This window comes from Solidesulfovibrio fructosivorans JJ], from assembly GCF_000179555.1.
In the GTDB taxonomy this organism is placed as follows: Bacteria; Desulfobacterota; Desulfovibrionia; order Desulfovibrionales; family Desulfovibrionaceae; genus Solidesulfovibrio; species Solidesulfovibrio fructosivorans.
On record NZ_AECZ01000017.1, the window covers coordinates 1 to 57,287 of the forward strand.

Sequence of the window (57,287 nt, forward strand, 5' to 3'; positions counted from 1 at the left end):
ATGTCGCCGCGAGCGGTTCCAGCCGGGAAAAGGGGGGGCCGGGGGGCCCGATGGCCTCCCGGCGGGGTCCAGGGGCAGCGCCCCTGGCCGCCGGAGGCCTCCACCGCAAGGGAGAATGAAATGGCTAACTTTTTTAGCGGCAGCGACATCGTCGGCACGGCCATCGAGATCGAGCGCCGGGGCCGCAACGTCTATTCCAAGGCGGCGGCCGCCGCCACCAACCCGGACGTCAAGAACTTCCTGCAGTTCTTTGCCGGCGAGGAAGCCCGCCACCAGGCTATTTTCGAGGCCATGGCCGGCCGCATCGGCAAGATCGAGATCCCGGCCGGCAGCGACGAAGCGGAATACATGGACTACGTCCAGGCCCTGCTCGATTCCCATGCCCTTTTCTGCGGCGGGGCTCCGGAAAAGGACCTGGCCAACGCGGCCGACCCCATCGAGGCCATCGAGCTGGCCAGCCGGTTCGAAAAGGACACCATCCTCTACTTTCGCGAGATGATGGACCTTCTGCCGCAAAACGAGTCCGATATCGTCAAGCAGTGCCTGAACGAGGAGCGCGGGCACCTGCGCCAGCTGCGCGCCATGCTGGTGAAACTGCGCAACCAGGCCTAAACGCACGATCAACCCGGCGGGCCAAAGCCTCTCGGCCAGGGCCCGCCGTCATGCCTTTCCGCCCGCCCGTCCGCTTCGGACGCGGATCGGGAAAGGACGCGGGGCAAGGGGGACGGCCATGTACCATGATGATTTCGGCTTTGACGCCATGACCCTGGAAAGCCCCTTGGTTCCCGAAGCCAAGGCCGGTCCCGCCGATGCCTTGGAGCAGGGATTCGCCGGCCGCATGGCCGGGCTCATTCTCTCCTCCGACCTTTTTTCCGCCCGCAATCCCGGCCCCAGGCCCTGGATCGACGGCCTGGCCCTTTCCACCTGCTGGCCGGGAGCCGTGATCCGCTATTCCGGGGAACGCCTCGACCAGGACGACCTGGACGCCTTTCTCGGCTGCGTGCTGCTGGCCTTCCGGGATACCGGCCGGGCCGGCGCGGCCCGGTTCCATCTGCGCGAACTGACGCGCTGCATCTGGCCCCGGGGCAGGCGCTTCGCCACGCGGCGGCTGGAACGGTCGCTGTGGCGACTGGCCAGCGCCCGCATCGAAATCGAGGAAGAGCAAGGCCATGTCCTCATGCAGGCGAAGCTGCTCAACACCCTGCTTTGCGACCGCGCCGCCGGCATTTGCGCCGTGGACGTGAGTCCCCGCGTCATGGAAGCCTTTCAAGCCGCGCCGGTCGTGGAGCGGCTGCTGGCCAGCCGTTCCCCGTTCGGAGCCGGCCGCTTCCACCGCTGGCTGGCCGGCCTGCTTTCCCAGGGCCCGGCCACATCGCGCCTGGACCTGGCCGCCCTGCGCCGGTTGTCGGGGCTGACGCGCCAGCCCATGCCGGCCTTTCGCGTGCGGGCCATCACCGCGTTGCAGGATTTCCTGGATATGGGCCTTATCGCCGCCATCGAACCGGCCGGGCCCGACAGGCTCGTGGCCATGCGTCCTATCGCCCGTGGGGAGGAAGCGGCCTGCCTGTTGCTTTCTTGACGGGATTATCCCATGGACGGCATCATGTCCTCACAGGCCAAGACGTCCTCCGGTTCCGCCGCCCCCGAGGCGCACAAGCTGCCGCAGCACGTCTTGCGTCTTTCCCCGGGACCGCTTCGGACCATGCCTTTCCGCCGCCTGACCCTCGACGTGGCCAGAGATGGCCGTGAATCCTTCATGACGCCCTCGAGACTGCGGTCGTGCCAGGCCGCGCCCGACCCGGGCCGCCCGGACGACGGCATGGCCCACCCGCCGACGCTGGAAGACCTCATCGGCATCGAGCACAGCAAGCTCGGCTTTTACCAGGAACTGCGCCAGAAAGTGCAGGAACTCCAGGAAGCCCATGAGGAATCGGAAGTGCGCCGCCAGGAGATCGCGGCCATCCTCGACGGCATCACCGACATCATGATGGTGCTGTCCAAGGACCTGCGCATCATCTCCGTCAACCACGTCTTCCACGAACTTTTCAACATCCCCCGGCCCGAGGGGCAGCACTGCTACCGCATCTTCCGCGAGGGCGAACACCCCTGTCCCGAGTGTCCGGCCCACCGGTCCTTCAAGTCCAACGCCGTGTGCCGCTGCATGGGGACCTTCAAGATCGGGGGGGTGCCCCGCCGCTTCGAAATGGTGGCCTCGCCCATTCACAACCCCGACAGCCCGGAGTCCCGCATCCTCATCTTCAAACGCGACGTCACCCTGGAGACGGAATACCAGTCCAAGTATTACCAGGCCGAAAAGATGGCCACCATCGGCATGCTGGCCGCGGGCGTGGCCCACGAGATCAACAACCCGCTCACCGCCGTCTACGGCCTGGCCGAGGGCATCCGCCGCCGGCTGCCCGCCATCCAGGAGCGCGTAAGCGAGGCCCTTTACGCCGACGTGGCCGAATACACCGAAACCATCCTCATGGAATGCCGGCGCTGCCGCGACATCGTGCGTTCCATGCTGTCCTTCTCCCGGCCCCACACCCTGGCTTTTTCGCCGGTGTGCCTAAACGAGGTCGTGACGGACACCTTGAACATTCTGCGCGGCCACCTGGAGGCGTGCGGCAAGCAGGGCCTGCGCCTGACCGTCAATCTCTTCGATCCCCTGCCCACCGTGCCCGGCGACGAGGCGCAGCTCAAGCAGGTGCTTTTAAACATCCTCGTCAACTCCATGGACGCCATTGCCGGCGAAGGCGAAATCACCATCACCACGCATCCGGAAAACGACAACACCGTCAATTTGTCCGTGGAGGATACCGGCTGCGGCATCCCGCCGGAGAACATGGACAAGCTCTTCAACCCCTTTTTCACCACCAAGCCCGTGGGCAAGGGCATTGGCATCGGCCTTGCCGCCTGCTACGGCATCGTGCGCGAACACCACGGCTTTATCGAAGTGGCCAGCGAAGTGGGCCTCGGCACCCACGTCACGGTGAAACTCCCTTTGGACAGCGGCCAACCCAGTGAATAATCCCTACGGTCTTCTCGTCGTGGACGACGAACCTTCCATCGGCAAGCTCCTGCTCAAGGAGTTTACCACCCCGGCCCGCACGGTGCATGTCGCGGCCAGCGCCCGCGAGGCCCGGGAGCTCATGGCCAAGCACGAATTCGAAGTGGCCGTGCTCGACATCCGCCTGCCCGACATCAACGGCATCGACCTGATGGTCGAGCTCAAAAACCGCCAGGAAGACCTGGAGTGCATCCTCGTCACCGGCCACGGCGCCATCGACACGGCCGTCGAGGCCATGAAGCTCGGGGCGTTCGACTACGTGACCAAGCCGTTCAACCTGGCCGAACTCGAACTGCTCATCGAGCGGGCCTACCAGCGCACATTCCTGCGCCGGGAGAACAGGCGGCTGCGGCATTTCCAGGGCGAGACCCCGCCGGTCAAGCTGGTGGGCAATTCGTCGCCCATGAAGCAGGTCCGCTACCTGATCGAAAAGGTGGCCCCGACCGAGGTGCCGGTGCTCATCACCGGCGAATCCGGCGCCGGCAAGGAAGTGGCGGCCCAGCTCATCCAGTCCCTGTCCAAACGGGCGGACAAGCCTTTTTTCATCAAAAACTGCGCCACGCTGCAAAAGGAGCTGGCCCGAAGCGAACTGTTCGGACACCTGCGCGGCTCGTTTACCGGGGCGGTGGAGAACAGCGAGGGCTTCATGGCCTTCGCCAACAAGGGCACGCTGTTTCTCGACGAAATCGGCGAGCTGCCTATCGAGGTCCAGGCGGCGCTGTTGCGCGTGCTGGAAAACAAGACCTACCGCCGGGTGGGCGAAAAGGAAGAGCGCCGGGCGGACATCCGGCTGCTCTTCGCCACCAACCGCGAACTGGTCAAGGAAGTGGCCGAAGGACGCTTCCACGAGGCGCTTTTCCACCGCATCAACGTGTTCAACATCGAGATGCCGGCGCTTCGGGAACGCCGCGAGGACATCCCGCTTCTGGTGGAGTTCTTCCTGTCGCGCCTGACCGCCGGACAGGCCCCGTTCCGCATTTCCGACCGGGCCATGAAGTGCCTGACCGAGTACGACTGGCCGGGCAACGTGCGCGAACTGCGAAACGTCATGGAGCGCTCCATCATCCTGTCCGAAAACAACCTCATCACCGAGCACGCCCTGCCCCGCGAGTTCCTGGAGCCGGACCGGACCGAAGAGGACATTTTGACCCTCGAGGCCAAGGAGAAGGAGCACATCGCCAAGGTGCTCAACTTCTACGACAACAACCGATCCCTGGCCGCCGAGGCGCTCGGCATCTGCCGCAAGACGCTCTACCGCAAGATCCGGCAATACAACCTGTTCTAGGGGCGCGCCGCCGACACCCGGCGGCGCGCGTTTCCTGCCGGTTCCCTTCCCTGCCCATTGGTGGTAACGCTTCGCGCGGGCAGCAGTTTTCCTGCCGCTTGAGGGATTACAGCCAACCGCCGGGACGCCCATGCAAAGCTCCGAAGTCGCCGCCTACTGGGAAGCCAACGCCAGGCAGTGGACGCGCCAAAGCCGGGCCGGGCTCGACGTGTACCGGGACGCGCTCAACACGCCGGCTTTCCTGGCCATGCTCCCGCCCGTCGCCGGCCGCAGCGGGCTGGACATCGGCTGCGGCGAAGGCACCAACACCCGCCGGCTCGCCAGGCTCGGGGCGAGGATGCGCGCCATCGACATCGCGCCGACCTTCGTGCGCCATGCCCGCAATGCCGAGGCGGCAGAGCCCCTCGACATCGACGTTCTGCTCGGCAATGCCCTATCCCTGCCCTTTGCCGATGCCTCCTTCGATTTCGCCACCGCGTTCATGTCGCTGATGGACATGCCGGACCATGAACGCGCCCTCGACGAAGCCTGGCGGGTGCTGCGCCCGGGCGGCTTCCTCCAATTCTCCATCCTGCACCCCTGCTTCGCGCCGCCGTATCGCAAGGTGCTGCGCGAGCCTGACCAGTCGGTGCGGGCCATCGAGGTCGGGCGCTATTTCGAGACCGAAGGCGCCCGTCTCGACACATGGTGGTTCTCCAGCCTGCCGCGCGAACGGCGAAGCGAAGTCCCGCCCTTCCAGGTGCCCTACTTCCACCGCACCATAAGCGATTGGCTCAACGCGATCCGCCGGGCCGGTTTCCTGATCGAGGAGCTTGGCGAACCGTGCGCCACGGCAGCGCTCGCCGCCGCCGTCCCCCTGGTGGCCGACACCCGGGTCGCCCCGCTTTTCCTGCATATCCGCGCCGGCAAACCGGCCGCCCCCGTCCGTACGCCAGCCTAGCCCCCGCCCCTGTCAGGGCATCTTGCGACACGTCCGCCGTCTCGCCCGTCCCCGCGGGGCGCGGGCGCCTTTCGCCCGTCCGACATCCTCCCTCCGGAATCCTGTTACTGCTTAAATTAGCATATAAAGAAACCGCCCGCATCTGTTATGTTTTCAATAATATAATAGGCTTGACGCAATGAATCTTCGTCCGTATGTTGCCTTTTGACTCATCAATACCCTCAAACTGGATCAAAATTACTTTTTCTCAATTTAAGCAATAAAATTAATGTGTTTGCTTAGAAACAAGGAGGCCTGTCGCGCCGGGGCCAGTGTCAGCGTGTCACACTGGCAGATGACATCGCGTGACAGTTTCGCCCAACTCCCTCTAATCCTGTATTTTCGCGCCCCGAATGGTTGGCCTGCTTCTTGCTGCCAGATTGGAACCTATGTCGCGCCAATCCATTTATGCAAGCAACACCGGGGCCCAAAATCCCCTTTCCCAGCAATGCGAATCCGCTGGACAACGGCTTGCGCGCGACGTCATCGCGGCTCACGCGACCCTGGCCGCACCAAATGTCGCGCCGGCCCCTTCCCGGACCGCAGCAACAATGGTCGCGAATCCCGCCGCCTCATGGCGACAAGAATCACGCTTCACAAAAAAGCGTGACACAAGGCTCCTAACCGCCATTCGCCGCAATACAACAAGGCCGGCCACCGCCCGAATCGGCCGCGTCTGACCCGGGAGAACAATTCATGCGCAGCATTCCCGTCGAAATGGCCCAGGGCATGGTCCTTTGCCACGACATCACCCGCATCGTGCCCGGTGAAGGCAAGGGCCCGGCCTTCCGCAAAGGCCACATCATCGCCCCCGAGGACATCCCGGTCCTTTTGCGCCTGGGCAAGGAACACATTTACGTCTGGGATCTGGCCGAGGGGCTGGTCCACGAGGACGACGCGGCCGGCCGCATCGCCCGGGCCATCGCCGGCGAGGGCATCACCTTCACCCAACCCTGCGAGGGCCGCATCAACCTGCTGGCCGACCGGCGGGGGCTGCTCAAGATCAACGTGGACGCGCTTAGGCGGTGCAATTCCATCGACGAGGTGACCATCGCCACCATGCACGGCGATGCCGTGGTTTCCGAGGGGCAGATGCTGGCCGGCACCCGGGTGGTGCCGCTGGTCGTGGCCGCCGAGAAGCTCGACGCGGTGGAGAAGGTCACGGCCGAGACCGGCCCGCTGGTCATGGTGCGGCCGTTTAGGCCCCTTCGCGTGGGCGTGGTCACCACCGGCGGCGAGGTCTACCACGGCCGCATCAAGGACAAGTTCGGACCGGTTTTGCGCCGCAAGTTCGACGACCTCGGCTGCTCGGTCATCCGGCAGGTCATCGTGCCCGACGACAGGGACATGACCGTGCGCGCCATCCGCCAGCTCCTGGCCGACGGCGCGGAGATGATCGCGGTCACGGGCGGCATGTCCGTCGACCCCGACGACCTGTCCCCGTCGTCGATCCGGGCCGCCGGCGGCCAAGTCGTCACCTACGGCTCGCCCACCTTTCCCGGAGCGATGTTCATGCTGGCCTACATCGGCGACGTGCCCGTGGTGGGGTTGCCCGGGTGCGTCATGTACCACAAGGCCAGCATTTTCGATCTGGCGGTACCGCGGCTGGTGGCCGGCGAAAAGCTGACCAAGGCCGATATCGTGGAATTTGGCCATGGGGGCCTGTGCGCCATGTGCCCCGAATGCCGCTATCCCCTTTGCGGGTTCGGCAAGAGTTGACGGAAAAAGCGGCCCAAGCCGTCCCTTCCGGCACAACACGCGCAAGCGCGGCATTCGGCCTGTGCGGCACGCGCTCCCGCAGACGGCGTGCGTATTGGCGGAAACGGTAATCCTCTAACCCGAGCACGGAGAAACGCATGGAAATTGCCAAAAAAATGGAAAAGATCTGGGTCGTGAACGGCATTGAGCACAAGCTCATTGTCGATCCCGATGCCTTCCTGTCCGAAGTGCTGCGCGAGCAAATGCATCTGGTCGGCACCAAGGTCGGTTGCGCCAAGGGTCAGTGCGGCGCCTGCTCCGTCATCCTCGACGGCAAGGTCGTGCGCGCCTGCATCACCAAAGCCCGCCGCATCGAGGACTACGCCAACATCACCACCATTGAAGGCCTGGGCACCCCCCAGAACCTGCACCCCCTGCAGGTTGCCTGGGTGGCCAACGGCGCCGCCCAGTGCGGTTTCTGCTCGCCCGGTTTCATCATGTCCGCCAAGGGCCTGCTGGACCAGAATCCCAAGCCCACCCGCGAGGAAGTGCGCGATTGGTTCCAGAAGCACAAGAACGTGTGCCGCTGCACCGGCTACATCCCGCTGGTCGACTCCGTCATGGACGCCGCCAAGGTGCTGCGCGGCGAGATGACCCTCGACATCAACCACAACTTCCCGGCTGACGGCAACATCTTCAACTCCCGCGCCCCGCGTCCCTCCGGCGTGGCCAAGGTCACCGGCCAGTGGGCCTTCGGCGACGACCAGAAGCTCCAGCTGCCCGCCGACACCCTGCACCTGGCCATCGTCGAAGCCCGCGTGTCCCACGCCAACATCAAGGGCATCGACGTTTCCGAGGCCTTGAAGGTCGAAGGCGTCCACAGCGTCATCACCGCCAAGGACATCAAGGGCAAGAACCGCATCACCGGCCTGATCACCTTCCCCACCAACAAGGGTGACGGTTGGGATCGTCCCATCCTGTGCGACGAGAAGGTCTTCCAGTACGGCGACGCCATCGCCCTGGTCGCCGCCACCTCCGAAAAGATCGCCCGCGAGGCCGCCGAGCTGGTCAAGGTCGATCTGGAAGTCCTGCCGGCCTACATGAATGCCCCCGCCGCCATGGCCGAGGACGCCATCGAGATCCACCCCGGCACCCCGAACACCTACTACAAGCAGGGCCTGGTCAAGGGCGACGATCCCGAGCCCTTCTTCAACAGCGCGGACTGCGTGGTTGCCGAGGGCAGCTACTACACCCAGCGCCAGCCGCACCTGCCCATCGAGCCCGACGTCGGCTTCGCCATGTACGACGAGGACGGCATTCTGCGCATTTACTCCAAGTCCATCGGCCTGTACCTGCACCTGTACATGATCGCCCCCGGCCTTGGCGTCGAGCCGGACAAGATCGCGCTCATCCAGCTGCCCACCGGCGGCACCTTCGGCTACAAGTTCAGCCCGACCATGGAAGCCCTCGTCGGCGCCGCCACCATGGCCACCGGCCGTCCCTGCCACCTGCACTACAACTACGCCCAGCAGCAGTACTACACCGGCAAGCGCTCCCCGTTCTGGACCACCGGCAAGGTTGCCGCCGACAAGAAGACCGGCAAGATCAAGGGCACCCAGCACGAGTGGATCGTCGACCACGGTCCCTACTCCGAGTTCGGCGACCTGCTGACCCTGCGCGGCGCCCAGTACTTCATGGCCGGCTACGGCATCCCGAACATGCGCGCCGTTGGTCACTGCGTGTGCACCAACCACGGTTGGGGTTCGGCCTTCCGCGGCTACGGTTCGCCGGAAATCATGTTCCCCTCCGAGGTTCTGCTGGACGAGCTGGCCCTCAAGGGCGGCTGGGATCCGCTGGAACTGCGCTACGTCAACTGCTACCGCCCCGGCGACACCACCCCGACCGGTCAGGTGCCCGATTCCTTCATGTACCCGGAGATGATCGACATCCTCCGTCCGAAGTACAAGGAGGCCCTGGCCAACGCGAAGCGGCATTCCTCTGACACCCTGAAAAAGGGCGTCGGCGTGGCCTTCGGCATCTACGGCGCCGGCCTGGACGGCCCGGACAGCGCCGGTGCCGATGTCGAGCTCAACGCCGACGGCACCATCACCATCTTCAACACCTGGCAGGACCATGGCCAGGGTTCCGACCTCGGCACCCTGTGCTTCGCCCATGAAGCTCTCAGGCCCCTCGGCATCCCGGCCTCCAAGCTGAAGATCGTCCTGAACGACACGAGCAAGTGCCCGAACTCCGGCCCGGCCGGCGGTTCCCGCTCCAACGTGCTCGTCGGCAACGCCATCATCAACGGCTGCAAGCAGCTCGTCGAGGCCATGCGCAAGCCCGACGGCACCTTCCGCACCTACGACGAGATGGTCAAGGACGGCCTCAAGACCAAGTACAACGGCACCTGGACCCAGCCGGCCAACGATTGCGATCCGGACACCGGCCAGGGCAACCCGTTCGCCAACTACATGTACGGCCTGTTCATGGCCGAAGTGACCGTGGACACCACCACCGGCAAGACCCAGGTCGACAAGATGACCCTGGTGGAAGACATCGGCACCCTGACCAACCGTCAGACCGTCGACGGCCAGAACTGGGGCGGCTTGGCCCAGGGCGTCGGCCTGGCGCTGACCGAGGACTTCGAGGACATCAAGAAGCACTCCTCCCTGGCCGGAGCCGGCGTGCCCTACATCAAGGACATCCCGGACGTCATGGAGCTGATCTACGTCGACTCGCCGCGTGAGCACGGTCCGTTCGGCGGTTCCGGCGTCGGCGAAGTGCCGCTGTGCGGACCGCACCCGGCCATCATCAACGCCATCGCCAATGCCACCGGCGGCGCCTTCGTCCGTCACCTTCCGGCCTACCCCGAAAAGGTCCTGGCCGCCATCAAGGAGCTTGGCAAGTAACCTTCGGGGTTTTACACTCCGCTCAAAACGAACGACGGGGCGGGCGCAATGCGTCCGTCCCGTCGTTTCCCACCGGAAGGCCCCATGAATCAACAGGAACTGCGAGACACCGAGTACCGGTGCATTCAGGAAGAACAGCCGACTTGCCAGGCCGCCTGTCCCATCAGCGTGGATGTGCGGGGATTTATGGCCAAAATGGCGGCCGGCGATCTCTCGGGCGCACGCAAGATCCTTGATCGGACCATGCCGCTGCCCGGGGTGCTCGCCCGTCTGTGCGACCACCCGTGCGAGAACGCCTGTCTGCGCGCGACGCTTGGCGGAGCCCTGACCGTAGGCGCTCTGGAGCGGGCCTGCGTCCTGGCCACATCGGCCGGGGCCAAGCCCATGTGCATGCCCTCCAAGGGCAAGACCGTGGCCGCGCTCGGCGGCGACCTCAGCTCCCTGACCCTGGCCTGGGACCTGGCCAAAAAGGGCTTCCGCGTCACCGTTTACGCCGCCGCGGACAAAGCCGGCGGCAAACTCAACGAAATTTCCCCCGACATGCTGCCGTCCGACGTCCTGGCCGAGGCCCTGGACATGCTCGGCCGCATGGGCGTCGCCGTCAAGACCGGCCAGACGTTGGACGCCGCGCGCCTCGAGGCCCTCGCCGCCGAATGCGACGCCGTCTATGTCGAATGCGCCGGCCGCGACCTGTGCGGCATCTCCCGGGCCGACGCCGATGTCGTCACCCTGCAGGGGCCCCGGCCGAACGTCTTTTGCGGCGGTTGGCCGCGCCCCGACGGCTCCCGGTCCATCATTTCCCTGGTCACCGACGGCCGCCGGGCGGCCATGTCCATCGACCGCTTCATCTCCGGCGCCAGCCTGACCACCAGCCGGGAAAAAGAAGGCGTCACCACCACCCGGACCTACACCAACCTCAAGGGTGTGCCCGCCGTGGCCCGCGTCGAACCGGCCGATCCGGTCGCCGGCTTCGCCCCGGAAGACGCCAAGACGGAGGCCGCTCGCTGCATGCAGTGCGACTGCATGGAATGCGTCAAGGTCTGCGAATACCTCAAGCACTACAAGGGCTACCCCAAACTCTACGCCCGACAGATCTACAACAACCTTTCCATTGTCCTCGGCAACCACTACCTCAACCGCATGATCGACTCCTGCACCCTGTGCGGGCTGTGCACCGAGGTCTGTCCCGAGGATTTCTCCATGGCCGAACTGTGCCTCCATTCGCGCCGGGACATGGTCAAACGCGGCAAAATGCCGCCCTCGGCCCACGAGTTCGCCCTGGAGGACATGGCCTTCTCCAACGGCCCGGACTGCGCCCTCGTCCGCACGGAGCCCGGCCAGGACGCCTGCGCCCACCTGTTTTTCCCGGGCTGCCAGCTGGCCGGCGAACCCGACGGCCGCATCCCCGAAGCCTATGCCTTCTTGCGGCAAAAGCTCTCCGGCGGCGTGGGACTGGCGCTTGGCTGCTGCGGCGCTCCGGCGCTTTGGGCCGGACGGGATCCGCTGTTCGAGGAAGTCGTGGTCGCCTTCAAGGCCCAGTGGGAAAAGCTCGGCAAGCCTCGCCTGATCACCGCCTGCTCCTCCTGCCTGAGCGTTTTCCAACAGGCCGCGCCCGAGATCCCGGCCGTCTCGCTGTGGCAGGTCATGGAAAGCGAGACCGGACTGCCCGAAACGGCCGGATTTTCCCCGGCCGCGCCGGTGGCCGTCCACGATTCCTGCACCTCGCGCCATAACGAGCCGCTCCAGCGGGCCGTGCGCGCCCTGCTCGCCAAACGCGGCGTGACCTTCGAGGAATTGCCCCTTTCGGGACGCTATACCGAATGCTGCGGTTTCGGCGGACTGGCCGGCAATGCCCATCCGCAACTGGCCAAGGCCATCACCGAGCGCCGGGCCGCCGCCTCGGACAAGGACTTCCTCGCCACCTGCGCCATGTGCCGCGACCGGCTGTCCCACGTGGGCAAACGGGCCTACCACCTCCTCGACGTCCTCTTTCCCGGCCAGGACGCCGGCGACCCGGCCGCGCGGCCCGATCCCGGTTTTTCCATGCGCCACGAGACCCGGGCCCGCCTGCGCCGCCATATGCTGACCACGGTCTGGAACGAAACCGTCGACGCCAAGGCCCCGATCGGACCGGACTTCGTGGTCAGCCCCGAGGTGCGCGCCCGCATGGAGGCCCGCCATATCCTCGACGACGACGTGAAACGGACCCTGGCCCATGCCGAAACCACCGGCCGCAAATTCCTCGACCGGGAAACCGGCCATTTCCTGGCCAGCTTCACGCCGCACCGCGTCACCTACTGGGTGGAATACGTGATGGAAGGCGATACCGCCCGGGTCTTCACCGCCTACAGCCACCGCATGAACGTGGATAATGTCGGCAAGTAGAAGAGAGGGACGCCTCCGGCGGCCAGGGGGAAACTTTTTGAAAAAAGTTTCCCCCTGGACCCCCATCAAAAACTTTTAAAGGAAATTTGTAGCTCCAACCCATTAACACCGTATGGGGGGTCCGGGGGGCCCTCGGCCCCCCGGTGGGGTGGTCCAGGAGGGGCAACGCCCCTCCTGGCCGCCGGAGGCGCTAGACACGCCATGGCAGAATCGCTTGTTTACATGCCGCAGTCCGGCGACTGGACGTGCGCCGGATGCGGCGGTCCCTTGGAGCCCAAGGAGACCGACGTCACCTACCTTGAGGGCGGCTTCAACATCACGTTGCTCACCTGTCCCAAATGCAAGATGGCGTTGCTCCCGGAGTATGTGGCCGTGGGCAAGATGCTGGAAGTGGAGCAGTTGCTGGAGGACAAGTAGTGCCGGGCTGCGTCGCGCCCTATGAGCGAGAGGATTTCCGCGAAGTCGCCGGCGGGACGCTGCGCCCCGGCGGACTGGCCCTGACGAAACGGGCCCTTGCGGCCTGCCGGTTTTCCCCGGGGGCCAGGGTGCTGGATGTCGGCTGCGGCCCCGGCGCGAGCCTGACCCTTCTTGCCGAGGCGAAGCTGACCGCTTACGGCCTCGACGCCTCCTTCCTTTTCACGCATCAAGCCGGCCGCATCGCCCCCGTGGTTCAGGGACTGGGACAACACCTGCCCTTCCGGGAGAAAAGCCTGGACGGCGCGCTGTGCGAATGCGTGCTCTCGGCTTCGGGCGACGGCCCGGGCTGTCTGGCCGAGATCGCCCGGGTGCTGCGCCCGGGCGGGCTGCTCGTCGCCACCGACCTCTACCTGCGCCAGGGCAATCCCCTTGGCGAGGCCGGCGCGGGTTGCGCCGCCGGAGCCGTCACGCGCGAGGCCCTGGCCGTCATGTTCGGCGCGGCCGGATTCGCCCTGCGCCTCTTCGAGGACCACACCAAACTGCTGACCGAGCTGGCCTGCCGCCTGACCTTCGCCTTGGGCTCGGCGGCAAGCGTCGTTTCCATGCTGACCGGCCGTGATCCGGCCTGTGCCGGCGCCTCGGGGCCACGCCCCAGGTTCGGCTACTGCCTGTGCATCGCCGCCAAGGAGTCGTTATGAACCCCACGCTTATGGAGATCATGCCCCTGGCCGCCAAGAACTATTGTTGCAGCCAGATTCTCGTGCTTTTGGCCCTGCGCGCCCAGGGGGTGGAGAACTGGCCCCTGGTGCGGGCCGCCGCCGGCATCTGCCACGGCATGGAATCGGGACTGACCTGCGGCATCCTGACCGGCGGCTGCCTGACTCTCGGCCTGTATGCCGGCCGGGGACGCGAGGAGGAGCTGCCCCATGAAAAAGCTGAACTCCTCATCACCGAATTCGTGGACTGGTTCCGCGAAAAGGCCACCGACATGTACGGCGACATCACCTGCCAGGCCATTCTGAGCGAAGGCAAGCCCGACGCCAGCCGTTGCGGCGGGCTCATGTCCGAGGCCTGGGACCAGATTATCACCATCCTGTCGGAAGCCGGCATCGATCCGTCCGAACCCAGGGAGTAAAAAAGTGGCCGCGTCTTCCGGTTCGTATCCCACCATGAGCCTGTGCCCGGTCTGCCTGCGCCGGGTGCCCGCCCGGCGCGAGGTCGACGGCGCGGACGGCTACGTGGTCAAGACCTGTCCCGAGCACGGCGAATTCCGCACCCGGTTCTGGCATGGCCCGCCGGCCATGGTCGGCTGGAACCGGCCCAAGGTCCCGGGCAACCCACCGCCGATCCTCACCGAATCGCGCCTGGGCTGCCCGCATGACTGCGGCCTGTGCCCGGAGCACGGCCAGCACACCTGCACGGCGCTTTTCGAGATCACCGCCCGGTGCAACCTTTCCTGCCCGGTCTGCTTCGCCAGCGCCGGCAATACGCCGCCGCCCGATCCCGAGGTCCCGGCCCTTTCCGAACGCTTCGCCCGCATCTTCGAGGCCACCGGGCCGGTCAACGTCCAGCTTTCCGGCGGCGAACCCACGGTGCGCAACGACCTGCCCGAGGTGGTGGCGGCCTGCCGCAAGGCCGGCTTTTCCTTTGTGCAGCTCAACACCAACGGTCTGGCCCTGGCCGCCGATCCGGGACTGGCCGGACGTCTGGCCGATGCCGGCCTCGTTTCGGTTTTTCTCCAGTTCGACGGCAACGACGACGCCTGCCGGGTGCTTCGCGGGGGACCGCTTTACGAAACGAAACTGGCGGCCATCGAGGCCTGCGTGGGGGCGAACATCGGCGTGGTTCTGGTCCCGACCGTGGCCCCGGGCGTAAACGACGGCCAGCTCGGCGACATCGTGCGCCTGGCCCGGTCCATGGCCCCGGGCGTGCGCGGCGTCCATTTCCAGCCCGTCAGCTCCTTTGGCCGCTATCCCTGGGCCGCCGGCCCGGCTGCGCGCGTCACCCTGCCGGACCTCATGCGCGGCCTGGAAGATCAAACGGACGGCATGATCCGGGCCGAGCACTTCCATCCGCCGGGCTGCGAGCATTCGCTGTGCTCCTTTTCCCAGCCCTATTTCCTCGAGGGAGATGGCGGGCTACGGCCGGCCCCGACGTCTGGCCAATCCTGCTGCTCCCCGCCGCCCCCCATCGCCGCCGACGAAGGCGCGCGCCGCTCCCGGAATTTCGTGGCCCGCCAATGGGCCGCGCCGACCGACGCCCCGAAAAAAGACGGCCCCATGGACGATTTCGACCGCTTCCTGGCCGATGCCGCCACGGCTAGGCGCTTCACCGTCTCGGCCATGGCCTTTCAGGACGCCTGGACCCTCGACCTCGAACGCACGCGCGGCTGCTGCATCCACGTGGCCACGACCGACAACCGGCTCATTCCCTTTTGCCTCTACAACCTGACGGCGACCGACGGCCGCACGCTCTACCGGGGGCATGACGGATGCGTTTAAGCCCTGTTGACGGACTTGTCGCCGCCGGGCTCGGCCGGCCGGACCTCCCTCCGACGCCGCGGGCCCTCGACGCCTGGCGGCTGGCCGCACTTTCCCGGGCCGTGCGCCATGCCGCCGCCGCCCCCTTCTACCGGGAACGGCTGGGCAATCTGCCGCCGGATTTCCCCCGGACGCTGGCGGAATTCGAGACCCTGCCCTTCACCCTGCCCTCCGATCTGACCGAGGCCCATGCCCGGTTTCTGGCCGTGTCCCAGGACGACGTGGCCCGCATGGTCACGCTTTCCACCTCCGGCACCACCGGCGCGCCCAAGCGCGTGGCCTTCACGGCCGGGGACATCGAGGACATCCGCCGCTTCTTCCACATCGGCATCCGGACCCTGGTCGAACCCGGGGATACGGTGCTCATCCTCATGCCCGGGGTGCGTCCGGACAGCATCGGCGACCTGCTGTGCCAGATATTGCCGCGACTGGGCGCGCAAGGGGTCCTCGGCGACCCCACGGGCGATCCGGCCGCGCTTGCCGCCGACCTGCGCCGGCTGCGCCCGCAGTCGCTTGTGGCCGCGCCGTCCCAGATCCGCCGGGCCATCGACGACCCGGACGTCCGCGCCGCGGCAAAGGACTGCCTGCGCACCATCCTGCTTTCGGCCGAGGCGTTGCCGGACGGCTGGAAGGCGCTTTTGGCCGAACGCTTCGGGGCCACGGTCTTCGACCACTACGGCGCGACCGAGATGGGCTACGGCGGCGGCGTCGAGTGCGAGGCGTTTGACGGCTACCATCTGCGCGAAACCGACATCTATTTCGAGGTGGTCCACATGACCACCGGAGAGCCCCTGCCCGAGGGGGAAGTGGGCGAGGTGGTCTTCACCACGCTGACGACGCGCGGCATGCCCTTCGTGCGCTACCGCACCGGCGACGCCGCCGCCATGCTTCCCGGCCCCTGCCCCTGCGGCAGCAAACTGCGTCGCCTGGGGCCCATCCTCGGGCGCATCGTCCACGGGCCAAACGGCCCGCAACTGACCAATCCGGCCAAGGGAGCGGCCAACCGCCCATGAACGAACTCATCGACATCATCAATACCACCCTGGCCGAAGGCCGCTCCGTGGTCGCGGCCACCATCGTCACAAGCGTTGGCTCCACCCCGCGCACCGCCGGCTCCAAGATGCTCATCTTTCCCGACGACAAGATCGCCGGCACCGTGGGCGGCGGGCTGGCCGAAGGACAGGTCATGGCCGCCGGGGCCGAGGTGCTCGCCTCGGGCGTCTCCCGGCTCATGGATTTCGACATGACCGGCCAGGCGTCGAAAGGCGCGGACCTCATCTGCGGCGGCAAGATGCGCGTTTTTCTCGAACGCCTGGCCCCGGACGCGGCCACCAAGCGCCTTTTCGCCGCCCTGGCCGATACCTTGGCCAAAAGCGAACGCGGCCTCGTGGTCACGCCCCTGGAGCCCGCTTCCGGCGGCGACGCGGGCCGCTGCCTGCTGCTCCCGGAGGGCGACATCGTGGGCAGCGATCCCGGCCCGGCGGTTTTGCAGGCCGCCCGCGAGAGGGCCCGCGACATCCTGGCCCCGGTGGTCATGGAAGCCGACGGCCGGCGCTTTTTCCTGGAGCCGGCCCTGGCCCAAAGTCCGCTTGTCATCTGCGGCGGCGGGCACGTCAGCCGGCCCACGGGGCAGATCGCGGCCATGGTGGGCTTCCGGGTGACGGTGCTGGACGATCGGCCGGAATTCGCCGCGCCCGAGCGTTTTCCCTTTGCCGCCGAGACCGCCGTGATCGACCCGGCCAAGGGCTGGCTCACCGGACGACGCGTCAGCGAAAACGATTCCATCGTCATCGTCACGCGCGGCCACGCCCACGACTACGACGCGCTGGCCGAGGCGCTTGGCACGCCGGCCGGCTACATCGGCATGATCGGCTCGAGCTCCAAGCGCGACGCCATCTACGACCGGCTCCTTGCCGCCGGATTCACCCGCGACGACATCGCCCGGGTCAAAAGCCCCATCGGCCTTCCCATCGAGGCCGAAACCCCCGAGGAAATCGCGGTGAGCATCGTGGCCGAACTGATCGCCTGCCGCGCCGCCAGAAGGCCATGAGCACCGACACCACCTTTCCCGACGCCTGCGCCTGCATCCTGGCCGGAGGGCTCTCCTCGCGCATGGGCGCGGGGTTCAAGCCCCTGCTGACCTTGGACGGCCAAAGCGCCCTGGCGCTTCTGGCCGACACCTTCCGCCGGGCGGGCATCACGAATATCGTGGTGGCCACCGGCCACCGGGGCGTGGAGGTCACGGCCGAGGCGACACGCATCGGCATACGCAGCGCATACAATCCGGAATACGAAACCGGCATGTTTTCCACCGTCAAAACGGCCCTTGCCGCCGTGCCGCAAACCTGCCGCCGCATCTGCCTGACTCCGGTGGACATCCCCCTTTTCCGGCCGGCCACCGTCGCCCGGCTGGTGGCGCGCCTTGGCGAGGCCGACGCCCCGCCGGTCCTCTATCCGGTTTTTTCCGGCGAACGCGGCCATCCGCCCTGCCTGGACGCAAGCGTCATCCCCTCGGTCATGGCCCATGTCGGCAACGGCGGCCTGCGACAGGCCCTGGCGCCCTTCGCCTTCGAGGAAATCGCGGTTCCCGACGCCAACATCCTGGCCGACATGGACACCCCCGAGGATTACGCCATGCTGCGTTCCCTGGCCGAACGCCGGGACATCCCCACTCCGGCCGAGGCCGAAGCGCTTCTCGCTATCGAGAAGGTCCCGCCCCAAGGCCTGGCCCACGCCCGGGGCGTGGCCGCCGTGGCCGAAGCCCTCGGCCGGGCGCTCAATGCCGCCGGGGCGAACCTCGACATTCCCCTCATCAAGGCCTCGGCCCTGCTCCACGACGTGGCCAAGGGGCGGCCGCATCACGAAGCCGCCGGCGGCAGGCTGCTCGCCTCCCTCGGCTTCGACGCCGCCGCCGCCATCGTCGCCGCCCACCGCGACATCGACCTGCCGCCGGACGCGCCCGTCACCGAGCGCGAAGTCGTCTACATCGCCGACAAGTTCGTCTTCGGCCGCTGGCTGGTGCCGGTCGCCGGACGGTTCCGGCAAAAGTTCGACCTTTTTGCCGGCGATGCCGCCGCCCAGGCCGCCATCAGCCGCCGCCGCGAACACGCTTTGCGCGTGCTCGCCCGCATCGAAGCCGCCGTGGGGCAGCGCGCCGAGACGGTCATCGCCGCCGCCGGCTTCCGTCCCGGTCCGCCCCCGGCCCAGGCCTATGCCGCCGCGGCCGCCCGCCACACGAGCCACAAGTCCCCCGAAGCCCCAAGGCATTGACGCAAGCGGCCAAAAGCTGAGATTATCCGAAAACCGGCTGCATGAATCGCGCGCGGCCTGGAAAGGGGATTATCGCCATGGACGCCGTAGGTTTCGACGTGCTGCGCCGTGCCGTGGCCAGTTGCGGACTGGCTTCGGATACCGGACGCGGCTTGGACGTGCTGCTTTCGCGTTTTCTCGACGCCCTGACCGATCTGCCGGGGCTGCGCCATGCCGCCGTGGTGCTGGCCGATGCCGAAGGCCGGCCGACCATCCGGGCCAGGCTCGGCGTGCCCGATGTGGGCATGGTGCTGACCGCCGCCTTGGAACGGGGGCCGGGAGCCCGCACGGCCCGGGTCCTTCGCGCCGGGGCCGCGCCGGTCGTGGCCGAAGCCGACGGCAAGGTGGCCGCGACGCGCGAGGAGGCGGCCATGCTGGCCGCGCCCATCCCGGTCGCAGCCGGGCGGGAGGAAGACGGGCCCCAGGGATGGGTTTTCACCGACGGGCTGCTTGGCCGGGACGCCCCGCTTGGCGACGACCTGCGCCTGTTGACGCTTCTCGCCGGCATCCTCGGCCGCATGGCCGACATGGCCGCCATGGCCGCCGGCCGCACCCTGGACATGGCCCGGGAAGTGGCCTTTTTGCGTTCCAAGGTGTCGTTGCGCCACCAGCATGTGTTTTCGAGCGGCACGAGCCAGCTCCTGGAGGCTTTGCACGGCGCGGTGGCCCGGGCCGCCGTGTCCAAGGCCCCCATTGTCCTTCGCGGCGAGCCCGGCTCGGGACGCGGCGTCCTGGCCCGCCTCATTCACGAGCTTTCCCCCCGGGCCGTGCATCCTTTTGCGGTCGTAAGCGCCGCCGGGTCGGACAAGCTCATGGAACGCCTCTTCGGCTGCGCCAGACCGCTCGGTCCCGCCGTCAAGCCCGCCGCGTCCGGTCCCGGCTTCCTCGAGGAAGCCGACGGCGGCACGCTGCTGATCCGGGATGCCCACCGCCTGCCGCCGGACGTGTGCGAACGGCTCGCCCGCTTTTGCGCGGCCGGGCGCATGGCCCGCCTGGGCGGGGCCCGCGAGCGTCGCGTGGACACGCGCCTTTTTTTCGCTGCTCCCCCTGGCGGCCTGAACCAGGAACTGGCCGCCGCCCTGTCCCCGGAAGTCATCGTCGTGCCGAGCCTGCGGGAACGCCGGGAAGACATCCCCGCCCTGCTCGACGACCTGCTGGCCCGGGAGACCTCCCGGGGCGGACGCCGCCTGACGCTGACGCCCAAGGCCCTCAAAGCCCTGGAAGCCTACGACTGGCCCGGCAACATCCGGGAAATGGAAGAACTCGTGGCCCGTCTGGCCGTGACCGCGCCCGAAGACCGCATCGACATCGCCGACATCCCGCCCGAAATGCTGGCCGAAGGCGACCGGCCGCCAGTGCTGCCCGAGGACGCGGCCGAACTGCGCGACATGGAGCGCCAGCAGGTCCTAAACGCCCTGACGCGACACGGCTGGGTCCAGTCCCGCGCCGCCCGCGAACTCGGCCTCACCCTGCGCCAGATCGGCTACCGTATCCGCAAATACGGCCTCACACGCGAAGAGGCGGATGTATAAGAGAGGGCAAGAGGATGCGAGAGGGGAAACCCTTTGAAAAGAGTTCTCCCCTCTCGCGCTCTCCCCTTCCTCAACTTTTTACCCTTACAACGACTTCGATAGTAACACCTCATCACTATTGAAAGTCTTTGGGAAGGGGAACTGGGGGGAACCCTTTCTACAGAAAGGGTTCCCCCCAGTTCCGTGTTCCCCCCGGGAGGACAGATCATGGCGCAAGGCGTGAAGGATTTCGTGGACGTGCTGTTCAAGCTCGCCGTCGTCGCCGGCGTCGCGGCCTTCTTGTACATCTACGCCGGCACGCGTTCCGTGGGCCGCTACCAGTACATCGCCAACGGCGAATTGGAATACGTCATGGACACCACCACCGGCATCATCTACCAGGGCGGCTCGTCCATGAATCACATCACCGGCCAGGAGACCCTGGGCGGCAAGGCCCGGGAACCCCTGGGCGGCAAGGCGCGTCGATAACGCCCGATTATGTCATGAATAATACAAGTTATTATTAACAGTTCTGATTGTCGGGCCAACCACCCGATGCTAGGTTCCCGCAGCCGGGCCGCGACAGCCCGGACCACGGCCGACGGCATCCCCTCTCCTTACCGGGAGACAAAGACGGGGGCACGGCCGGAAAGGAGCCCCGCATGCACCGCGCCGATCCCGCCCGCCTTTTCTATCTTGGATTCGACGACACCGACACCAAGGATTCGCCCAAGGGCACGGGCCGCACCATCCGCGATTTCTGCGGCGGACTCGGGTCCGGCTACAAACTGCTGGCCGTGTTGCGCCACCAGTTGCCGCGATTGCCCGAAATTCCCTTTACCAGCAACAACAGCTCCGCCTGCGCCGTACTGGAAGCGGACGCGCCGGATCTGGCCCGGCCGCTTTTCGACGCCGCCGCGGACTTCCTGGCCCGGGAAGCGCCGGAAGGCAGCGATCCCGGGGTGTGCCTGGCCAGCCGGGGCCAGGTCGACCAGGGGCTGGTGGATTTCGCTCTGTCATGCAACGCCGCCAAGGTCGGCCAGGCCCGGGCCATGGCCGCCGCGAGCGGCGTGCTCCTGGCCGGCGTCGGCGGCACCTGCGACGGCATCATCGGCGCGGCCGCGGCCGTGGGGTTGACGCGCCACGGCTGGTGCGGCCGGTTCATCGAACTTGGGCCCATGCGCGACCTGCCCGACCCGGTCGGCGTGGCCGCCTTGACGGACCTCGGCATCCAGGTCGTTTCCGTGGACCGCGACCCGCTCGTTCCCCAGCCCGCCGATGTCGTCGTGACGGGCGGCTGGCTGCGCCCGTCGTTGTGGGCCGGACGGCCCGTGCTCCAGGTGCGCGCTGACGGCCACGGCCGCTGGGCCACGGCCCTGACCAAGCGAAGCAAAACGACGGCTTAGAAGCAAACGTCAATGATATGCCAGTGGAGGACGCTTCCCAGGGAGTGTCTTCCACTGGCCTCCGCATCCGATCAGGACCCGCTTTTCTCGTTGTAGCGCCCGACAAAGGCCAAAAGCGCCCTGGCCTGCCGCTCCATATACCCCACCCACGCTTCCAGCACCTCACGACCTTCCGGGGTCACGGCATACACGCGTTTGGCCGGCCCGGACCCCGTGGCGTCCCATTGGGAGGCCACAAGCCCCTCGTCCTCCATCTGGCGCAGATGCCGATAAATCATGCCCGGCGCGGCGTCCCCTTTCAGGAAGCCGTACTCGCCGATATGCTGTAGCAGCTCGTAACCATAGGACTTTCCATCGAGAAGGGCCATCAGGATCGACGGCTGCACATAGCGGTCGGGTTTGTTCGGCCCTATTTTTTCCGACATCGGGAATCCTCTCTTGACATAGATGCTTCAAGTACATATGTCCGTATCAACAGCACACCACATCCAACGATCCATGGAGGTGACCCATGTCCAAGATCTTCGCACGGCAGCGTCGTAAGGTCGAACAGGGCGAAAAGAGGCCCCGCTACCGCGTTGTGGCCGCCACGGGCGACCTCAAGTTCTTTGCCGAACACATCCGGCAGCGCGAACTCGAAGCCATCGCCCAGGCGGTGGGGGCCGAGATCATCTATCTGCCCACGGACGCGACAGGCGCCGGCGGCCATAAGCACGTCTAGTCCGCCCTTCCCCTCACACACGCAACAACTGAACCGCCTCATACGCCGCGGGTTTCGGGACGCTCCGCCGTCCCGGAACCCGCGGCCGCGTTGTGGCCAGGCGAAAAACCCGCCAACCTAGTCTTCCTTGTAGATCACCGTACCGACCTGCTCGCCGTCGAGGGCCGCCAGGATATGCTCGGGGTGGCGCAGGGCGTCGATAATCTGGAACCGCTTGATGCACTTGGCGTGCTTGAGGAAGCGCAGCACCGGGCGCTCGACGATCAGGTCGTCGAGATCCAGGGCGATCAGCTCGTCCACGGTCAGCCGGCCGTAGTATTCGAGCTTCTCTCCGTCCTTGGCCTTCTTGGGGTCGCCGCTGTAGAGGCCCTTTTCGTCCTTGAGATAGAGCAAGGATTTCGCGCCGATGTTTTCCGCCAAAAGAAACGCCCCGCAGTCCGTGCGGTGCGGCGGGATCATTCCCTCCTCGGCCGGGTGCTCGAAAAACCCGTAGGGCGGAATGCCCGGGGTGATGGGCAGATAGCCGAGCTGGCAGAACATGGTCAGCTGTTCCAGGTGATCGCCGTGGCCGATGCGCACACCGCCGTACTTGGACAGCAGCACGGACAGGATCTCGGCGTTCTGGGAGGCGACCTTGTCCCCGAGCTTGGAGAGCACGCCCGTGGGCATGCCGAGCTCCAGCCCGATATTGTAGATGTGCCGCGCCCGGGTGCCGCCCCCGGTCATGAGGATCATCTTGTGCTTTTCCTTGGCCGTCAGCAGCACGTCCAGGATCGGCAGCAGGGCTTTGGCCCCCCGGTCCATGATGGACTGGCCGCCAATTTTCAGCACGTTGACGTCGGGGTGCATCCGAAACACCTCACCCCGGTTCTGGCCGGACAGCAGCTTGCGGCTGACCAGCGACTCCCCCATCAGCGGCGAATCGATGTGCAACCGTCCGCCTTCCTGCGCTTCCTTGATGAGCTTGCTCATGGCGTCCCTCGCTTGGTTGTCGACGAAAATAGGTCTACACAACCTATATATCCTTAAACGTCATAGAGCAAGGGAGGGTATATTTTCCGGGAGCCGACCGTCAGCCGCCGAGAGCCATGGCATAAAGCTTCGCCACCATGCCCCCGGGCAGTTGCGTGCGCCACACGCCGGCCATGTGGGCCGCCGCATAGGCCAGGGCGAATACGCCGCAAGCCCCAACGGCCGTGAGCCACCACGGCGCGGGCCGCCCCAGGAAGCCGAAGCGCGCCGCCGAGGCCTTTTGGGGGCAGGCGGTCACACACGAGGCGCAGCCGCTGCACTCCATGGGGCGCGGCCCGGCCGTTATGGGCAGATCCATGGGGCAGACCGCGCGGCAACGGCCGCAGCCCGTGCAACGCCCGGGATCGCGGACCAGGGACGTGGGGCCGATTTTGGCCAAAAGTCCGAGCAGCGCCCCGTACGGGCACAGCCAGCGGCAAAACGAGCCGCGAAAGACGATGCCCAGCACGAACAGGCAGCCCAGGACGACCAGGGCGATCATGCCGGGATGCAGGAAAAAGAGCAGCATCCGGGCGTCGGCCGTGAGGTTGTAGGACGAACGCACGAACTGTTCGATGGAGGCGGCGTCCATGCCGAAAAAGCTGGTGAAGAGGAAAAAGGCCAACAGCAGGTACTTGGGCGTGCGAAGCGCCGCCTCGATCCGTCGCGGCACGGACCGGGCCAGCCCCAGCCGTTGGCCCAGCCGCCCGAGCCGGACGATGACGAAGCCCACCGGGCAGACGTGGCCGCAAAAAGCCTTGCGAAAGAAAAAGGCCATGGCCAGGGCGGCCAGAAAGATGGTCAGCCCGGCCGGGTGCACCGGGTCCCAGGTTCCGGTCGCCAGGGCATGGCGCGCGCCCAGAAGCGCGCTTATGGGCAAAAAACCTTCCACCCCGGCCGGACGAGCCGCTTCGGGGCCGGCCCCCACGGCGTAGCGGCAAAAAAGGATGAAGCGCCAGCCCACGTACAGGCTGGCCAGGAAAAAGAACCACTGGGGAATACGGGACCAAAACGACGGGGAAAAACGCTGTGACATGAAGAAGGCTTTGGGCGAAACGCCCGGGACGAGGTTGCAAAAACAACGGGGACACGCGGCTTAGCGACAAACATCCTTTCCATCCCCGAACCGCCCGGAGACTACACCATCCCCCGCTCCCCGCTGTCAGCTCCCCGACAGTCGCCTCGCATCAAGCGCTTCCCTGCCCCCAAAAACATCTTCCCCAGCCCCCTTGTAAAAGTTTTGGGGAGGGGAGAGCGCGAGAGGGGAACCCTTTTTTCAAAAAGGGTTCCCCTCTCGCACTTTCTCTCTTCCCTCGAATATTACTTCGGCGCGGCACCGGGCAGCACGCCGCGCAGCGTGCGCCACAATTCCTCGGCGGTGAACGGCTTGGTCAGGTAGGAGCTGACCCTGGCCTCGTCGGCTTCGGCCAGGTTGGAGGCGAGGGATTCGGCCGTGACCATGACGAAGGGCGTCTCGGCCAGGACGCCGTCGCCCCGCACCCGGCGCAGCAGGTCGATGCCCTTCATGCCCGGCATGTTCCAGTCGGATATGATGCAGTCCACAGGACTTTTGGCCAGGACGTCCAGGGCCTGCCGCCCGCCGGCGGCTTCCAGCACCTCGGCGTCGCCTTTCATGCACAGCATCTTGCGGATGATGCCCCGCATGACCTTGGAATCGTCGACCACAAGAACTTTAAGCTGCCGCTCCATCTTTCCGCCGCATTTTGCTTCCTGCCGCCAATACGGCGACAACCCTTATCCTTGCTGTCTTTTTTTAAAAAAGCAAGCCGGGCCGCCCGGCGGGACGGCCACGGCACAGGCATGGGGGAACGCTTCGTTCCGGAACCGACGACGCGTCAGAACCGGTCGCACGCGGAGGACGTCAGGCCTTGGGCGCCACGGACACCGTACATTTCTTCAAAAACAACGAAGGATTGTATGAAAGTTTCGCCTTGCGCAAGCCTTCGTCGCCGAGATCCTGTTCCCGGTCGACCAAGGCGTAGCCGGCGCCGGCCTCGGCCAGGAACATCTGGCTTATGGCCTGATACACGCCCTTGAAGCCCGGCTTGCCCTTTTCGAAATGGATGACGAGCATGTCCGGGGTAAGCGCCTCGGCCACGGTGTAGGCGATCATCTCGCCGTCCACGCGCACCGCCCCGCCCATGAGGCCGGGGATGCGGTCCCAGTGTTGCAGCACGCGGACGATGGCCTGGTTCTCGGCCAGAAGCGCGCCCGACTCCTCGGGGTCGCGCCAGGAAAACCACTGGCGTTGCATTTCCAGCGTCTCTTCCACGCAGTCCGGGGTAAGCGGCTTGTATTCATAGTCGTAGGTGCGCAGGAACTGGTTGAGCAGATTCTTTTTCTTGTGGAACTTGTTGCCCTTGAGCTCGACAAGATCGGACACGTTGTAGACGTAGTCGTAATGGTCGCGCGCCTCCTGGGTGGTCACGCGCTCGGGCATGGCCTCGTGCAAAATGGCGCACAGCCGCTCCGGCACACGGATGAAATCGAGCCCCTGGGACAGGCAGGGACATTCGCTCCAGTCCACGTCCGTCCACGGGCCCACAGGGGCCCAGAACATCTCGCGGGGCTTGGTCTGCAATATCCACACGTGGCTTTCGCCGAAACGCCAGGAAAGACCATACTCCTCGGCCCAGCCCCACAGGTTGCCGAAACTGTAGTCCGACACCTTTTCGGGACAACGGGCCAGACGGTCCAGGTATTCTTCCCGGCGGTCCAATGATATTTCCTCGAAACCCTCTCGCATCTCACTTCCTTGGTTTGCCGCCGCCCATACCGAAACGCGCCCAGTTCACGAACTGGTACACGTAGAGACAGGCCAACGCCTGCACGGCCTGGGAAGCAAACATGGACATCCACACGCCCTCGGCACGGCCAAGGAGTCTATGCCCCAAGAACACGGCCAACGGCAACCGCACGAGCCATATCGAGGACCCGGTCACGAAAAGCGTCAAAAGCGTCGCGCCGGCCCCGGTCATGGCCCCGATGAGAATAAGACCGCTGACCGTAAAGGGAATGGCCGCCACGTTGTAACGCAGGTAGGAAACCGCCTGGAGGCGCACCTGGGCATCGGGCGACAGGATGGCCGCCGCGTCCGGCAGAAACGGCCACAAGGCGAGGCCCATGAGCGTCACCGCCAAAACTCCCGTGATGACGATGCGATACCCCACCCGCTTGGCCAGATCGGGACGCCCGGCCCCAAGCAGGTTTCCGACCAGGATGGAGGCCGTGAAGTTAAACGCCATGGGCGGCAAAAAAAGCAGCGATTCCACCCGGGCCCCGGCCGCCATGCCGGCCAGGGCGTCGACGCTGCCCGTGGGCAACGAGCCGGTGATGGCGAAAAGCACCAGATAGCCCGTCTGCCACACGATCTGCATCAGCCCCGACGGCCAAGCCACCTTGAGCAGGTAGCCGATGCCCTGGCGGACCCAGCGGCAGGTCGGAAACTCGGAAGCCCGAAGCATGCCCACCCGCAACAGCGCCGCGAAATTGAACAGCATCCCGGCCGTGACCGAAATGAACGTCGTCCAGGCCACGCCGGCATAGCCGAGATTCGGCAGGCCCCAATAGCCGAGCCCCAGCCCGAAATCGCCGACGGCGTTGAGCACGGCCGCCAGCCCCCAGGCGTAAAGCGGCACCATGACCAGCTTTTTGGCCCGAAAAAGCGCGTTGGCGATGTTGAAAAAGGACTGGATGGGCAAAAGCCACAAAAAAACCGTCAGGAAATAGCGGGCCGTGGGCAGCATGGGGGCCGGCACCTGGAGCAGGGACAAAAAAAGCGACCGCCCGGCCAGGCCGATGCCCAGAATGGCGAGCGAAGCGACCACGCCCAAAACCAGGCACAGCCAGACATAGCGGTTGGCCCGCCGGCCCTTGCCCGCCCCCTCGGACTGGCTGACCGCGGCCACGGCGCCGTTGGCCACGGCCATGGCCACCACCTGGAAAAAGAACATGGCCTGGGTGAGCAGGCCAATGGCGGCCTGGGCCTCGCGACCGATGCGGCCGCCGACGTAGACGTCGGCGATCCCGATCAGAAAATTAAGAAACATCATAAGGATTTGCGGCCAGGCCAGGGCCCAGATTTCCCGAAATCCGGTGCCTGTGTCCGCAAACCCGCTTGGTCTTGTCATGGAACCCTCGCTTGCGCGCGCGCAGGCGTCTGGCGATACGGGACCGCCGCCCCGTGGTCAACTCCCCCTTGGCAGTCACGCCTGCCTAGGGCTAAGGTGCATCTCGCCAGCGCTCATGGGCATTTGGCGGGGAAGGGAGGCGTGATGCACAACATCGAGGCCGTGCAGCGGCTGCACCTGTGGCTGGAAACCAGAGACGGCATGCTGCTTGGCCTGGGGCGTATCCAGCTGTTGGAACTGGTGGAGGAACTGGGTTCGCTCAACAAGGCGGCCGCGGCCATGGGCATGTCCTACCGGGCGGCCTGGGGCCGCATGAAGCAGACCGAAACGGTCATCGGCGATCCGCTGGTCGAGCGCACGGGGCCCAAAAAAGGCTTCCGTCTCACCCCGCTCGGCCATGAGATTGTCCGCATGTTCCGCGCCTGGCACAGCGAGGTGGAAGCCTACGCCGTGGAGCGCGCCCGAAGCATCTTTCCCTGGGCCACGGAGCCCTATTCCGAAGACGCCCCCCGGTCGGGCAAGCGTTCCTGAGGCCATACGTGTTTCTCAGCCTGCGCATCGCGCTCAAGTCGCTGACCACCCACAAGATGCGCACCATCCTGGCCATGCTGGGGGTCTTTCTGGGCGCGCTGGCCTTAACCGGCGTGCTCCATATTTCCCTGGCCATGGAGCGCAAGGCCGTGCAGGAAACCGAAAAGCTCGGCCCCAACCTGCTTATGGCCATGAGCGGCAACGTCCGCTTCCGACGCGGGGACGTCCGGGCCGACGCCGGCAATACCAAGCTGAAGCTGCCCGACGCCATGGCGCTCCTGCGCGGCCTGCCCTCGGTCGTCGGCGGCGTGCCCTACCTCGCCTTCACCTCGCCCATCCGGGCCGGGGACAAAAAGACCATGTGCCAGATCGTGGCCACCTGGCCGGCCTACCCGAACATTCGCGGCAACCATGCGCAGTACGGCCATTTCTTCGACCAGCAGGACGAGGACGACAAGGCGATGGTCTGCGCCCTCGGGCAGACCATCGCCACGCGCCTTTTCGGCTCGCCCGAGGCGGCCGTGGGCCGGGAGGTCCATATTTACCGGGCCCGGGTACGGGTGGTCGGGGTGATGGAGGAAAAAGGCGCGGACGTTTCCGGCACCAACCAGGACGAACAGATTTTCGTGCCCCTTTCCACCTACATGCGCCGCATGTCCAACAAAAACTACATCCACGGCGTATACATGCAGCTGGCCGACGGCACCGATTTCGAGGCGGCCAAGGCCACGGCGCAGCACATCCTGCGCCGCCGCCACGGCATCAAGCCGGAAAAGGGCCAAGCCGACGATTTCCGGGTGCTCACCGCCCGCGACACCATGCGGCTCAAGCAGCAGGCCCTGGATCTGGTCCAGACCCTCGGCTACATCAGCTCGTCGCTGTCCTTCGCCATCGGCGGGCTCGGCATCCTGTCCATCATGATCCTGCTCGTGCGGGCCAGACGCCTGGAAATCGGCATCCGACGGGCCGTGGGGGCACGACGGCGGGACATCATCCGCCAATTCCTCATCGAATCCGGGGCCATGTCGGCTGTCGGCGGCACGGCGGGCACGGCGGCGGCGCTGCTCCTTCTGGCGATCATCTACCGGCTCGGCCAATTCCCCAACGTCTACAACGCCTGGCTCATCGGCTCATCGCTCTTCGGCTCGGCGGCCCTGGGACTCGTCGCCGGGGCCTACCCGGCCTGGAGCGCGGCCAATGTGGAGGTGCTGCAGGTGTTAAGGGATGAGTAGAGGATGCGAGAGGGGGACCCTTTTTGGAAAAAAGGGTCCCCCTCTCGCGCTCTCCCCTCCCAAAAACTTTCAACAATTACAATGGTATTTTCGGCAACCATTTGTAACCGTTAAAAGTCTTTTGAAAGGGGGCCTGGGGGGAAACTTTTCTTCAGAAAAGTTTCCCCCCAGTTCACTCTTAAAAAACACTTCTACCGCAGCAAATAGAAATCCCCCACAGCGATGGCCACGCCCATGAGGATGAGCCAGATCACGGACGGCTTTTTCCAGAGCATCAGCAGCGCCGCGAGCCCCAGCGTCACCCCGGTCGGCCAGTTCCAGTGCACTTCCCGGCCCAGAAAAATGGCTACACTGCCCAGCATGCCGATAAACCCCGCCAGCACGCCGGTCACGCCCTTGCGCACCCAGGGATTGCCGCCCACGGAGCCGAAAACCGGCCCGATGGCCACGACCAGGATGAACGACGGCCCGAGAATGCACAGCGTGGCCAGACACGCGCCCAAAAGCCCGTGCAGCAAATAGCCGATGAACGTGGCCGTGATGACCACCGGCCCGGGCGTCACCTGGCCGAGCATGATGCCGGCCATGAGCTGCGTCTCGGTCAGCCAGTGGCTGGTATGGACGATGTCTTCCAGGAAAATCGGGATGGTGGCGAACCCGCCGCCAAAAGCCAGCAGCGACGCCTTGACCATGTACACGGCCAGCTGCCCCATGCGGGGCTCCCACAAAAAGGCACCCACGGTCACGCCCGCCATCACCAGGCACAGCACGACGATCTTCACGATCAGATGGGTGGGGAACTTTTCCACATCCTCGCCGGCATCAAGCGCCTTGGGCTCGGGCAGCACAAAAAGCGCCAGCACGGCGCAGCCGCCAAGCACGATCAGCGAGGAAATCTTGAACATGAAGAGCGCAAACCCAATGGCGGCCAGGGCCGCCGCGCGCCAGTTCTTGATGGTCGCCGCAAACGACATCCGCGCCGCCTGGAGGATGACCACGATGATCACCGCGTCCATGCAGGCCAGCACCGCCTTGACGATTTCCAGGCTGTGATAGGCCACGTACAACCAGGTGAGCCCGAGCATCATCAGAAAGCTCGGCATGGCCATGCCGGCGAAAGCCACCACGGCCCCGCTGACGCCCTTGTACTCCTGGCCGATGAACCCGGAGAGCTGGAGAATGGTGGAGCCGGGCAATATCTCCGTCAGGGCCACGCCCCGGCCGTAGCGCCGCGCGTCGATGATGCCGCGTTTTAAGACCTCGGCCCGCAGATAGGGAATAATGGCCGGGCCGCCGAAATTGGTCGATCCCACCCGGAAAAAGAGGCCAAAGAGCTTGAGGAACTCACCCATGGCAGGCCGGCTCCGCGTTGACGGTTATGGTGTCGGTCGTATCCGCTCAGGCGTTCTTGACGAGTTCCGTTTCCCGGGCGGCAATGGCCGACCACTCGAAGGCGGCGCCACGCTCGCGGGCGGCCGAAACGGCCGCCTCCCGGCAACCGGGCTCGTTTAACACGCAAAGCACCGCGTCTGCGAACGCCCGGGTATCCTCAAGGGGCGTTTTGACCATGCCGGTGGGGAAAATCTCGCGGTAAATCGGCAGATCATAGGCCACCACCGGAAGCCCGCTGGCCATGGCCTCCACCGCCACCTGGCCGAAGCTCTCGTAATGGCTCGGCATGAGAAAACAGCCGGCGGCTTTAAGGAGCCGCACCTTTTCCGCGCCCTGGCGGAACCCGAGCAGGTCCACGTTGCCCGAAAGCCCCGCGTCCTTGATCTCCTGGGTCAGCTTGGTGAACCACCAGTCGCTGCCGCCGCCGATGACCCCAAGCCTGCTTCCCGGCCGGGCGTCGCACACGAGCCGCCAGATGCGCACCAGATCGAACAGCCCTTTTTGCGGATGCAGCCGCCCCAGAAAAATGCCGTCATAGACCGGCGTTTCCTCCGCAGGCTCCACACTGTCGAAAAACGCCCTGTCCACGCCCATGGTCACCACATGCACCTTTTCCGGGCTGGCGCCCATGGCGAGAAGTGAATCCTTGTCCAGGGAATTGAGCACGAGCAGCGTCGCGCCGGCCCTTCGCGCCATGGCCACCGACAGCCACTGGGTGACGTAATAGAGCACGCCGCGCACCGTGGGCAGCCGCTTCTTGCCGCCAAAGACGTTCTCGTAGCCCTTGAAAGGATTGGGCGCGATGAGAAACACGCAGACCACGAGCTTCGCCCCGGGATTGCGCCAGCGGCACAAAAGCGCCGGCAACAGGTCGAACAGGAAGTCCGACGGCGCGTACACCGCGTCCACGCCCCTGGGATACCGCGCGAACGGGCAGGTCAGAATACGCCACAGATAGGTGCGCAGGACGTTCCACAGTCCGTCCGACTCGTCCGAAAACGGCTCCCAGTGCACCTGCCACGAGGCCCGGACCCCCTGGGACTCCAAAACCCCGATCTCCCGCCTGGGCAGCAGCAACAGCAGCTCCACCCCGGCGGCCAGCCACCGCTTGGCGATCTCGGCAAACCGGACCTCGCTGCCGTCCCGGTTGCTGGTATTGACCCGGCCCATGGCCGGCACGAATATGCGCATGGTCTGTGTATGCCTCCGGCGGCCGGGGGAAACTTTTTGAAAAAAGTTTCCCCCGGACCCCTTTCAAAAACTTTCAAAGGGGCAAGGGGTTGGCTCCCTGCCTGAAAAAACTAGTCCATGAAAATCCGCAACGCCCAAAGGACAATCTCCGGCTGTTCCTGATGGGCGCAATGCCCGGCAAAGGGGATATTCATCAACTTCGCCCCGGGGACCCGATCCGCCAGTTCGACGGCATGGGCACGCGAAACGAGCATATCGTCGTCCCCTCTGACGACGAGCACCGGGCAGTCGATATCCCGGATGCTTTCTCCCGGATAGCCCTCCCCACCCGCATCCAGCCACATGCCGCGAACGGCCGGGACCAGCTTTTCGAAATCGGGGGCGGGATTGAGCCCCCGGTAGGCGGCCACGCCCTCCGGGAACATCCCGAGCCAGCCTTCGGGGGTGACGCCGGCATAGATGCCGCGCGTCGGATCGTCGGGGCCAAGCGTCCAATGCGCGCCCAGAGTCACGACCTTCGACGGCCTGACCGCTCCGGCCGCGGCGATGCGCAGGGCCACGATGCCCCCGTCGCTGTGCCCGATGAACATCGGGGCGTCGATCCGCAACACCCCGCAAATATGTTCCACATCCCGCTGGAGGCGCGCATAGGTCAGCGCTTCGGAACCGAGAGTGGATTTGCCTTGCCCCCGGCTATCGATGCCGATGCACCGGTACGTCTTGCCCAACGTAGGGACAAGGGCATTGAAATCCTCGATGCCGCCCAAGCCGCCGTGCAGAAAGACTATCGGCGCGCCCGACGCGTTTCCCCGCTCCTCGCAGTAGATTGCCGCATCACCGATGGCGATGCTTCGGCCGTCCTTGTGGTTAAACCGCGACATCCCGTCCTCGCCCAATCCTTTTTCCAGCGCTTACTTCTTCGCACGCCCAGCCAAAGCAGACCGGACGGGGGGTCCGGGGGGCGGGTGCAGGGACAGCGTCCCTGCCGGGGCCTGGGGCGGAGCCCCAGCCTTCTCCTCCCCGCCCCCCCNCCCCGCTACCCGGCCAAGGTCTGTTCGTAGATCGCTTCCAGGCGCGCGGCCACGGCGGGCCAGTTGAGCTCCTCGGCGATGAGCCGGCGCGCGTTTTCGCGTTTGCGATCCCGCTCCGTGGCGTCGGTCAGGGCGGTGACGACGGCCCGGCCAAAGGCGGCGGCATCGTCGACCGGGGCGGTGTAGCCGCAGTCGCGCGATTCCATGATGCGTTTGATCTCCCCGACGGCGTTGGACACGACCGGCACGCCCGAGGCGAGGTAATCCCCGAAGCGGATGGGAAAGCGGGCTTTCTCGATGGGGTCGTCGTCCATGGGCAAAAGCAGCGCGTCGGAAGCGGCGAGATAGGCCGGCACTTCCGCCGGCGGCTTCTCGCCGATGGTGACGATGTCCGGGGCGAAACGCTCCTCGTAGGCGCGCATGCGGGTCTTGAACTCGTCGGAAATATGGAGCTTGCCGAGAAAAAGAAGCTTGAGGTTCGGGATGGTTTTTCTGGCCTCGGCGTAGGCGTCGAGGAGCGCGAAAAGCGATTCGGTATAGGTATGCCCCATGGACAGGACGATCTTGTCGTCCGGGGAAAGCCCCAGGCTTGCCCGCGCCTCCGCCTTCTCTGGCATGTCGGCGGCCAGGGTCGGGCAGTTGGGGATGTAGTGGATTTTTTCCTCGGGCAGGCCGGCGTCGCGGAATTTTCGCATGAGGATTTCGCTGGCGGCGGTGGCCATGTCGGCCACGGCCGGAAGCCTGTCCTCGGTGAAGTCATAGAGCGCGCGCACGGGCGCGGGATGGTGCAGGGTGAAGCCGCCCTTCCACATGTCGTCGTGGTCCAGGACGATTTTCACCTTGGGCCGGGCGATGGAGGTCAAAAACGTGGGGAAGCTGATGGGATGCAGCGGGAAGGCGAAGGCATGGAGGATATCCATGTCAGCAGTGAGGCATTCCTTGGCGTTTAAAAACATGCGCAGGGTATGCCCGGTGTGGTAGGTGGCGATGTTGACGCGCGGCAGGATGCGGATGATGAGCGATCCTTCCTTGCGGTCGCGCACGGAGAGCGTGGGCTCGCGCGAGGCGCACAGCAGCGTCACGTCGTGGCCGCGTTCGGCCAAATGCCGGGCCAGATGGTAGCACCGGAAATAGGTGCCGTAGCACTCGGGATTGTGGTTGAGATAGAGGATTTTCATCTAGAGGTTCGTTTTGACGAAGAGTTTTTCGGGAAGCGCCCGCACGAGCGCCATGATGGGCCGCCAGTACCAGGGGGTGTAGACCACGGCGCGGCCGGCGTGGATGGCCCGGCGGATATCGGCCGCCACACGCTGCGGCGTCGCGGTCAGCCACTTGGGCGTGGGCGCGGCGGCGGTCATGCGCGTTTTGGTCCAGCCGGGCAGGGCGGTGACGACGTGCACGCCGGTCTTGGCCAGCCGGTGGCGCAGGCCGGACAGGGCCACGGTGAGCCCGGCCTTGGCCGCGCCGTAGAGATAGTTGCTCTTGCGGCCCCGATCGCCGGCCGGGGACGACAGGGCGACGATAGTGCCGTGGCCTTGCCGTTCCATGGCGGCGGCCGCGATCTCGAGAATGGAGAGCGCGCCGGTCAGGTTGGTGTCGATAACGGCCCGGGCCGCCTCGAAATCGCGCTGCCCGGCCTTCTGGTCGCCAAGCAGGCCAAAGGCCACGACCACGATATCCGGGGCCGGGTCCAGGGATTCGTAAAAAGCCTTGTGTCCGGCGGTATCCAGGGCGTCGAAAGGACACACGCCCACCCGCGCGTCGCAGTCGCAGGCGATGGCCTCGGCCGTGCGCTCCAGGCGCTCGACGTCGCGCGAAGCCAGGGTCAGCGTCGCCTTGTCCTCCCGGGCCAGTTCCCGGGCCAGGGCCGTGGCGATGTCGGAATTGGCCCCGAGAATAAGGGCATGGGGCGGCGCGTCGTCGGCCGTCAGGCGTCTCGGCCGTTTGGGCGGCAGGAGGGTGTTTTTGAGCAGCCGCAGGCCGAACCGGGCGTAGTTGGCCAGGATCTTCGGGTTGCCGCCGGCCTGGAGGATCTTGCGGCCGATGTAGGACGGGCGCAGGTGGAAATCGAGCAGGGTCTTCTTGCGGAAGGCCTCGATCTCTTCCATGGACAAGTGTTTCGTGCCCACGGTGGGAGCGTTGAAATAGTCCTTGCCGAGCACCGTGTCCGGAATGAGCCCTTCCTGGCGGGCGATCTCGTTTAAGCGCGTGCCATAGTAGGGAATGGCGATATGGAGTTCCAGGAAGTCGTTGTCGAGCTCGAAGATGTGCTTGCGCGTGGCTTCCAGATGTTCGGGGCCCTCCCAGGGCAGGCCGATGAGGAAAAAGCCGAAGGTGCGCAGCCCCACTTCCTTGGCCCATTTGGTGGCCTGGAGATTGTCGTTGATTGTTGTATTCTTGTGGATGCGCGTGAGCGTCTCGGGACTGCCGGACTCGTAGCCGAAGGCCACCAGCCAGCAGCCGGCCTTTTTCATGATGGCCAGGGTGTCGCGCTCGAGCGGCTTGACCTTGGAGTTGGCCACCCAGCGAATCTTGCCGGAAAGCGGCGAGTCCAGGATGGCCTGGCAGACCGCCTTGGTCCAGGCGGCATCGAAGGTGAAGGTATCGGACTTGAAGAAGAAGTCGCGGATGCCGTGGGTGAAATAGCACTCCGAAAGCTCGGCCAGGATGTTTTCCGGGGAGCGCAGCCGCAGCTTCTTGCCCGAAATCTTGGGCGTCATGCAGAAAATGCACGCCGAGGGGCAACCTCGCGAGGTGGCGATGGTGGCTTGGGGCTCGCCGGTGTCCGGCCGGACGTACAGGGCGTTTCGGATGAGGCTGCGGTCGGGAAAGGGCAGGTCGTCGAGGTCGGTTTCCCAGGAGGAAAAATCGGTCTTGGCCCAGCCGCCGTCCTTTTTATAGAGCAGGCCGCGAATACCCGGGACGGCCGCCGGGTTCTCGAAATGGGCCTTGGCCAGTCTCCCCACGGTGAAATCGGATTCCAGGCCGATCAGGTAGGTGGCGTCGGCCAGGTCGAGCTGGTCGAGCAGGGCATGGTCGGGATCGAAAAATATCGCGCCCTTGAGCATGACCAGCAGGCCCGGCTTGCGCTTCGCCAGCTCGGCGATGAGGCCCAGGTCGTCGAAAATGGTGGAGTTGGTGATGCTGACGAACACGCCGTCCGGATTTTCGCGCTCGAAATCGGCGAAGAGGTCGTCCGGGTGCAGGCGCTCGGTCTGGTAGTCGCGCAGGAAGACGGCGAAGCCTTCCCTTTTCAGTGTGGCGGCGGCATAGCCCAGGTCGTTCGGCGCGCGCATGGACGTGGCCGTGGACTGCTCCACATTGCCCTGCGAACGATCCTCGCCGCGCTGGTAGAACCGGCCCGGCGGATAGAAAAGCATGATTTTTTTCATGGAAGAACGGAGTGCTCCACATAAAGGATGACGTAGCAGCTGGCGATCCACAACACGAGAGAGGCCTGGATGAAGCCGTCGCGCAAAAGAACCAGCGTGGGCGAGCCGCTTTTGCACTCCACCAGCGTGATCTGGAGATAGCGCAGCACGCCCATGATGACGAAAATCGCGGTCAGATACAACTTGTCCGATCCGTGCTTGGCGATGACTTCCGGCGAAACGGTGTAGAGGATGTAGCTGACGATGACCACGGCCGCCATGATGATCATGGCGGCGGAAACGAATTCCAGATTGTAGCCGTCAAGGGAGCGGCGCGTTTTCTCGCAGCCGGCGGCGGATAAAAGCAGATCGTCGCGGCGTTTGGCGAAGCCGAGAAAAAGCGCCAGGAGAAACGTCATAAGCACGATCCAGTGGCTGGGGGTGATGCCCGTGACCACGCCGCCGGCAAAAACCCGCAGCACGAAGCCCACGGCGATACAGGCCAGATCGACCAGGGCCTTGTGCTTGAGCCCGAAGCTGTAGAGCAGGTTGATGCCGAGGTAGACGGCCAGAATGCACGTGAACCCGGCGGAGCCGAGCCAGGCGGTCACGGCCGCGCCGGAGACCAGCAGGCAACAGCCGAAGCCGGCGCCCTCGGCCGGCGACAGCGCGCCCGAGGCCAGCGGCCGGTTGCGCTTGGCCGGATGGGCCCGGTCCTCCTCCACGTCCTTCAGGTCGTTTATGACGTAAACGGCGCTGGCCACGAGACAAAAGGCGACAAACGCCAGAGCCGCCCGCGCCACGGCGTCCGGACCGGCCAGCTTCCAGCCGAAAAAAAGCGGCAGAAAGACAAAGGCGTTTTTGATGTATTGATGCGGCCGGGCCAGTTTCAGGCAGGACGCGAGCCGCGACGGACGTTTTCCCATAGCACTCCATCCGGCAAACGCCGGCCGGGGGAACCATAGCCGGGATCGGACCCGGCTTCAATCGTGGCCGCGTCCCGTATGGGGGGACTTTCGCGGCCAGGGAACGAGCAACACGGCCGTGAGCGCCGCAAGAACCGCCCAGGCCGCCTCGGCCACGGGCACGAGCCGGGCCATGACCGCCTCGTCCCGAAAAACCAGCTCGGCCGGTCCGGACACGCCCGGCGGCAGCGGGTAGGCATTGGCAAAGCCCAGGCCCCGGATGGGCGCGATATCATGGCCGTTCACATGCAGGCGCCACCCCGGATGAAATGCCTCGGCGAAAACGAGATACCCGCCCTCCCCGGCCGGCACATCCAGGGCGTAGCGGCCGGCATTGATGCGCCGGTACGGCGGATCGCTGCCCTTTGGCGGCGCGCGCCTGTCCTTGACCAGCTCGATGCGGTCGCAGGCGGCCTCGGCCGGGCCGCCGATGGCCAGACGCGCCCGGCCGGCGGCGTCGGTGGTCACGGGAATATCCGCCACATCCAGCACACCGTCGGCGGCAAAGGTCCGGCTGGAGCCGTCCGGCAGGGTCACCGCGTCACCGGCCCGACCGACAAGGCGCAGATCGGCCGCATACGTTCCCGGGACCGGCGCGGCCAAATCGAAGACCGCCGGCAGCCGGGCCGCCGCGCCAAAAGACAACGTCGCCCCGCCCGGGATGGGGGTTTCGGCCACCAGCCGCATGGGATGGTTGGGCGAATTGGCCTGGGAGGAGAGCTGGGCCTGGCGCATGGCGAAACGCACGGTCACGGTCCTGGCCGGGCCCTTGATGGCCCGGACCTCACGGCGGGAGTAGACATCCTCCCAGCGGCCGTCAGGCTTGCCTTCCACGGCAAAAAGCGGCTTGAACGGTCCACCGTCCACGGACACGGTCGCGCGCACGTAGGACGGCGCGGCCTTGTCGCCGAAAAGACGCGGATAGGCTTCAAGGGTGAGATTGGCCACGGGCGTGGGAAAAGTAACGGTAAAGGCGACCGTTCCCGGCGCCTCGCCTTCCACAGCCACGGTGCCGCCGCCCTGGGGATCGCGCTTGTCCAACCGGGCGTTTTCGGCCGTCATGGCGATGCCGGCCTGCGGGGCCAGAAGGGGCAGGGAAAGGCGCGGCTGCATGGGGAGGGCAGGCTCCCGCGTCGCCTCCTCGGCCTCCACGGCCAGCCGCGTTTCCCCGGCCGAAGCCACCGCTCCCATGCGCGACCTGGCCGCGTCAAAGGCGTCCTCGGGCACGGCCAGCAGGCCGGAAACGACGAGGCCCCGACCGGGGACGTCGATGGTCAGGCCATGGGGCGGGCCGGGCTCGAAATCGGCCGTGCCGCAGTCGATCCAGTCGAGTCCCTTGCCGAGCATGCCGGCGTCGAGGCCGGCGACCGGCGCGCCGTCCAGGCGGATTGCGGCCCGGCCGGCAAAGGGCGCGGCCCCGGCCCGCACGAAGATGCGCCAGGAGCCGTGGCCGACAAGGGGAAATTCCAGCCGGCCGGGGCCGTCGCTCACCTTGCCGCCGCCGTCGAGTTCCGCCCCGCCCAGGCGCGGATCGTCGAGCACTTTGCCGGAAAGGTTCCCAAACTTACCCTCCAGCCGCGCGGCCGAGGCCGGCACAAAAGCATTGGCCGGCAGATACGGCAGGAGCAGTTCCGGCCAGGACCGGCCGAGCGTAGCCACTCCGGCCAGCTTACCGTCAAGGCGCGCGACGTCCGCCTGGGTCAGGTCCGAGCCGAAAAAGGCCAGCCGGCCAGGGAAATCCGGTTTGGCCGCCACGGATTCGGACAAGAGCAGCGGAAAGCCGCCGGCAGCCAGCACACCCCGCCCGGCCAGTCGCAGCCGGGGCAGGAAATCCGTGTTGCGCAGGACGTCAAGGGGCGGCGCGGCAAGCTCCGCGTCCGGGGACAGGTCCGCTTGGGCGGCCACGAACGGAGCCAGGATGTCACCGGGATCGAACAACGTCTCCGGGCCGCGCTTGGTGGTCGGCATCCAGCCAAAGGGGCCGTAGGACAAATACGGTACGCTCGGGTCGAAAATCACGCGCTTGACCGCCGCCAGCCCCAGCAGTCGACCAAAACGGTCTGTATAGGGCCAAGAGCGCATGAGCACGGTCAGAAGAAAGCGGCTGTAGGGCTCGCCGATAAAGGTCGGGCCCATGACGGCGTCCTTGCCGAGCATGCCGAAATTGCGGGTGACGGCGTCATGTGGGGGGGCGGGCACGTCGCCCGTGGGACCGGCGATAGTCGGCCAGACCGTGATCCTGTAGTCGGCCGGATCGTCGCTGAGCGCCCGGGAAAGCGTCCCTTCGGCCGGGGAAACCGGCTGGGGCATGAGCGCCATGGTCTGGGTGGTGGCGTTTTTGGGAATGGCCAGGGAGCCGTTCCAATAGGGCGCGAGGTAGACGGCCAGACAGGCGGCGGCGAAAAGCCCGGCCGCGCCGTCGACCGTCCGATTGCCGCGCCAGAAGCTCCGGCGGCCGATGGCGGCCAGCCCCATGCCGACCAGAAGCGACAGCCCGGCGTAATAGAGCGGCAGCCAGCGGGCCGGACGGGCCATCTGAAAAAAAAGCATGGGCACCCGGTGCAGGAAACGCTCGTAAAAAACCGCCCCGGCCAGGGTCTTGTGGCCGGTCATGAGCACGAAGCCGGAAAGCAGGCACAGTCCGGCGAAATACTGGAAAACCTTGTCCCGGGGCCGGTAGGCGAGACCGGCCAAAGCGATAAAGAGCAGACCGAAGGCCGCCGCCACCCAGACCGGAGTATCCTTGAAATTGACCGGATAAGCGTATTCCGTGCCCATGCCGTAGTTGTCGGTATGGCCGATCATGGCCTGGCGCGGCGGGGTGGAAAAATGGCGGTAGATGCCCTCGTAGTTGTCGCGGATCTCGCTTTCGGTCTGGTGGTGTTTGAAATCCACGCCATGGAGCATGGAATGGGCGGCCGGCACGACCCACTGCATGTGGAGCACGACCACGGCCAGTCCGGCCACGACGAAAACCGCCAGGGGTTTTAGCGACCGTCTGGCCAGCATGGCGGCCACGGTAAAAAGCCCGGTGAAGGCACCGTAAAAGACGATGCCGAAGGGCGAGGCCGAGCAGACCAGCGCGCCGAGCAGGCCGGCGGCCAGGGACAAGCCGCACAACCGGCGCAGCGACCGCTGGCCCAAGGCCCGATGCAAGAGCAGCAACACCCAGGGCAAAAGGGCCAGGGCGAACCCGGTCTCCTCGATATGGCCGCTGACCGCCAGGGAATACTGGCGGGGATTGAAGGCATAAAGCAGCGCCGCGACCAGCCCGGGCCAGAAGCCGAGCCCCAACACCCGGGCCAGGGCAAGGATGCCGCCGCCGCCGATGACGGCGTAGACCGGCCCCTGCCATTTGGCGATGATCGGCCCGCCAAGGGGCGCTATGCCGTCGCGCATGAGCAGGTCGAACCAACGGGTGATGCCCGAAAACGCCCCGGGACTGCCAAGGTCGTAATGGGGATACCAGGCGTGCTTGGAGATGGCGCCGTAACGCTCGATCTCCTGGGGATACGGGGGGATGGAGTTGTCCCAGTTCTGGTAGACCTGGCCCGGGGCCAGCAGGATGCCCCGCCAGGACAGCAGGGCGAAAAGCGCCACCAGGGCCACGGCGGCCAACAGGGCCCAACGCCGCTTCACCGCACGCCTCCGGGACGGCGAAGAGGCCGGCGGGCGGGACGATACAAGCCAGTGACAGCGCGGATCACGGACTGGGCGGACACGGCGGCCCGAGAAATTCGCTGGTGTAGACAGCGGTTTCCTTTTTCATGATCTCGCGCCAGTCGTATTCGCGCACCACCAGCTCACGACCGGCACGGCCGAGATGGGCGGCCAGGTCCTTGTCCTCGATCAGGCGCAAAAAGGCCCGGGCAAAGCCGTCGACATCGCCGCTTTGGGCAATGAGCGCGTTTTCGCCGTCGCGGGCGATCTCGCCGATGGCCTTGAGCTTCGTCACCACCACGGGCTTGCCGCAACCCCAATACTCGAAGAGCTTGAAGGACAGGTAATGGTCGTGGTTGAGCGTGGCGCGAAGGGTCATGGCCCCGATGTCGCAGGCGCAAAGCACCGCCGGCACGTCCTTGTGGGCAATCCAGCCGGGCAGGACCACGTTGTCCGCAAGGCCCAGCTTCTCGATCAGCGGCCGGCACACCGCGTCAAAGTAAGGGCTGCCGCCGCCGAGGATCAACAGGCGGGCGTCCGGGCGTTCGGCCACGACCTTGGCCATGGCCTCGATCAGGATGTCCACGCCGTCGTCGTTTTTGATATCGCCGTGAAAGACCAGCACCGGCGCGTCCTCGGGAATGCCGAGGCGGGCGCGCACGCCGGTGGTGTCGCAGTCGGGGCGAAAGGTTTCGGAGTCGGTGCCGTCGGGCACGACATGGATCTTCGCCGCCGGCAGGCCCTGGGCGCGCACCAGATGTTCCTTGAGCTGATTGCTGACCACAAAGACGTGGCGGGCCTGGCGCAGCACGAAATTTTCCAGCCAGACGAGAGGCTTGCTTAGTAGCGGCATGTCCGTGCGGGCGATGTCGGAATAGAAGTCAGTGAAGTCGACGAACACCGGCCGGCGAATCAGCCAGCCCGCGATGACGGCGGCCAGCCCGGCCAGGGGGTTCCAGGCGTGGATAACGGCGAAGCCCGGGCAATGCTCGCGCTTGTACCAGACGACCAGGATGACCATGGAGATGATGGAAGCGACAAAATGCCAGATGCGCACCGGCAGCCGCCACTTGGAATAGAGATGCTTGGCCCAGCCCGGAAACTGGTTCATCCAGATCCATTCCACGAAATAAGAGCGCCGCGTGGCCAGATCTTTGCTCGGCGAGACCATGTTCACCATGGTCTTTTTCTCGGCCAAGAGCGCCTTGGCCAGCCAATACATGCGCAGGTTGGCCCGGGAAACGGGCGGTATCGTGGTTTCGACCATAATGCCGACCTTGGGCCTGTTCCAGAGGTCAAAGCCGGGGGGGACGGGCGCACCCGGACGTTTGCGAAAAAAGAGCATGGGTTATGATCGGGCTCGCGGCGACGGGAATAACAGTGTTGGCGGACAAGTCGTCCCTGAAAATTACAATTTTATTGCAAAGCCTCCGGAGCGTCAACGCAGGCAATAAGCTCCCGCCTTACGCCTCCTCCCGGACCAGCACCACGTAGTGCTCGCGGCGAAACGCCTCCGTAAAGCCCGGAATGTCCAGTTCCTCCAGGGTCACGAACTTGGTGCTGACCAGAAAGTGCGTCAGGCCGTACTTGTCCGCGATCTCGCGCAGGGGCTTTTTGAGAAGCGGCCAATAGTCCACCAGTTCGTAGACGCCGACGGAATTGTCCGAGAGCAACGCCTTGCCGTTTGTAAGGAAATACGTCACCGCATCGGCCAACCCGTGGGGCAGGCAGGCGATGCGCACTTCGCCGGAAAAGGCGTTTAGGTGGTCGAGCACGGCCCACAAGGCCGGGGTGACGGACTTGTCCGGGTTATTGACCACGAGCTTGATCTGAAAAAAGAGGATCACGGCCAGGCAGCCCGCGCCAACGATCCAGGGAGCCGCCTTGACGATGCCCCAGACGGCCGGGTCGGCGGCGAACTTGAGCACCACGGCCGCGGCGGCAGCGGCGGCCGCGCCAGTGGCGTATTCGAGGTAGCGCTGGCCTTCGCCCAGAAAGCGCATGTATTTGGTATTGAAGAGAATGCCGAGCACGAAAAGGATGACCGACCATTTGACGGCCACGGAAAACCAGGGCGAAGCCCCGGCCATGGCCCCGTAATCGGGCAGGCACAGCGCGACGAAGGCGTAGATGGCCCAGGGGTTGACGGCCAGAAACGGCAGGACCGGAATCTTCCAGATCATGTATTCGATGCGGCGCACAAAGTCGGTGTGCTTTTTCTCCCTGGTCGGGTTGCCGCGAATCTGGTGGGCCAGCCGGTTGTGGATGTTGTACATCCAGAAGGCGATCATGAGCAGCTGGCCGCGCAGGTATTTGAGGTAGGCCCCCCGGAAGGCGAAGATGGAAAAGAGCACGCCGACGAGGAACACCAGCAGGTAACGGGCGGTGTTGTCGATGATGGTGAAGCCGATGAGCCCGAAAAAGAGCACCTGCACGGCCATGCGATGGGTGAAGGTGAGCAGCGTCACCCCGGCCACGCCGAGGATGAAGGTCCAGACGTTCGGGTGCAGGGCGTAGGCCTGGACGCTGAGCATGGCCCACAGGAAGATGAGGCTGCCCGGGGTGCGAAGGCTCAGGTTGCTGGCCTCGAGCGGCACCACCGGGGTCAGCATGTAGAAGATCTGGGCCAGATGGCCGCCGATGGGCGCGCCGGTGACGGCATAGCCCAGGCCGTAGACGGTGAGGCTTTGCAGCACGTCGAAGGCCGGGGAGATGAGCCCCTGGTTGCGGTCGAGCCACTTTTTCGTGAAGCGCGAGCAGACAAAGGGCAGAAACGGCGGATTGTCCACCGATCCCGGAACGATGTATTTTTCCGGCACGCTGTCCGGATAGCGGCCGTGGCGGCGGATGGCGTCGGCCAGAAGCGCGAAGCGCCAGGTGTCGATGCCGAAGTAGCGGTTTATAAGGCGCGGCCAGACTTCAAGGGCGAATCCGGCCAGGGCGATGGCAACGGCCAGCAGCATATCGGTCATGTGGCGTATCCCCGGGTTTGTTACGCCCCGCCGACCGCGGGACAAAGCGCGGCCCCCCGGGACGTCATGCCCCGGCGGACGCTTGGCAACGCTCCTTACCGTCGGAGACGAATTTCCTCAAGCACAAGCCCTCTCCCCTATCCGGGGGGTCGGGGGGCCCTCGGCCTCCCGGCGGGGCCTGGGGCAGCGCCCCAGCCTCTTCCCTGCCGCCTACTCCCCTACTCCCGCGCCATGCGCTCGCGCAGGACCGAGGCGATGAGGTGCACGAGGATCATGTGCACGTCCTCGATGAACTGGTAATTGTCGCTCGGCACGATGAAGCACTCCTCCACCGCGTCCTTGAGCTTGCCGCCGGAAAAGCCGGACATGCCGATGGTGCGCGCGCCGCGTTCCCGGGCCAGGTCCAGGGCCTTCAGGATATTGGGCGACATGCCGCCGCCGGAGATGCCCACCACCACGTCGCCGGGGTTGAGCAGGTTTATAAGCTGGCCGTAGAAGATGTTCTCGAACCCGGCGTCGTTGCCCCAGGCGGTCATGAGCGGGATGTTGTCGGTGAGCGGCACCACGCGAAAGCCCTTCTTGCCGGGAACGAGGGTGGTCTTGGACAGGTCGGAACAGAAATGGCTGGCGGTGGAGGCGCTGCCGCCGTTGCCCATGATGAAAATCTGGCGGTCTTCTTCCCGGGCCTGCCAGATCATGTCCGCGATGCGGCCGATCTTGTCCTTGTCCAGCCGGCTGACCACGGCCCGCATGCCGAGCAGGTAGCCTTCCGGGGTAATGGTGGCGCTGAACTGCCCGGTGTGATCCAGGGTCAGTTGGGCGCCGGTGGTCTCGAAGCAAAACGGCAGCCGCTCCAGACCCATGCCGGTCATGGCGTCGACGACGTCCGCCTGGGCCTCGAGGGGACAGTAGAGGAGCAGAAAGCCGCCGCCGCCGGCCCCGGTGATCTTGCCGCCGAGCGCCCCGGCCTCGCGCGCGGCCGCGTAGTAGCCGTCGATGTCCGGGTTGCTGATGTTCTTGGCCAGGCTCTTCTTGAAATTCCAGGCCGTGTCGAGCATGCAGCCGAAACCGTCCAGGTCGCCGGCGGAAAGAAGATCGCGCATCCGCGCCGCCTGCTCCTTGAGCACGCCGAGGGTGGCGATGACCGAGGCGTCGCTGACTTCCATGGACTTCTTCTGGCCCTTGAGGATGCTGGCCGAATCACGCTGGGCCCCGGTATGAAACAGCAGCAACCGGCGTTCCAGGGCATCCAGGACGCCGTCCGGCAGCGTCACCGGCGCAACGGTCACGCCGTCCTTGGTGAAGGTCATGTAGTTGAGCCCGCCGTGGGCCGCCGCGTACTGGTCCTGCATGCCGATGGGCCGGCCGAGCATGCCGATTTCCACGTCCGAGGCGATTTCCGCCAGTTCGGCCTTGGAGTGGCTCTCTCCGGTGAAGGTGGCCACGGCCTGGACGATGCTCACGGTCACCGCGCCGGAAAGCCCGAGCCCGGAGCCGGTGGGCACGTCGCCCTTGAGGGCCATGTACACGCCGCTTGCCACGCCGTAGCGCTTGAGCACGGCCTTGGGGATCTTGAGCGCGCCGGAAAGATTGGCCTTGGCCATGTCCGGGAAGCGCTGGTGGAGCTGGTAGTCCGAGGACACGATCTCCACCGGCCCGTCTTTGACGGGTTCGAGCACGGTGTAGAAAAATTTGTCGATGGTGACGGAGAGCACCGCGCCGCCGTGGCGTTCGTAGTAGGCGGGCAGGTCCGTGCCGCCGCCGCCGAAGCTCAAGCGTACCGGAGCCTTGGAAATGATCATGCGAACCTCGTTTCAGGGGCGTCCGCCCCGGTGGATGCGTAGTGGAACCTGGAGAAATGCGCCTCGGGCATGAACCCGTTTTTCTCGTACATGCGGCAGGCCGGCTCGTTTTCCGCCTCGGTGGTGACGATCAGGCGCGCGCATCCGGCCCTGGCCGCCGCCGCCAGCACCCGGCCCATGAGCCTCGTTCCGACGCCGCGCCTGTGGACGAGCACGGACACGATGTCCACAACCGCCTCGCGCCCCTCCAGCTTGAAGCTGACGAAGCTCTCGCCGTCGTAGACCTTGCGGATGACGGGCGAGGCCAGGGAATTGGCGATCCAGGCCGTCTGAAACCTGTCCCGGCCGGCCTTTTGCACGGCGGCGTCCAGGTTGAAGCGGTCGTAGACCAGATTGTCCACGTGCCGGGAAACGGCCCCGGGCGGCAGGCGGTTTTCCGCCGTGTCCCCGGGGCTGCAATCGGTCGCCACGTCCGGGGGCACATCCCGGCCGTAGCGGATCTGGATGCAGACCTTGCGGAAGCCGTTTCGCTGCAAAAAAAGATCGGCCTCCCGGTCGGAGGCGGCAATGCGCGCATCGGCCATGACGCGCGGCATGGCCCGAAGCCTGGCAAGCTCCGGCCCGAGCCGGGCATAATCCAGGCGCGTCACCCGGAAAAAATCCAGGCCAAAGGCCTCGGCATCAAAAGCCTGCCGCGCGAGGCACGCAAAATTCATGACCGCGTCTCCGCTCCAGTACCATCGCCCGGGCCCGCATCGGCCAGATGGCGCTTGGCCCGCTCGTACTTTTGCGGCGAACCGATGTCCATGACGTAGCCGTCCAGGACATGGCCGTAAAGCGGCTCCCCGGCGGCCAGCATGGCCGGAAAGACATCGTGGCCGAAGTCGCAGAAGCCGGATTCGGGAATGTAATCGAGCACCTTCGGCGACATGACGTACAGACCGGCATTGGCCAGATCGGTAAAAGCGACCGGCGGTTTCTCCACGAAGCGCAGGATGCGGCCCGTTTCGTCGCGGTCGACCAGCCCGCACTGCGTGGGGTTGTCCACCCGGTAGAGCCCGACGGTCGCCGTCGCGCCGCTTTGGGCATGGGCCGTGGCCACGGCCGCCAAATCGACCTCGAAGAGCACGTCGCCGTAGATGACGAAAAAAGGCTCGCTGAAAAATTCCCGGAAGCTGTTGACCGCCCCGGCCGTGCCGAGCAGTTCGGCCTCCAGGCCATAAAGCAGCCGTACGCCGAACGCCGCGCCGTCGCCAAAATGGTCCGTCACCACATGGGGCAGGTAGTGCAGGTTCATGGCGATGTCGCGCACGCCATAACGGGTGCACAGCCGCACCAGATGCTCGAGGAGCGGTTTCCCGGCCAGCGGCACCATGGGCTTGGGCATGACGTCGGTCAGCGGCCGCAGCCGCGTCCCCAGACCGGCGGAAAGGATAAGCGCGCGTGTAATCAAGATATGATGTGCCTCCGGCGGCCAGGAGAGGCTCCGCCTCTCCTGGACCTCTCCGCCGGGGGGCCGAGGGCCCCCCGGTCCCCCCTTCAAATTGATAATCAGGACAACCCGATAAAATTATTTTTGAAAGTTTTTGAAGGGGGTCCAGGGGGAAACTTTTTTCAAAAAGTTTCCCCCTGGTGCTTTAAAAGCCTTCTTCCAAGGGAGGATTCACCAAACAAGGGCTGTCCATATGTGCCAGGGGCGCACCTGACGGAGCCAGTCGCGTCTTGCGGCCGTCGATGGCGAGGCGCCCGGCGGCCAGCCAGGCCACGGCCTGGGGGTAGATGCGGTGCTCCAGGGCCAGGATGCGCGCGCCGAGGCTTTTCGCGTCGTCGTCCGGCAGGGCCGGCACGGCGGCCTGGATGACGATGGGGCCGTTGTCCATCTTCTCGTCCACGAAATGCACGGTGGCCCCGGAGACGGCCACGCCGTAGCCGATGGCCTGCTCCTGGGCGCGAAGGCCCGGGAAGCTCGGGAGCAGGGCCGGGTGGATGTTGAGGATGCGGTCCCGGTAGGCGGCGATAAAACCCTTGCCCAAAAGGCGCATGAATCCGGCCAGGATGACGGCGCGCGCGCCCGACTCGCGCACGGCGGCGAGCAGCGCCGCGTCGAAGGCGGCCCGGTCGGGGTACTCGCCAAAAGGCAGGACGCGGGTCGGGATGCCGTGCTTCGCGGCCCGGACAAGGCCGTGGGCGTCGGCCTTGTCCGAAAGGACCACCTTGATGCGGGCGTCGATGCGGCCCGCCTCGATCCGGTCGATGATCGCTTGCAGGTTCGAACCCGAACCGGAAACGAGCACGGCCAGGGGCAGGCTCATGACGCGCCGCCGGCCTCGGCCACGGCGTCGTCGATGACGGCCTTGGCCAGAGCCGGCACGGTGTAGGCCTCGGCCACAATGTCCGGCGTGAACCCGAACTCGCCCAGGGTCTTGGCCGTGATGGGCCCGATGCAGGCGAGCTTCACGTCGTCGGCCGCCTTGACAACCTCGGGCGGCACCTTGGCGAAGAAATTCCTCACCGTGGAGGAGCTGGTGAAGGTGACGTAGCGGATCGCGCCGGATTGCATGGCCTCGACGATCTCGGCCGGGTCCTGGTTCACGGGCTTGGTGTCGTAGACGGCCAGGACGTCGACATAGGCCCCGGCTTCGGCCAGCTTTTCCGGCAGCACCTCGCGGGCTTCCCGGGCGCGGGGAATGAGCACCCGGGTTCCGACCACGCCCTGGTCGAGGAGCCCCGCGACCACGGATTCGGCCACGAAGCGCTCGGGCACGAAATCGGGCCGGATGCCGCGCGCGGCAAGCGCCTGGGCCGTGGCCGGGCCGATGGCGGCCACGCGGATGCCGGCAAAGACCCGGGCGTCGAGGGACAGGGTGTCGATCTCGGCGAAAAAGCATTTGACGCCGTTGACCGAGGTGAAAATCACCCAGTCGTAGTCGAAGAGGCGGCCGATGGCCTGGCGCACGGGATCGGCGTCTTCCAGGGGCGCGATCTCGATGGCCGGGAATTCGTAGCAGCAGGCCCCCTCGTCGGCGAGCAACCGGGTCAGGTCGCTGGCCTGTTCCCGGCTGCGCGTCACCACCACGCCCTGGCCGAGCAGCGGCCGCTTCTCATACCAGCCCAGGGTGTCGCGCAGGGACACCACGCCGCCGACCACGAACAGGGACGGCGGGGCGAAACCCTTCCTGGCGGCCTCCTCGGCCATGGTGGCGACGGTGGCCACAAGGCTTTTGTGGTGGCAGGTGGTGCCCCAGCGCACCAGTGCCGCCGGGGTATCGCCGGGCATGCCGGCCTTCATGAGATTTTCGGTGATATGGGGCAGGTTTTTGACGCCCATGAAAAAGACCAGCGTGGAGCCGGATTGGGCGAACGCCTCCCAATTGAGCGAGCTTTCGGCCTTGGTCGGGTCCTCGTGGCCGGTGATGAACGACACCGACGAGCAAAACGAGCGGTGGGTGATGGGGATGCCGGCATAGGCCGGCGCGGCCACGGCCGAGGTCACGCCGGGCACGACCTCGAAGGGACAGCCGGCGGCCACCAGCTCCTCGGCCTCCTCGCCGCCGCGCCCGAACACGAACGGATCGCCGCCCTTGAGGCGCGCCACCATCTTGCCGGCCTTGGCCATCTCCACGAGCAGGTCGTTGATCTTGTCCTGGGGCAGGGTGTGGTCGCCGCCCTTCTTGCCCACGTAATAGATCGTCGCGTCCGGACGGCAGAAATCGAGAAAGGCCTTGTTGGCCAAGTAATCATAGACCACGACGTCGGCGCGAGAGAGAATGTCCCTGGCGCGCACGGTGATAAGCCCCGGATCGCCGGGACCGGCCCCAAGGAGATAAACTTTGGACATGGATCTGCCTTTGGCTGATTGCCAGGGAGGGGACAGGAGATGCGAGAGGGGAAACCTTTTGAAAAAGGTTCTCCCCTCTCGCGCTCTCCCCTTCCTAAACTTTTTGGCTTTGGGGATGCCACATCGGCAACATCCCCTACGTATTATTTTAAAAGTCTTTTGAAGGGGGGCCCGGGGGGAAACTTTTCGTAAGACAAAGTTTCCCCCCGGCTCTTTTCCCCCTCTATGGACCGTCGTGCCAATCCTTCTGCGCGCCGCACAGGCAGATGCCGGCCTCGAGGTCGAGCACGCAATCGCTGGCGAGGCGGCCGTTCGGCGCGACGAGCATGGCCGCCCGGCCCTGGTCCGGCACCATGCCGTTATCGAACACGTAGGCGACGACCACGCGCTTATTGCCGTCGGGGCGCGTGGTCACGGCCTCGACCTTGGCCTGATACAGGCCCAGCGTGTGGCAGCGCTGCCAGACATTGGAAAAAAGCGTCAGGTACCTGGCCTCGCCGCCGCCCGTGTCCCTGGTGCAGCCTGTGGACGCGGCCAGGGCAACGGCCAGAAAAAGCAGGGTTGCCGGCATCAATTTTCGCATGCGCGCTCCGTAAACGTTTTTCGGGAAAAAAGCATGGATTTCCGAAAACGGCAACCCCGCTTTGCCCGGTCGCCTTTGACTTCGCCCCGGTATCGTTGCACAAGAAAAGACGTCCGCAAGGAGGACCCCGTGTCGCCGCGTCATGCCGCGCTTGCCTTTGTCCTGTTGCTCGCTTTTTGCGCCGTGTGCCGCCCGGCCGCGGCCCAGGACGATTACCGGGCCGTGCTCGACGGCAAGGCCGGCATTTTCCCGGGCGCGGAATTCAAAAAAATTTTCCGATTTCCCAAGGCCACGGTGGTGACTTTCGAAACGGGGAAACCTCCGGCGACCATCACCGCGTTTTATAAAAAAGACATGACGGCCCGGGGCTGGAGCGTCCAGGTGGACGATGTCGGCAAGCGGGCAGCCTACCTGCTGCTGACCAAGGGCGGACGCACCTGCATCGTGGAAGCCTTGCGCGGCTTGCCGGGACGCACGGGCTTCAGCGTCAGCCTGTAGGATGTCCCCACGCCACACGTCCATGCCCGCATCCACACCCGATTCCTCCCCAAAACGCGCCATGCGTCTGCGGCGTTTGCGCCGGCTGATCGCCCTGGCGGCCATAAGCGCCACCCTGGCCGTATTCGTCCTGCCGCTCGCGGCGCGTGAACTTATCGGCGCGGCGCGGCTCAAGGCCATCACCGAGCAGACCCTTTCCGACGCCCTGGGCCGGCGGGTGACCATCACCGGCGACGTTTCCATCCTGTTCGTGCCCTGGTTCGGCCTGTCCATGGGTCCGGTGGCCGTGGCCGACGCCCCCGGATTCGGCGACGCGCCCATGCTCACGGCCCGGCGCGTGGAGCTGACCATCCGGGTGCTGCCGCTTTTGCGCCGGGTGGTCTCGCCGGGCTCGGTGCGGGTGCGCGACCTGACCCTGGCCCTGCGGCGCGACACTTCCGGCCGGGCCAACTGGGACGACCTGACCGCCCCGCAGCAGACCGCCGCCGCCGAGGCCCCGGGCTGGGAAGTGGCCCCCGAACCCCGCGACGTTCGCCTGGAAAACGCCACCGTCACCTACGACGACGCCGTCACGGGCCGCACGCTGTCCGTGACCAAGGCCAATCTCAAAACGGGCCGGAGCCAGCCGTTCGATTTCTCGATCTCCTTCCTGGCCAAGGGCTTCATGGCCGGCGGGCAGCTCGAGTGCCACGCCTCGGGCCAGGCCGGCCTCAACGCCGCGACCGGAGAGCTGCGCCTGGGCAAAACCCTGGTGGAAACCATCCTGACCGTGGACCATCCGCTGGTCCCCGGCGGGGCGACGCCGGTGCGCGTGGCCTCGCGCCTGACCGCCACCTACGCGCCCGAAACCGGGACGCTCGCCGTGACCGACCTGGACGCCCGGCTGCCCGAGGCGATCCTGACCGGCTCGGCGACGCTGTCCGCCCTGCCCGGCGACGCCAAGCTGGCCACGCGCTTGAACCTGACCCTGGACGCCCAGGGGAAATGGCGTGAGATCCTGGGCCTCACCTCGGGCGAGCCGCCCGGCAGCCTGGTGGCCGCGCCAGCGCCGGATGCCGCCGCGCCGCGGCCCGCCGGCGACAGCCAGGCCATATTTTCGGCCCCGGAGAAGCATGTTCCGGGCAAGCTGTCCCTGGCCATCGACGCCACGGCCGATGCCTCGGGCATCGCTTTGCGCGAGGCGACCCTGTCGCTGCCCGGAAAGGGACGCATCACGGCCAAGGCCGGCCTGACCTTCGACCAGGGGCCGCGCCTCGACGCCACCCTAGCCGCCACGGACGTGGATTTCGACGCCCTGCCCCGGCCGGCGGGCACGGCTTCCTGGTCCTGGCCCGCGCCCTGGCCCGGCTACTGGCCGGCCAAAGGCGTCCTCGACGCCAGGATCGACCTGCGCCATTGCCGCATGGCGGGACTGGCCATGAACGACGCCCATGCCACGCTGACCGGCGGCGAAGGATTGCTGCGCCTCTATCCCGTATCCATCGCCCTTCCCGGCGGCGTGGCCGCCCTGGACGTGCGCATCGACGCCGGGCCGGACGGCGCGTCGCCCGAAACGCCGGGGAGCCTGGGCCTCGATGCCCGGGCCGCCGTGACCCCGACCCCTGTCGCGGGCCAGCCGGCCGGGCCGCCAAGCCGGTTGCGGCTTCTGGGACGCCTGCATGCCGAAGGCGCGCGCGGCAACATCATGCTGCAGACCCCGGACCCGGTCCGGGCGGCGGCGGTCGTGGGGCTGGCCGGGCTGGTGCCCTTTTCCGCCCCCCTGGACGCCAAGGGCACCGTCACCATCACCCCGGGCGTGGGCCGGGCCGTGGCCAAGGCGGCCCTGACCGGAATTTCGGCCACCATCGACAGCACGGGGCTCACCGGCCAGATCACCTACAACACGGACGCGGGCGGAAGCCTCGGCTTCGATCTCGCCGCCGAGGCCCTGGATCTGGACCGTTTCGCCGCCCTTTCCGGCGCGGCCTCTTCCGAGGCCGAGGGCGCCGGGGATATGCGGGCCGAAGGCAGGCTGCGGCTCGGGCGCGTGTCGGCGCGGGGCATCGAAGCCAAAAACGTGGCCCTGGGCCTGACGGTCGCGGCGGGAAAGATTTCCGGCGTGCTGACGGGCGGGGAACTCTTCGGCGGCAAGCTCTCGGGCAAGGTCGAGACCACTCCGGCAGGGAAAATCGACGCCTCCCTCGTCGTGGCCGGAATCAACGCGGCGCGCCTGCCCGGCGTTTCCCCGACAAGCCTGGCCCTGTCCGGAACGTTTACGGCCAAGGCCGGATTCGAGGCGCAAAAAAACACCAAAGGCAAATTGACGGGGCTTACGGCGAGCATCGAAACCGATGCCGCCCGCCTGGCCCTGGGGACGGGAAGCAACCGGCAAACCCTCGCCGTGCCCAAGGCCAAGCTGACCCTGACCGGGCGCGACGGCGCATCCGGCCCGGACACCGCGATTGCCTGCGACGCCTCCCTGGCCGTCAGCCAGGCCGCCGGTTTCGGATTGAGCGACATCAAACTCTCCGCCACCGGGCCGCTTTCCGTGGACAATGCCGGCAAGGTGCGCCTCTCCGCCCCGGTCAAAATCGAGGCCTCGGCCCTGGCCAAACACGGCGTTTCCGGCAAGGCGGTCAAGCTCGCCCTGGCCGGGCCGATCACGCCCGACGCCGGCGGCGGATTTTCCACCGGCGAAGTGCGCCTTACCGCCGGCGGGGTGCCGGCCACGGTCAAGGTCTGGCGCAAGGGCGGCGAGGCCGCGCCCGTGAATTTCTCCGTGGAGACGGGGGCCCTCTCCCCGCGCAAGGCCCTGGCCGACTGGGGCGTGGCCCTGCCGGCCGACCTGCCGGGCGATCGCCTGGCCAAAGGGTCCTTCGCGGCATCCGGCACGGCATCGGGCCACGGCCTCGACATCAAGCGGCTGTCGCTGGTCGTGGACGACGTCACCATGGCCGGAAGCGGCACGATGCCCGAGTACAATCCCCGTCGCGGCAAGTGGGACCTGACCGTGGACCGGCTGGACTGGGACGCCTATTTCCCCCGGCAGGCCACGTCCGGGCCGCCGCCCCTGGCCGAACGGCGCAAGCCCCTCGAACTCGACGTGCTGCGAAGCCTGGCCCTGGAAGCCAAAATCAGGCTCGGCTGGTTCAAGAAAGGCAACGTGACCTTCGGGGCCACCACCATCACCGCCGACGCCAGGGGGGGGCGGTTCACCTACCACCAGGACTCCCCGCGTTTTTACGGCGGCCGGTTCGCCGCCGACATCCGGGGCGACGCCAGGGACACGGCGCTCAAGACCCTGGTCGAACTCAAGCTCGAAAGCATCGAGATCGCGCGATTTTTGTGGGATTGGGCCGAAGGGGACACGCTTGGCTCCGGCAGCGCCACGTTCATCCTGGCCGCCCGCACCAGCGGGATCAACGAAATGGAGCTCCGCGACAACCTGGCCGGCAACGCCAGCCTGCAAATCACCCGGGGCACGCTCAAGGTGCGGGAGCCGGCCTCCAAGTCCGGCGTGCGGCCCGAGCCCGAGCGCATTCCCTTCAGCGTCTTCTCCTCGTCCTGGCAGGCCAGGGGCGGCGTGGCCCACAGCGACGATTTCCTCATCGAAAGCCCGCGCATGCGCGTCTCCGGCAAGGGCAACGTTGATTTGCGCGACGAAAGCATCAACCTGAGCGTCACGGCCGCCCTGACCAGCGGCGGGCAGGTGCCGGCCACCATCATCGGCCCCCTCGACAATCCCAAGCTCACCATCGACCGCAGCAAGATGCTCGGCGAGATGGTCTACCGGGTGCTCCAGGGCATCGTCAGCATCCCCGGCAAGGCCGTCACCCGCATCCTGCAAATCCGCTGAGGGAGTCCATGGACCGTCCAGCCGCCCCCGCCTATGCCGCCGAGGCCGTCGCCGGCCCGGACGGGGCGCTTGCCGACGTGCGCCTGACCGTTTCGGGCAAGACGCGGCATCTGGCCGGCCGGGGCGGGGCCGAAGCCGAGCGTGAGCGGGCCCTGGCCCTTGCCGCCGCCGGCGGGCTGCCGGTCTTTGTCGGCGCGGGGCTCGGAGCCGGCATCGCGGCCGTGGCCGCAAACCATGCCGGGCCGATCTTCGTTTTGGACAAGGAAGAGGCCATCGATGCCGCGACCGGCGTGCGCAAGGCTCTGGCGGACAGGCCCTCCGTCGTCTTCCTGGACGACGCGGACCCGCGCCGGGCGGCGGCCAGGGTCACGGACGCGGCCCGGCAGGCCGGATTTTCCGCCCTGGCCGTCATCGCCCACCCGGCCTACCCGCGCCTGGACCCGGCCTGGTACGGCGCGGTCGTAACCGCCCTTCGCGGCTACGACGCCCTGCGCGCGCGGCTTCGCGGCCCGCGCTTCGCCGGGGGGCCGCCCCGGGTGCTCATCCTTTCGCGCCCCTATTTCCTCTACCGCGAGATCGAAGCGGCGCTGACGCGCCTCGCCATCACCTGGCGACGCGTGGCGACGGGCACCGGCGACACCGGCGACGAAGGGACCGTGGCCGCGATCCTCGGCGCCATCACCGATTTCCACCCGGACATGGCGCTGACCGTCAACCACCTGGGCCTCGACCGGGAGGGGCGGCTGGCCGGGCTTCTAGCCGACATCGGCCTGCCCCTGGCCTCCTGGTTCGTGGACAGCCCGAGGCTCATTCTCCACGACTACGCCGCCCTGGCCACAGACGCGACCATGGTCTTTTCCTACGACGCCGACGCCCTGCCGGAACTCGCCTCGGCGGGCTTTCGCCACACGGCCTGGCTGCCCCTGGGCACCGACCCGCACCTGTTTTCGCCCCTGGCCGCCGATCCCGCCGCGCCGCATCCCTGGCGGGCTGACGTCTCCTTCGTCGGCGCGTCCATGGCGGAGCAGGCCAGGGAGGCGCTTGCCCGGCTCACCCCCTTTCCCGCCCTGCGCCGCGCCCTGCCGCAAGCGGCGGCGGCTTTCATGGCCAGCCCGGAAAAAAGCGCCCGAGCCTTTCTCGCCGCCGACCCGGGCCGCGGCCCCGCCTACGCGGCGCTGCCCACGGCCGAAGCGCGCCTCGACGCCGAGCTGGCGCTCACCTGGGAAGCGACGAAACGTTACCGCCATGCCTGCGTGCGGGAACTCCTGCCCTTTTCGCCGCTTATCGCCGGCGACGCGGACTGGGAGACGGTCCTGCCGGGCATGGGCAAAGCCTGGCGCGCCACCGGTCCCCTGGACTACTACGCCGACCTGCCCGGATTTTACCCGCGCAGCGCCGTCAATCTCAATTGCACGAGCCTGCAGATGAAAGGGGCGGTCAACCAGCGGGTCTTCGACGCCCCAGCCACCGGGGCCTTCGTCCTCTCCGACGCCCGGGAACAGCTCGCCCGGCTCTTCGACATCGGCCGCGAAGCCATCACCTACGCGGTTCCCGAAGAAATCGGCCCGCTGGTGCGCCACTACCTGGCCCATCCGGCCGAACGCGCGCGCATCGCCACGGCCGCCCGCAAACGCGTGCTGGCCGAACACACCTACGACAAACGCCTCACAGACCTTCTCGCGGCCATGAAGGGAATTTTTGGGTAAGAGAGATAACAGTGCGAGAGGGGGACCCTTTTTGAAAAAAGGGTCCCCCTCTCGCGCTCTCCCCTCCCAAAAACTTCTAACGATTACAGCGGCCTTAACGACAATACCCTGTAACCATTAAAAGTCTTTGGGAAGGGGGGCCGGGGGGAACCCTTTCTCCAGAAAGGGTTCCCCCCGGTTCCACTCTTCTAATGCTTTGGAATAGTGAGGGTCTTGCCGGCGGCGATCTTGTCGGGATCGGTGATGCCGTTGGCTTCCATGAGGCTTTTCTCGCTGATGCCGAAGCGCTTGGCGATCTTGCGCAGGGTGTCGCCCGAGGCGATGACGTAGCTGTCCGCCCCCGACGATTGCGTCTTGGCGGAAGCGCGGCCCTGGCCGGAGATCGGCGCAAAGGGATTGTCGGACGCGGCCGCCGGTTTGGCTTTCACCGCCGGAACCGCCGGGGCCATGGGGATGCCCGCCGGCGGAGCGGCGGCACGGGACGCATCGTCCAGTTCATGGCTCACGGGCGCGGCGGAAACCGGTTTGGGAGCGGGCGCTTTGGGTTTGGGCGCCTGGGCCGGCATGCCCGGCGGCGGCGGCGGCAGCTCGTCGGACACCATGAACAGGTGCCCGGAGAAACTCTTTCCCTGCCGGTCCAACAATTCGTTATACAAAATCGCATACTGTTCGTAGGCGTCTTTGTACGCGCCGTAGACCTGGTCGTCCGCGGCTTTGCCGCCGCCGGAAGAAACCCAGCGCTCGTGGGTTTTCACCACGCTCTCGTAGGCGGCCCGGGCGTTCTCGCGGGCCAGGTCGTCGGAAACGTATTGGGCGTTGCGCTCCAGACTATCGTATTTGCCGCAACCGGATACGGCGAACACGCCCAAAAGGCCACAAATCGCCGCAGCGGCCACGGCAAAGGATTTCATATGGTGTTGCATCGGCATTTTTCTCCGCGTGCCGCCAGAAAATCCACGGCGGGATGCATTGTCCTTACTCAAAGGATGGCGTTACATGCCCTCTAACACGGTTTTCGTCAAACCGTGAAGCCCTGACCGAAGTCGCCAAGGAAGCGTTCATGCCCCAGCGCCCCGTTTTTATTTCGTACCCACCGCCCGGCATCCTGCGCCGCATGCTGCCGCTGTGGGCTTTCGGGCTGGAGGGGCCATGGCTGGCCCGACGCCTGGGCGCGGATATGCTCGCCGCCGCCAGGGACTCTCCCAAACTGGCCGGCCTGGCCGACGCCATGGCCGCCTGGAATTTCGAGCGCGCCCCCCTGGACGGGGCCTTTGCCGCCAATGCCCTG

The 57,287-nt window shown here is 66.2% G+C and carries 47 protein-coding genes (1 of these 47 running past the window's edge); 25 read left to right on the forward strand and 22 right to left on the reverse strand.

Going from position 1 to position 57,287, the window contains the following annotated elements; all coding sequences use genetic code 11:
* Nucleotides 1-120 precede the first annotated feature (120 nt).
* The 18 genes from DESFRDRAFT_RS12550 to DESFRDRAFT_RS12635 all read left to right on the forward strand — a co-directional run bounded on the left by DESFRDRAFT_RS12550 (nt 121) and on the right by DESFRDRAFT_RS12635 (nt 21,509).
* The gene (locus tag DESFRDRAFT_RS12550; RefSeq protein ID WP_005994434.1) at nt 121-612 is read left to right on the forward strand and encodes a ferritin-like domain-containing protein; all 492 of its coding nucleotides are present in this window, start codon (nt 121-123) and stop codon (nt 610-612) included.
* A 118-nt stretch (nt 613-730) separates the two neighbouring features.
* A complete protein-coding gene (locus DESFRDRAFT_RS12555) occupies nt 731-1,579 on the forward strand; it encodes a hypothetical protein (RefSeq protein WP_005994435.1) in 849 nt (282 codons plus the stop codon).
* Nucleotides 1,580-1,603: 24 nt separating this feature from the next.
* Complete coding sequence (locus DESFRDRAFT_RS12560; RefSeq protein ID WP_081458493.1) at nt 1,604-3,031, forward strand: two-component system sensor histidine kinase NtrB; 1,428 nt, start codon at nt 1,604-1,606, stop codon at nt 3,029-3,031.
* On the forward strand, nt 3,024-4,355 hold the full coding sequence (locus tag DESFRDRAFT_RS12565) for a sigma-54-dependent transcriptional regulator (protein ID WP_005994437.1): 1,332 nt from the start codon (nt 3,024-3,026) through the stop codon (nt 4,353-4,355). The genes DESFRDRAFT_RS12560 and DESFRDRAFT_RS12565 overlap by 8 nt, the downstream gene beginning before the upstream one ends.
* Nucleotides 4,356-4,485: 130 nt before the next feature.
* Complete coding sequence (locus DESFRDRAFT_RS12570) at nt 4,486-5,295, forward strand: class I SAM-dependent methyltransferase (RefSeq protein ID WP_005994439.1); 810 nt, start codon at nt 4,486-4,488, stop codon at nt 5,293-5,295.
* 735 nt (nt 5,296-6,030) lie between these two features.
* Nucleotides 6,031-7,053, forward strand: a complete 1,023-nt coding sequence (locus DESFRDRAFT_RS12575; RefSeq protein WP_005994441.1) for a molybdopterin-binding protein — start codon at nt 6,031-6,033, stop codon at nt 7,051-7,053.
* Between the two features lie 137 nt (nt 7,054-7,190).
* A complete protein-coding gene (locus DESFRDRAFT_RS12580; RefSeq protein ID WP_005994443.1) occupies nt 7,191-9,941 on the forward strand; it encodes a molybdopterin-dependent aldehyde oxidoreductase in 2,751 nt (916 codons plus the stop codon).
* A gap of 84 nt (nt 9,942-10,025) precedes the next feature.
* Entirely contained in the window at nt 10,026-12,326 is a 2,301-nt protein-coding gene (locus DESFRDRAFT_RS12585; protein ID WP_005994444.1) for a pyridine nucleotide-disulfide oxidoreductase/dicluster-binding protein, read from the forward strand.
* A 201-nt stretch (nt 12,327-12,527) separates the two neighbouring features.
* Nucleotides 12,528-12,743 (forward strand): DVU_1557 family redox protein, encoded by a 216-nt coding sequence (locus DESFRDRAFT_RS12590; protein WP_005994445.1) that lies wholly within the window; start codon nt 12,528-12,530, stop codon nt 12,741-12,743.
* Nucleotides 12,743-13,441 carry a DVU_1556 family methyltransferase gene (trsM, locus tag DESFRDRAFT_RS12595; RefSeq protein ID WP_005994446.1) on the forward strand — a complete coding sequence of 233 codons (699 nt, stop codon included), beginning with the start codon at nt 12,743-12,745 and terminating at the stop codon, nt 13,439-13,441. Before DESFRDRAFT_RS12590 ends, trsM begins: the two co-directional genes overlap by 1 nt.
* Nucleotides 13,438-13,878 carry a DVU_1555 family C-GCAxxG-C-C protein gene (locus DESFRDRAFT_RS12600; RefSeq protein ID WP_005994447.1) on the forward strand — a complete coding sequence of 147 codons (441 nt, stop codon included), beginning with the start codon at nt 13,438-13,440 and terminating at the stop codon, nt 13,876-13,878. The genes trsM and DESFRDRAFT_RS12600 overlap by 4 nt, the downstream gene beginning before the upstream one ends.
* Before the next feature lie 34 nt (nt 13,879-13,912).
* A complete protein-coding gene (gene trsS / locus DESFRDRAFT_RS12605) occupies nt 13,913-15,244 on the forward strand; it encodes a radical SAM (seleno)protein TrsS (protein WP_043794885.1) in 1,332 nt (443 codons plus the stop codon).
* Nucleotides 15,235-16,296: a DVU_1553 family AMP-dependent CoA ligase gene (locus DESFRDRAFT_RS12610; RefSeq protein WP_005994449.1), complete on the forward strand. Its 1,062-nt coding sequence runs from the start codon at nt 15,235-15,237 to the stop codon at nt 16,294-16,296. Before trsS ends, DESFRDRAFT_RS12610 begins: the two co-directional genes overlap by 10 nt.
* Entirely contained in the window at nt 16,293-17,333 is a 1,041-nt protein-coding gene (locus DESFRDRAFT_RS12615) for an XdhC family aldehyde oxidoreductase maturation factor (RefSeq protein WP_005994450.1), read from the forward strand. Before DESFRDRAFT_RS12610 ends, DESFRDRAFT_RS12615 begins: the two co-directional genes overlap by 4 nt.
* Nucleotides 17,330-18,553 carry a DVU_1551 family NTP transferase gene (locus DESFRDRAFT_RS12620; protein ID WP_005994451.1) on the forward strand — a complete coding sequence of 408 codons (1,224 nt, stop codon included), beginning with the start codon at nt 17,330-17,332 and terminating at the stop codon, nt 18,551-18,553. The genes DESFRDRAFT_RS12615 and DESFRDRAFT_RS12620 overlap by 4 nt, the downstream gene beginning before the upstream one ends.
* Nucleotides 18,554-18,630: 77 nt before the next feature.
* Entirely contained in the window at nt 18,631-20,124 is a 1,494-nt protein-coding gene (locus DESFRDRAFT_RS12625) for a sigma-54-dependent transcriptional regulator (RefSeq protein WP_005994453.1), read from the forward strand.
* Between the two features lie 207 nt (nt 20,125-20,331).
* Nucleotides 20,332-20,592: a hypothetical protein gene (locus tag DESFRDRAFT_RS12630; protein ID WP_005994455.1), complete on the forward strand. Its 261-nt coding sequence runs from the start codon at nt 20,332-20,334 to the stop codon at nt 20,590-20,592.
* 173 nt (nt 20,593-20,765) lie between these two features.
* Complete coding sequence (locus DESFRDRAFT_RS12635; protein WP_005994458.1) at nt 20,766-21,509, forward strand: hypothetical protein; 744 nt, start codon at nt 20,766-20,768, stop codon at nt 21,507-21,509.
* A 71-nt stretch (nt 21,510-21,580) separates the two neighbouring features.
* Here the strand turns inward: DESFRDRAFT_RS12635 and DESFRDRAFT_RS12640 are convergent, their stop codons facing one another.
* Complete coding sequence (locus DESFRDRAFT_RS12640) at nt 21,581-21,934, reverse strand: PadR family transcriptional regulator (RefSeq protein ID WP_005994460.1); 354 nt, start codon at nt 21,932-21,934, stop codon at nt 21,581-21,583.
* Nucleotides 21,935-22,020: 86 nt separating this feature from the next.
* On the opposite strand from DESFRDRAFT_RS12640, the gene DESFRDRAFT_RS12645 reads away from it, so the two are divergent.
* Nucleotides 22,021-22,230, forward strand: a complete 210-nt coding sequence (locus DESFRDRAFT_RS12645; RefSeq protein ID WP_005994462.1) for a hypothetical protein — start codon at nt 22,021-22,023, stop codon at nt 22,228-22,230.
* Nucleotides 22,231-22,347: 117 nt separating this feature from the next.
* Here the strand turns inward: DESFRDRAFT_RS12645 and DESFRDRAFT_RS12650 are convergent, their stop codons facing one another.
* The 5 genes from DESFRDRAFT_RS12650 to DESFRDRAFT_RS12670 form a co-directional block, all read right to left on the reverse strand.
* Nucleotides 22,348-23,202, reverse strand: a complete 855-nt coding sequence (locus tag DESFRDRAFT_RS12650; protein ID WP_005994464.1) for an amino acid kinase family protein — start codon at nt 23,200-23,202, stop codon at nt 22,348-22,350.
* Between the two features lie 100 nt (nt 23,203-23,302).
* On the reverse strand, nt 23,303-24,277 hold the full coding sequence (locus DESFRDRAFT_RS12655; RefSeq protein WP_005994466.1) for a 4Fe-4S binding protein: 975 nt from the start codon (nt 24,275-24,277) through the stop codon (nt 23,303-23,305).
* A gap of 284 nt (nt 24,278-24,561) precedes the next feature.
* On the reverse strand, nt 24,562-24,951 hold the full coding sequence (locus tag DESFRDRAFT_RS12660) for a response regulator (RefSeq protein ID WP_005994468.1): 390 nt from the start codon (nt 24,949-24,951) through the stop codon (nt 24,562-24,564).
* Nucleotides 24,952-25,123: 172 nt separating this feature from the next.
* Entirely contained in the window at nt 25,124-26,008 is an 885-nt protein-coding gene (locus tag DESFRDRAFT_RS12665) for a DUF2156 domain-containing protein (protein WP_005994470.1), read from the reverse strand.
* 1 nt (nt 26,009) lies between these two features.
* Entirely contained in the window at nt 26,010-27,392 is a 1,383-nt protein-coding gene (locus DESFRDRAFT_RS12670) for an MATE family efflux transporter (protein ID WP_005994472.1), read from the reverse strand.
* 144 nt (nt 27,393-27,536) lie between these two features.
* Between DESFRDRAFT_RS12670 and DESFRDRAFT_RS12675 the strand changes: the two genes are divergently transcribed.
* Both DESFRDRAFT_RS12675 and DESFRDRAFT_RS12680 read left to right on the forward strand, forming a co-directional pair.
* Nucleotides 27,537-27,923 (forward strand): winged helix-turn-helix domain-containing protein, encoded by a 387-nt coding sequence (locus DESFRDRAFT_RS12675; protein ID WP_005994474.1) that lies wholly within the window; start codon nt 27,537-27,539, stop codon nt 27,921-27,923.
* Nucleotides 27,924-27,931: 8 nt separating this feature from the next.
* Nucleotides 27,932-29,155, forward strand: coding sequence for an ABC transporter permease (locus DESFRDRAFT_RS12680; protein WP_005994476.1), 1,224 nt, complete (start codon nt 27,932-27,934; stop codon nt 29,153-29,155).
* 191 nt (nt 29,156-29,346) lie between these two features.
* Here DESFRDRAFT_RS12680 and chrA read toward each other — a convergent pair whose 3' ends face one another.
* The 15 genes from chrA to DESFRDRAFT_RS12755 form a co-directional block, all read right to left on the reverse strand.
* The gene (gene chrA, locus DESFRDRAFT_RS12685; protein ID WP_005994478.1) at nt 29,347-30,507 is read right to left on the reverse strand and encodes a chromate efflux transporter; all 1,161 of its coding nucleotides are present in this window, start codon (nt 30,505-30,507) and stop codon (nt 29,347-29,349) included.
* Between the two features lie 46 nt (nt 30,508-30,553).
* Nucleotides 30,554-31,738 carry a glycosyltransferase family 4 protein gene (locus DESFRDRAFT_RS12690; RefSeq protein WP_005994480.1) on the reverse strand — a complete coding sequence of 395 codons (1,185 nt, stop codon included), beginning with the start codon at nt 31,736-31,738 and terminating at the stop codon, nt 30,554-30,556.
* A gap of 110 nt (nt 31,739-31,848) precedes the next feature.
* Nucleotides 31,849-32,619, reverse strand: a complete 771-nt coding sequence (locus tag DESFRDRAFT_RS12695; protein WP_005994482.1) for an alpha/beta fold hydrolase — start codon at nt 32,617-32,619, stop codon at nt 31,849-31,851.
* Between the two features lie 155 nt (nt 32,620-32,774).
* On the reverse strand, nt 32,775-33,947 hold the full coding sequence (locus DESFRDRAFT_RS12700; protein ID WP_005994484.1) for a glycosyltransferase family 4 protein: 1,173 nt from the start codon (nt 33,945-33,947) through the stop codon (nt 32,775-32,777).
* Entirely contained in the window at nt 33,948-36,161 is a 2,214-nt protein-coding gene (locus DESFRDRAFT_RS12705; protein ID WP_005994486.1) for an SDR family oxidoreductase, read from the reverse strand. It abuts the gene before it with no gap.
* Complete coding sequence (locus tag DESFRDRAFT_RS12710) at nt 36,158-37,066, reverse strand: decaprenyl-phosphate phosphoribosyltransferase (protein ID WP_005994487.1); 909 nt, start codon at nt 37,064-37,066, stop codon at nt 36,158-36,160. The genes DESFRDRAFT_RS12705 and DESFRDRAFT_RS12710 overlap by 4 nt, the downstream gene beginning before the upstream one ends.
* 57 nt (nt 37,067-37,123) lie before the next feature.
* Nucleotides 37,124-40,744, reverse strand: coding sequence for a translocation/assembly module TamB domain-containing protein (locus tag DESFRDRAFT_RS12715; protein ID WP_005994489.1), 3,621 nt, complete (start codon nt 40,742-40,744; stop codon nt 37,124-37,126).
* 64 nt (nt 40,745-40,808) lie between these two features.
* A complete protein-coding gene (locus tag DESFRDRAFT_RS12720; RefSeq protein WP_158306979.1) occupies nt 40,809-42,032 on the reverse strand; it encodes a glycosyltransferase family 4 protein in 1,224 nt (407 codons plus the stop codon).
* Nucleotides 42,033-42,228: 196 nt separating this feature from the next.
* Nucleotides 42,229-43,737 carry a hypothetical protein gene (locus tag DESFRDRAFT_RS12725; protein ID WP_005994492.1) on the reverse strand — a complete coding sequence of 503 codons (1,509 nt, stop codon included), beginning with the start codon at nt 43,735-43,737 and terminating at the stop codon, nt 42,229-42,231.
* Between the two features lie 218 nt (nt 43,738-43,955).
* Nucleotides 43,956-45,539 (reverse strand): GHMP family kinase ATP-binding protein, encoded by a 1,584-nt coding sequence (locus DESFRDRAFT_RS20815; protein ID WP_005994493.1) that lies wholly within the window; start codon nt 45,537-45,539, stop codon nt 43,956-43,958.
* A complete protein-coding gene (locus DESFRDRAFT_RS12735) occupies nt 45,536-46,255 on the reverse strand; it encodes a GNAT family N-acetyltransferase (protein ID WP_005994494.1) in 720 nt (239 codons plus the stop codon). Before DESFRDRAFT_RS12735 ends, DESFRDRAFT_RS20815 begins: the two co-directional genes overlap by 4 nt.
* On the reverse strand, nt 46,252-46,992 hold the full coding sequence (locus DESFRDRAFT_RS12740; protein WP_005994496.1) for a nucleotidyltransferase family protein: 741 nt from the start codon (nt 46,990-46,992) through the stop codon (nt 46,252-46,254). Before DESFRDRAFT_RS12740 ends, DESFRDRAFT_RS12735 begins: the two co-directional genes overlap by 4 nt.
* A 184-nt stretch (nt 46,993-47,176) precedes the next feature.
* Nucleotides 47,177-47,851, reverse strand: coding sequence for a phosphoribosylglycinamide formyltransferase (gene purN, locus DESFRDRAFT_RS12745; protein ID WP_005994498.1), 675 nt, complete (start codon nt 47,849-47,851; stop codon nt 47,177-47,179).
* Complete coding sequence (gene cobA, locus DESFRDRAFT_RS12750; protein WP_005994500.1) at nt 47,848-49,377, reverse strand: uroporphyrinogen-III C-methyltransferase; 1,530 nt, start codon at nt 49,375-49,377, stop codon at nt 47,848-47,850. The genes purN and cobA overlap by 4 nt, the downstream gene beginning before the upstream one ends.
* A 223-nt stretch (nt 49,378-49,600) precedes the next feature.
* Nucleotides 49,601-49,960, reverse strand: coding sequence for a hypothetical protein (locus DESFRDRAFT_RS12755; RefSeq protein ID WP_005994502.1), 360 nt, complete (start codon nt 49,958-49,960; stop codon nt 49,601-49,603).
* Nucleotides 49,961-50,089: 129 nt separating this feature from the next.
* On the opposite strand from DESFRDRAFT_RS12755, the gene DESFRDRAFT_RS12760 reads away from it, so the two are divergent.
* Genes DESFRDRAFT_RS12760 through DESFRDRAFT_RS12770 form a run of 3 tightly spaced genes read left to right on the forward strand, consistent with a single transcriptional unit; the run spans nt 50,090 to nt 55,999 of the window.
* Nucleotides 50,090-50,458, forward strand: coding sequence for a hypothetical protein (locus DESFRDRAFT_RS12760; protein ID WP_005994504.1), 369 nt, complete (start codon nt 50,090-50,092; stop codon nt 50,456-50,458).
* Between the two features lie 22 nt (nt 50,459-50,480).
* Nucleotides 50,481-54,293 carry an AsmA family protein gene (locus DESFRDRAFT_RS12765; RefSeq protein ID WP_052303482.1) on the forward strand — a complete coding sequence of 1,271 codons (3,813 nt, stop codon included), beginning with the start codon at nt 50,481-50,483 and terminating at the stop codon, nt 54,291-54,293.
* Nucleotides 54,294-54,301: 8 nt separating this feature from the next.
* A complete protein-coding gene (locus DESFRDRAFT_RS12770) occupies nt 54,302-55,999 on the forward strand; it encodes a CgeB family protein (RefSeq protein WP_005994508.1) in 1,698 nt (565 codons plus the stop codon).
* Nucleotides 56,000-56,187: 188 nt separating this feature from the next.
* Here the strand turns inward: DESFRDRAFT_RS12770 and DESFRDRAFT_RS12775 are convergent, their stop codons facing one another.
* Nucleotides 56,188-56,922 (reverse strand): LysM peptidoglycan-binding domain-containing protein, encoded by a 735-nt coding sequence (locus DESFRDRAFT_RS12775; protein ID WP_005994510.1) that lies wholly within the window; start codon nt 56,920-56,922, stop codon nt 56,188-56,190.
* Nucleotides 56,923-57,059: 137 nt separating this feature from the next.
* On the opposite strand from DESFRDRAFT_RS12775, the gene DESFRDRAFT_RS12780 reads away from it, so the two are divergent.
* Nucleotides 57,060-57,287, forward strand: partial view of a glycosyltransferase family 2 protein gene (locus tag DESFRDRAFT_RS12780; protein WP_005994512.1) — the beginning only. It continues 1,449 nt past the right edge of the window; 228 of the gene's 1,677 nt are visible here — the first part of the coding sequence; the start codon lies at nt 57,060-57,062; the stop codon falls past the right edge of the window.

What these genes read in the sequence shown, in the direction of transcription:
- DESFRDRAFT_RS12550 (WP_005994434.1), top strand. Translation starts at nt 121, where the DNA reads ATGGCTAACTTTTTTAGCGGCAGCGACATCGTCGGCACGGCCATCGAG.
- DESFRDRAFT_RS12555 (WP_005994435.1), top strand. Translation starts at nt 731, where the DNA reads ATGTACCATGATGATTTCGGCTTTGACGCCATGACCCTGGAAAGCCCC.
- DESFRDRAFT_RS12560 (WP_081458493.1), top strand. Translation starts at nt 1,604, where the DNA reads ATGTCCTCACAGGCCAAGACGTCCTCCGGTTCCGCCGCCCCCGAGGCG.
- DESFRDRAFT_RS12570 (WP_005994439.1), top strand. Translation starts at nt 4,486, where the DNA reads ATGCAAAGCTCCGAAGTCGCCGCCTACTGGGAAGCCAACGCCAGGCAG.
- DESFRDRAFT_RS12575 (WP_005994441.1), top strand. Translation starts at nt 6,031, where the DNA reads ATGCGCAGCATTCCCGTCGAAATGGCCCAGGGCATGGTCCTTTGCCAC.
- DESFRDRAFT_RS12580 (WP_005994443.1), top strand. Translation starts at nt 7,191, where the DNA reads ATGGAAATTGCCAAAAAAATGGAAAAGATCTGGGTCGTGAACGGCATT.
- DESFRDRAFT_RS12585 (WP_005994444.1), top strand. Translation starts at nt 10,026, where the DNA reads ATGAATCAACAGGAACTGCGAGACACCGAGTACCGGTGCATTCAGGAA.
- DESFRDRAFT_RS12590 (WP_005994445.1), top strand. Translation starts at nt 12,528, where the DNA reads ATGGCAGAATCGCTTGTTTACATGCCGCAGTCCGGCGACTGGACGTGC.
- DESFRDRAFT_RS12600 (WP_005994447.1), top strand. Translation starts at nt 13,438, where the DNA reads ATGAACCCCACGCTTATGGAGATCATGCCCCTGGCCGCCAAGAACTAT.
- trsS (WP_043794885.1), top strand. Translation starts at nt 13,913, where the DNA reads ATGAGCCTGTGCCCGGTCTGCCTGCGCCGGGTGCCCGCCCGGCGCGAG.
- DESFRDRAFT_RS12610 (WP_005994449.1), top strand. Translation starts at nt 15,235, where the DNA reads ATGCGTTTAAGCCCTGTTGACGGACTTGTCGCCGCCGGGCTCGGCCGG.
- DESFRDRAFT_RS12615 (WP_005994450.1), top strand. Translation starts at nt 16,293, where the DNA reads ATGAACGAACTCATCGACATCATCAATACCACCCTGGCCGAAGGCCGC.
- DESFRDRAFT_RS12620 (WP_005994451.1), top strand. Translation starts at nt 17,330, where the DNA reads ATGAGCACCGACACCACCTTTCCCGACGCCTGCGCCTGCATCCTGGCC.
- DESFRDRAFT_RS12625 (WP_005994453.1), top strand. Translation starts at nt 18,631, where the DNA reads ATGGACGCCGTAGGTTTCGACGTGCTGCGCCGTGCCGTGGCCAGTTGC.
- DESFRDRAFT_RS12630 (WP_005994455.1), top strand. Translation starts at nt 20,332, where the DNA reads ATGGCGCAAGGCGTGAAGGATTTCGTGGACGTGCTGTTCAAGCTCGCC.
- DESFRDRAFT_RS12635 (WP_005994458.1), top strand. Translation starts at nt 20,766, where the DNA reads ATGCACCGCGCCGATCCCGCCCGCCTTTTCTATCTTGGATTCGACGAC.
- DESFRDRAFT_RS12640 (WP_005994460.1), bottom strand. Translation starts at nt 21,934, where the DNA reads ATGTCGGAAAAAATAGGGCCGAACAAACCCGACCGCTATGTGCAGCCG.
- DESFRDRAFT_RS12645 (WP_005994462.1), top strand. Translation starts at nt 22,021, where the DNA reads ATGTCCAAGATCTTCGCACGGCAGCGTCGTAAGGTCGAACAGGGCGAA.
- DESFRDRAFT_RS12650 (WP_005994464.1), bottom strand. Translation starts at nt 23,202, where the DNA reads ATGAGCAAGCTCATCAAGGAAGCGCAGGAAGGCGGACGGTTGCACATC.
- DESFRDRAFT_RS12655 (WP_005994466.1), bottom strand. Translation starts at nt 24,277, where the DNA reads ATGTCACAGCGTTTTTCCCCGTCGTTTTGGTCCCGTATTCCCCAGTGG.
- DESFRDRAFT_RS12660 (WP_005994468.1), bottom strand. Translation starts at nt 24,951, where the DNA reads ATGGAGCGGCAGCTTAAAGTTCTTGTGGTCGACGATTCCAAGGTCATG.
- DESFRDRAFT_RS12665 (WP_005994470.1), bottom strand. Translation starts at nt 26,008, where the DNA reads ATGCGAGAGGGTTTCGAGGAAATATCATTGGACCGCCGGGAAGAATAC.
- DESFRDRAFT_RS12670 (WP_005994472.1), bottom strand. Translation starts at nt 27,392, where the DNA reads ATGACAAGACCAAGCGGGTTTGCGGACACAGGCACCGGATTTCGGGAA.
- DESFRDRAFT_RS12675 (WP_005994474.1), top strand. Translation starts at nt 27,537, where the DNA reads ATGCACAACATCGAGGCCGTGCAGCGGCTGCACCTGTGGCTGGAAACC.
- chrA (WP_005994478.1), bottom strand. Translation starts at nt 30,507, where the DNA reads ATGGGTGAGTTCCTCAAGCTCTTTGGCCTCTTTTTCCGGGTGGGATCG.
- DESFRDRAFT_RS12690 (WP_005994480.1), bottom strand. Translation starts at nt 31,738, where the DNA reads ATGCGCATATTCGTGCCGGCCATGGGCCGGGTCAATACCAGCAACCGG.
- DESFRDRAFT_RS12695 (WP_005994482.1), bottom strand. Translation starts at nt 32,619, where the DNA reads ATGTCGCGGTTTAACCACAAGGACGGCCGAAGCATCGCCATCGGTGAT.
- DESFRDRAFT_RS12700 (WP_005994484.1), bottom strand. Translation starts at nt 33,947, where the DNA reads ATGAAAATCCTCTATCTCAACCACAATCCCGAGTGCTACGGCACCTAT.
- DESFRDRAFT_RS12705 (WP_005994486.1), bottom strand. Translation starts at nt 36,161, where the DNA reads ATGAAAAAAATCATGCTTTTCTATCCGCCGGGCCGGTTCTACCAGCGC.
- DESFRDRAFT_RS12710 (WP_005994487.1), bottom strand. Translation starts at nt 37,066, where the DNA reads ATGGGAAAACGTCCGTCGCGGCTCGCGTCCTGCCTGAAACTGGCCCGG.
- DESFRDRAFT_RS12720 (WP_158306979.1), bottom strand. Translation starts at nt 42,032, where the DNA reads ATGGTCGAAACCACGATACCGCCCGTTTCCCGGGCCAACCTGCGCATG.
- DESFRDRAFT_RS12725 (WP_005994492.1), bottom strand. Translation starts at nt 43,737, where the DNA reads ATGACCGATATGCTGCTGGCCGTTGCCATCGCCCTGGCCGGATTCGCC.
- DESFRDRAFT_RS20815 (WP_005994493.1), bottom strand. Translation starts at nt 45,539, where the DNA reads ATGATCATTTCCAAGGCTCCGGTACGCTTGAGCTTCGGCGGCGGCGGC.
- DESFRDRAFT_RS12735 (WP_005994494.1), bottom strand. Translation starts at nt 46,255, where the DNA reads ATGAATTTTGCGTGCCTCGCGCGGCAGGCTTTTGATGCCGAGGCCTTT.
- purN (WP_005994498.1), bottom strand. Translation starts at nt 47,851, where the DNA reads ATGAGCCTGCCCCTGGCCGTGCTCGTTTCCGGTTCGGGTTCGAACCTG.
- cobA (WP_005994500.1), bottom strand. Translation starts at nt 49,377, where the DNA reads ATGTCCAAAGTTTATCTCCTTGGGGCCGGTCCCGGCGATCCGGGGCTT.
- DESFRDRAFT_RS12755 (WP_005994502.1), bottom strand. Translation starts at nt 49,960, where the DNA reads ATGCGAAAATTGATGCCGGCAACCCTGCTTTTTCTGGCCGTTGCCCTG.
- DESFRDRAFT_RS12765 (WP_052303482.1), top strand. Translation starts at nt 50,481, where the DNA reads ATGCCCGCATCCACACCCGATTCCTCCCCAAAACGCGCCATGCGTCTG.
- DESFRDRAFT_RS12770 (WP_005994508.1), top strand. Translation starts at nt 54,302, where the DNA reads ATGGACCGTCCAGCCGCCCCCGCCTATGCCGCCGAGGCCGTCGCCGGC.
- DESFRDRAFT_RS12775 (WP_005994510.1), bottom strand. Translation starts at nt 56,922, where the DNA reads ATGCAACACCATATGAAATCCTTTGCCGTGGCCGCTGCGGCGATTTGT.